Annotated in this window: 42 protein-coding genes (1 of these 42 only partly in view); 37 read left to right on the forward strand and 5 right to left on the reverse strand. The window is 51.8% G+C overall.

From position 1 onward, the window contains the following. The first annotated feature begins 194 nt into the window (after nt 1-194). Entirely contained in the window at nt 195-980 is a 786-nt protein-coding gene (locus MKX70_RS18865) for a hypothetical protein (RefSeq protein ID WP_231637679.1), read from the forward strand. A 63-nt stretch (nt 981-1,043) separates the two neighbouring features. On the opposite strand, the gene MKX70_RS18870 is transcribed toward MKX70_RS18865, so the two are convergent. Next, nucleotides 1,044-1,325, reverse strand: a complete 282-nt coding sequence (locus MKX70_RS18870; RefSeq protein WP_042237298.1) for a hypothetical protein — start codon at nt 1,323-1,325, stop codon at nt 1,044-1,046. A 78-nt stretch (nt 1,326-1,403) separates the two neighbouring features. Here MKX70_RS18870 and MKX70_RS18875 point away from each other — a divergent pair, with 78 nt between their 5' ends. Together MKX70_RS18875 and MKX70_RS18880 are read left to right on the forward strand one after the other, a co-directional pair. Further along, nucleotides 1,404-1,778, forward strand: a complete 375-nt coding sequence (locus MKX70_RS18875; protein WP_042237296.1) for a MerR family transcriptional regulator — start codon at nt 1,404-1,406, stop codon at nt 1,776-1,778. 106 nt (nt 1,779-1,884) lie between these two features. Next, a complete protein-coding gene (locus tag MKX70_RS18880; RefSeq protein WP_052416535.1) occupies nt 1,885-2,325 on the forward strand; it encodes an SHOCT domain-containing protein in 441 nt (146 codons plus the stop codon). A 117-nt stretch (nt 2,326-2,442) separates the two neighbouring features. On the opposite strand, the gene MKX70_RS18885 is transcribed toward MKX70_RS18880, so the two are convergent. Further along, on the reverse strand, nt 2,443-2,955 hold the full coding sequence (locus tag MKX70_RS18885; protein ID WP_340840498.1) for a GNAT family N-acetyltransferase: 513 nt from the start codon (nt 2,953-2,955) through the stop codon (nt 2,443-2,445). A 218-nt stretch (nt 2,956-3,173) separates the two neighbouring features. On the opposite strand from MKX70_RS18885, the gene MKX70_RS18890 reads away from it, so the two are divergent. Continuing rightward, the gene (locus MKX70_RS18890) at nt 3,174-4,187 is read left to right on the forward strand and encodes a phosphotransferase enzyme family protein (RefSeq protein ID WP_340840499.1); all 1,014 of its coding nucleotides are present in this window, start codon (nt 3,174-3,176) and stop codon (nt 4,185-4,187) included. 321 nt (nt 4,188-4,508) lie between these two features. Continuing rightward, complete coding sequence (locus MKX70_RS18895; protein ID WP_340840500.1) at nt 4,509-4,868, forward strand: hypothetical protein; 360 nt, start codon at nt 4,509-4,511, stop codon at nt 4,866-4,868. A gap of 87 nt (nt 4,869-4,955) precedes the next feature. On the opposite strand, the gene MKX70_RS18900 is transcribed toward MKX70_RS18895, so the two are convergent. Then, on the reverse strand, nt 4,956-5,303 hold the full coding sequence (locus tag MKX70_RS18900; protein ID WP_042237291.1) for a winged helix-turn-helix transcriptional regulator: 348 nt from the start codon (nt 5,301-5,303) through the stop codon (nt 4,956-4,958). Nucleotides 5,304-5,431: 128 nt separating this feature from the next. On the opposite strand from MKX70_RS18900, the gene MKX70_RS18905 reads away from it, so the two are divergent. From MKX70_RS18905 to MKX70_RS18930, 6 genes are all read left to right on the forward strand, one after another. Then, complete coding sequence (locus MKX70_RS18905; RefSeq protein ID WP_340840501.1) at nt 5,432-6,541, forward strand: Gfo/Idh/MocA family protein; 1,110 nt, start codon at nt 5,432-5,434, stop codon at nt 6,539-6,541. Between the two features lie 122 nt (nt 6,542-6,663). Further along, nucleotides 6,664-7,821, forward strand: a complete 1,158-nt coding sequence (locus MKX70_RS18910; protein ID WP_340840502.1) for a copper amine oxidase N-terminal domain-containing protein — start codon at nt 6,664-6,666, stop codon at nt 7,819-7,821. Nucleotides 7,822-8,135: 314 nt separating this feature from the next. Beyond that, complete coding sequence (murQ, locus tag MKX70_RS18915) at nt 8,136-9,023, forward strand: N-acetylmuramic acid 6-phosphate etherase (protein WP_042237287.1); 888 nt, start codon at nt 8,136-8,138, stop codon at nt 9,021-9,023. 26 nt (nt 9,024-9,049) lie between these two features. Further along, on the forward strand, nt 9,050-10,468 hold the full coding sequence (locus MKX70_RS18920; RefSeq protein WP_042237286.1) for a PTS transporter subunit EIIC: 1,419 nt from the start codon (nt 9,050-9,052) through the stop codon (nt 10,466-10,468). Nucleotides 10,469-10,487: 19 nt separating this feature from the next. Beyond that, nucleotides 10,488-11,549 (forward strand): DUF871 domain-containing protein, encoded by a 1,062-nt coding sequence (locus MKX70_RS18925; RefSeq protein WP_340840503.1) that lies wholly within the window; start codon nt 10,488-10,490, stop codon nt 11,547-11,549. Between the two features lie 61 nt (nt 11,550-11,610). Continuing rightward, nucleotides 11,611-12,462, forward strand: coding sequence for a MurR/RpiR family transcriptional regulator (locus tag MKX70_RS18930; RefSeq protein ID WP_340840504.1), 852 nt, complete (start codon nt 11,611-11,613; stop codon nt 12,460-12,462). 290 nt (nt 12,463-12,752) lie between these two features. Here the strand turns inward: MKX70_RS18930 and MKX70_RS18935 are convergent, their stop codons facing one another. Next, nucleotides 12,753-12,971 carry a helix-turn-helix domain-containing protein gene (locus tag MKX70_RS18935; RefSeq protein WP_042237280.1) on the reverse strand — a complete coding sequence of 73 codons (219 nt, stop codon included), beginning with the start codon at nt 12,969-12,971 and terminating at the stop codon, nt 12,753-12,755. Between the two features lie 558 nt (nt 12,972-13,529). On the opposite strand from MKX70_RS18935, the gene MKX70_RS18940 reads away from it, so the two are divergent. The 26 genes from MKX70_RS18940 to MKX70_RS19060 all read left to right on the forward strand — a co-directional run bounded on the left by MKX70_RS18940 (nt 13,530) and on the right by MKX70_RS19060 (nt 56,134). Then, nucleotides 13,530-13,934, forward strand: coding sequence for a hypothetical protein (locus tag MKX70_RS18940; protein ID WP_340840505.1), 405 nt, complete (start codon nt 13,530-13,532; stop codon nt 13,932-13,934). Nucleotides 13,935-14,024: 90 nt separating this feature from the next. Continuing rightward, complete coding sequence (locus tag MKX70_RS18945) at nt 14,025-21,521, forward strand: HYR domain-containing protein (protein WP_340840506.1); 7,497 nt, start codon at nt 14,025-14,027, stop codon at nt 21,519-21,521. Between the two features lie 113 nt (nt 21,522-21,634). Further along, nucleotides 21,635-21,901, forward strand: a complete 267-nt coding sequence (locus tag MKX70_RS18950; RefSeq protein WP_042237275.1) for a hypothetical protein — start codon at nt 21,635-21,637, stop codon at nt 21,899-21,901. Nucleotides 21,902-21,946: 45 nt separating this feature from the next. After that, entirely contained in the window at nt 21,947-22,744 is a 798-nt protein-coding gene (locus MKX70_RS18955) for a DUF1906 domain-containing protein (RefSeq protein WP_340840507.1), read from the forward strand. A 161-nt stretch (nt 22,745-22,905) separates the two neighbouring features. Next, nucleotides 22,906-26,844, forward strand: coding sequence for an HNH endonuclease domain-containing protein (locus tag MKX70_RS18960; protein WP_340840508.1), 3,939 nt, complete (start codon nt 22,906-22,908; stop codon nt 26,842-26,844). Nucleotides 26,845-26,902: 58 nt separating this feature from the next. Further along, nucleotides 26,903-27,574, forward strand: a complete 672-nt coding sequence (locus MKX70_RS18965) for a hypothetical protein (RefSeq protein ID WP_340840509.1) — start codon at nt 26,903-26,905, stop codon at nt 27,572-27,574. A gap of 299 nt (nt 27,575-27,873) precedes the next feature. Continuing rightward, complete coding sequence (locus MKX70_RS18970; RefSeq protein WP_340840510.1) at nt 27,874-30,258, forward strand: ATP-binding protein; 2,385 nt, start codon at nt 27,874-27,876, stop codon at nt 30,256-30,258. 2 nt (nt 30,259-30,260) lie between these two features. Next, the gene (locus MKX70_RS18975) at nt 30,261-30,833 is read left to right on the forward strand and encodes a DUF4255 domain-containing protein (protein ID WP_042237266.1); all 573 of its coding nucleotides are present in this window, start codon (nt 30,261-30,263) and stop codon (nt 30,831-30,833) included. 210 nt (nt 30,834-31,043) lie between these two features. Then, nucleotides 31,044-32,582, forward strand: a complete 1,539-nt coding sequence (locus MKX70_RS18980) for a phage tail sheath family protein (RefSeq protein ID WP_042237265.1) — start codon at nt 31,044-31,046, stop codon at nt 32,580-32,582. A 23-nt stretch (nt 32,583-32,605) separates the two neighbouring features. Continuing rightward, nucleotides 32,606-33,049 carry a phage tail protein gene (locus MKX70_RS18985; protein ID WP_019910188.1) on the forward strand — a complete coding sequence of 148 codons (444 nt, stop codon included), beginning with the start codon at nt 32,606-32,608 and terminating at the stop codon, nt 33,047-33,049. 140 nt (nt 33,050-33,189) lie between these two features. After that, complete coding sequence (locus MKX70_RS18990) at nt 33,190-33,558, forward strand: hypothetical protein (RefSeq protein ID WP_042237263.1); 369 nt, start codon at nt 33,190-33,192, stop codon at nt 33,556-33,558. After that, the gene (locus MKX70_RS33445) at nt 33,555-33,740 is read left to right on the forward strand and encodes a DUF6760 family protein (protein WP_081956574.1); all 186 of its coding nucleotides are present in this window, start codon (nt 33,555-33,557) and stop codon (nt 33,738-33,740) included. Before MKX70_RS18990 ends, MKX70_RS33445 begins: the two co-directional genes overlap by 4 nt. Nucleotides 33,741-33,749: 9 nt before the next feature. Further along, nucleotides 33,750-34,226 (forward strand): phage tail protein, encoded by a 477-nt coding sequence (locus tag MKX70_RS18995; protein WP_042237262.1) that lies wholly within the window; start codon nt 33,750-33,752, stop codon nt 34,224-34,226. Continuing rightward, nucleotides 34,226-35,776 carry a hypothetical protein gene (locus MKX70_RS19000; protein ID WP_340840511.1) on the forward strand — a complete coding sequence of 517 codons (1,551 nt, stop codon included), beginning with the start codon at nt 34,226-34,228 and terminating at the stop codon, nt 35,774-35,776. Before MKX70_RS18995 ends, MKX70_RS19000 begins: the two co-directional genes overlap by 1 nt. Beyond that, the gene (locus MKX70_RS19005) at nt 35,776-36,387 is read left to right on the forward strand and encodes a CIS tube protein (RefSeq protein WP_042237260.1); all 612 of its coding nucleotides are present in this window, start codon (nt 35,776-35,778) and stop codon (nt 36,385-36,387) included. The genes MKX70_RS19000 and MKX70_RS19005 overlap by 1 nt, the downstream gene beginning before the upstream one ends. Nucleotides 36,388-36,399: 12 nt before the next feature. Continuing rightward, complete coding sequence (locus MKX70_RS19010) at nt 36,400-37,443, forward strand: phage late control D family protein (protein WP_340840512.1); 1,044 nt, start codon at nt 36,400-36,402, stop codon at nt 37,441-37,443. Then, entirely contained in the window at nt 37,440-38,162 is a 723-nt protein-coding gene (locus tag MKX70_RS19015) for a phage baseplate assembly protein V (RefSeq protein ID WP_340785167.1), read from the forward strand. The genes MKX70_RS19010 and MKX70_RS19015 overlap by 4 nt, the downstream gene beginning before the upstream one ends. 16 nt (nt 38,163-38,178) lie before the next feature. Further along, nucleotides 38,179-38,574 (forward strand): PAAR domain-containing protein, encoded by a 396-nt coding sequence (locus MKX70_RS19020; RefSeq protein ID WP_042237255.1) that lies wholly within the window; start codon nt 38,179-38,181, stop codon nt 38,572-38,574. 3 nt (nt 38,575-38,577) lie between these two features. Then, nucleotides 38,578-38,973 (forward strand): GPW/gp25 family protein, encoded by a 396-nt coding sequence (locus MKX70_RS19025; protein WP_042237252.1) that lies wholly within the window; start codon nt 38,578-38,580, stop codon nt 38,971-38,973. Continuing rightward, nucleotides 38,973-42,611, forward strand: a complete 3,639-nt coding sequence (locus tag MKX70_RS19030) for a putative baseplate assembly protein (RefSeq protein WP_340840513.1) — start codon at nt 38,973-38,975, stop codon at nt 42,609-42,611. The genes MKX70_RS19025 and MKX70_RS19030 overlap by 1 nt, the downstream gene beginning before the upstream one ends. Nucleotides 42,612-42,788: 177 nt before the next feature. Beyond that, nucleotides 42,789-43,661: a hypothetical protein gene (locus MKX70_RS19035; RefSeq protein ID WP_340785178.1), complete on the forward strand. Its 873-nt coding sequence runs from the start codon at nt 42,789-42,791 to the stop codon at nt 43,659-43,661. After that, entirely contained in the window at nt 43,658-44,404 is a 747-nt protein-coding gene (locus tag MKX70_RS19040; protein WP_340840514.1) for a phage tail protein, read from the forward strand. The genes MKX70_RS19035 and MKX70_RS19040 overlap by 4 nt, the downstream gene beginning before the upstream one ends. Before the next feature lie 28 nt (nt 44,405-44,432). After that, nucleotides 44,433-47,279: a tail fiber domain-containing protein gene (locus tag MKX70_RS19045; protein WP_340840515.1), complete on the forward strand. Its 2,847-nt coding sequence runs from the start codon at nt 44,433-44,435 to the stop codon at nt 47,277-47,279. A 19-nt stretch (nt 47,280-47,298) separates the two neighbouring features. Then, nucleotides 47,299-47,481 carry a hypothetical protein gene (locus MKX70_RS19050; protein WP_042237243.1) on the forward strand — a complete coding sequence of 61 codons (183 nt, stop codon included), beginning with the start codon at nt 47,299-47,301 and terminating at the stop codon, nt 47,479-47,481. A gap of 38 nt (nt 47,482-47,519) precedes the next feature. Further along, nucleotides 47,520-53,498 (forward strand): tail fiber domain-containing protein, encoded by a 5,979-nt coding sequence (locus tag MKX70_RS19055; protein ID WP_340840516.1) that lies wholly within the window; start codon nt 47,520-47,522, stop codon nt 53,496-53,498. Between the two features lie 338 nt (nt 53,499-53,836). Beyond that, the gene (locus MKX70_RS19060) at nt 53,837-56,134 is read left to right on the forward strand and encodes a glycosyl hydrolase (RefSeq protein ID WP_340840517.1); all 2,298 of its coding nucleotides are present in this window, start codon (nt 53,837-53,839) and stop codon (nt 56,132-56,134) included. Nucleotides 56,135-56,192: 58 nt separating this feature from the next. On the opposite strand, the gene MKX70_RS19065 is transcribed toward MKX70_RS19060, so the two are convergent. After that, nucleotides 56,193-57,671, reverse strand: the 3' portion of a protein-coding gene (locus tag MKX70_RS19065) for an AMP-binding protein (RefSeq protein WP_042237239.1). The gene runs 87 nt beyond the window's last position; the window shows 1,479 of its 1,566 coding nt (coding positions 88-1,566); its start codon lies off the right edge, out of view — the gene reads right to left on this strand; it ends in the stop codon at nt 56,193-56,195.

The raw sequence follows: 57,671 nt of genomic DNA on the forward strand, positions 1-57,671 counted from the left end.
TTCCAAGTCTGAATGCTCCGGAGGAAGTAAGGGATTATCGGCAGAATGGAGACCTCTTAGCTTAGTAAGAACTTTAAACAAAATTGAATATGGAATCTGGGTTAATTAAATCTGGATAATATTGTATTATGTGCAAGATTTCAATAGGTTACCTTATGCTCAGCTACATAAATTCATGGAGTGGGGAACAAGCTATGGATGAGGTGGTCCATATGCCATTATTAAGCAAAGGCTCAGCAATAATCTTATCCCTGTCGCTCGCGTGTACTACATCCCCAATAACTACTAATGCTCAAGATATACCAAATTCTGGGGTTGGTAATCCCGAAGAGACCGCTAAACAACTGGAACAGCTGAAATTTCGCCTGAAGGAGCTTGAGCCGCCCGAACCCGTTACCATTATGAATTCGCCAGAGGAAACAGAGGCTGCTGCACATCTGCCTAAAGATATAATATCCATTTCCGGAGTAATTAAAAAAGGCAAGAGAATTCCTTTCTTTATTATAAAGAATGACCCTCTCTATCAGAGACCTGTGTATGAAAAACATTGGCATAGCACCTATAGTGGAGGAAGATGGAGTTACATGCCAACGCGGATACAATACGCACTCCACCGGTTATTTACAACCTACGATATCGGTTTATCCAGCCAATACGATTTCCAGCAGAATGTAGGCATTCAATTCCCGCTGTTTCAGAACAAAACGGATCTGGATCTGTATATCATTGCTTTTCAAACGGAGATTACAGCTGTGTATACCAAAGGTAATCAGGTAGTTGTCACAGGTATCCCTAAACATGCTGGCGTTCAAGTCGCGACTATCAAAACAGGGAATCTGCATCCCACTGACCTCAAAAAGGTAATGCTCATTCAATTAGCCACCCCGCAGGGTGATGAACTGGATGATTCGTACATCGGCTATGCGCAGCCGGATTTCTGGTCACAGCAAATACGGAAGCGAAAAGAGCGGGAAGAGTAAGAGGAGTGTAGCATAGCAAGCGCCGGGAAGCGGGAGTATCCGCAGGTACCGGCGCTTGTTGCTTTAAAAAAGGGTGTAACTGAAATATAAGTATAGCGAGAGTAAACAGCGGACCAGCACATGAAGCAGATGGATGTGCCCCTGAAGCACATATCCGTTGCGAAGTGCGCAGCAAAATAACAGGATCAGTCCAAACGGTAGAAAAAGCGGATGATACGGTGTGCAGAGCAGCGCTAATGAACCAAGAAGGTTAGCTGCTGTCAGTGATAGTTGAAGGTTCCGGCGTTTGATGATGGCGGCGGCACCCATGAGTAGTGCGTACAATACAATTAGGAGATAGATCATTCTTGTTCCTCCTTGCAGTGGGATATAATACGAGTTAATCACATGGGGTTAACCCCATGGCAAGGGGGGCGGAGGACGATGCAAATTGGAGCGTTTGTCAGAGAGATGGGGACAACGGCGGATACCGTGCGCTACTACATGGAGCTGTCTTTGCTGGGACCGGAGCTTAAGGGGAACCGTTATTCTTTTGGAGAGAAGGAAGTCCGGGATTTCCAGGCCATCGCACAGCTGAAGCAGTGGGGCTTTGCGGTGAAGGAGATTCAATGTCTGTTCCGACATAAGGCGCAATCCGGCTGCGGGACAGCGGGGGTGCTCCGCTTCGCCCGTGACATACTGCAGGAACGTGTGCATGCCATCGACATCAGTATTGCGGAGCTGGGCAGGCAGCGGGAAGGGGTTCTGGAGAATCTGGCTGAGGTGGAGGCGGTGCTGGGGCGGATTTATCTTCGATAATTAATAAGTTGTTTAGCTTATTTTAAATTTGGAGTAAATGATAAATATAGCAATAATATAGAAAAATATGCTAAGATAGACCCATCTTGAATATGAGGTGGATAATATGATACATCAGATCAGCGGGGGTTCATCATCTCTCGAACTCTATGAGGATTACCTAGTAATTAAGCCAAGTAATGTACAGAAATTAGGAGGACAAACTCAAACAATTCCTCTGGATTCGGTAGTAACAATCAGTATAGTTAAACCTTTTCTAAAAGTACCTTATTTACAAGTCATTACACCGGGCCTGCAAACATCCAAAAAGGATAATCTTAAAGGGGCAAGCGCGAACGTTGTGCTGATTCAGCCTGGTAAAATGAAAACCGCCGAAAAAATTCGTGAATATATTGCAAGCTATAAATCCGGAAGAAGCAATCGCCAAGCTCCTCCTGCTCCGGCCGGATCGATCGATGATCTGAGACAGCTCGCTGAGCTTAGGGATTCAGGTATTATTACTACGGAAGAATTCGAAGCCAAGAAAAAACAGATTCTGGGGCTATAAATCCACCTTTAGTTAACAAGGTATCTTTGTCTAAACAAAGGTACCTTGTTTTTTTATGAGTCCAGTATAAAGAATTAGATGAAGTAGCCGTTTTCTGCTCCTCATTAATAAGCCCACTTACCCCCGCATCAACTTCATGCACACCTGGGGTTCCTCATCAACGCTTCTGCAGGGTTCACACACTTCAAATCCAAACTTGCGCACACTGGCTATTGATGCAGCATTGTGTGGATGGGTCAAGATATAAATACAATCTACGTTAAGATGCTCGAAGCAGAGCTTAATGAGTACAGGTAAGGCTTCCGACATATATCCCTGTCTCCAGTAATCTTTCCAGATATCATAGCCGATCTCGACTTGTTTCAGCTCACGATCCCAGTAATGATAGCCGCAGGTCCCGATAAATGCATCCGTTTCAATATCAAACATGCCGTAACGGTGATGGCCTTTTCCCTCTGGACGGGCGTAATGTTCAATGATTTCTATGGCTTCTTCATAGCTACAGGGCAGTTCGCTGAAATGTTTGCACATCTCCGGGTCTGAGAATTGTCTATACACTACATCAATATCCTCTACATTCAGCAAGCGGAAGTGTAGCCGCTCCGTCTTAAACGCTTCTGATAATTTCATAATTGCTCTCCTGTTCATAAAAAACCATTTATATACAATCATTATGGTTTTTTGCATCCACATTGTCTATGATAATTCATAAGACACTCATCCATCTTGAATATCATTACACGTAGTGTCCGGGAGAGTAGAATTTGGGCACCCGTCAGTGTGATGATGCTTATTACTAGTTAATAGTCGCTATTGCAGTCTAACTAAGTCACCGGAGGGTTACACAAATGGAAAATGCTATTAGGGACATATTTGAACAGAAAGATATTATGCGTATTGCCGCAAGCCGCTATGAAATCAACCCTGATGAGTTAACTTACATAGGCGGGTTTCAGAACTTCGTGTACGAATACCAGCGGAGCGGTGAATTGTATATTCTAAGAATTACTCCAGGAATGCACCGGACTGCAGAGCAGGTTAGAGCAGAGCTGGACTGGATTATCTATCTAACCGGGAACGGAATCTCAGCGTCGGGTCCGATTCTTTCTGAGGATGGTAATTGGACTGAAGTTATAGAAACGCCGGAGATGTGTTTTATTGCCGCCTGCTTTGACAAAGCCCATGGCAACAGGATCGGCTATCCCGAATGCCTGAACGATAACGCCACCTATGAGGAGCTGGGCCGGATTACAGGGAAGATGCATGTGCTTGCCAAGCGGTATGACAATCCGGATGCCTCTGTGCGGCGGCATGACTGGAATCTCAATTATTATCTGCAAAATATAGATATCCTGCCCCCCTCGCACTATCGCGTAAGAGAGACGTATTTCAGCATCATAGAGACCATCCATAAATTCCCCAAGGTTAGAGATGCTTACGGACTGATTCATGGGGATATGGGGTTCGGGAATTTCCATGTGAGTGATCAAGGCAAGATCACGTTATTCGATTTCGATGAGGCGCAGTACAGTTGGTTTGTAGAGGATATCGCCATTCAGCTATATTATCTGGTCTATGTATACGGCGGGGAAGAGGGCCGGGACCACCGTGAGGAACAGGCTCTCCGGTTTATGGATCATTTTATGAAGGGGTACAGCCGGGAGAACACCTTGGAGCCGTATTGGCTGAAGCAAATCCCTGTGTTCCTGAAGCTCAGAGAACTGATTGTTTACATCGGGGCATACCGGAATTTCGACGGTGACGAATCCTTCAGTTCATCAGATAATCAATGGTTCAAGGACTGGATCAGCGAAAGCAGAGAGCGGCTTGAGCATAACGAACCTATTGTTAATGTATGGTAAAAAGGCAGCGGTGGTAAAGCCTGGTACCAAGTTGTGGAACGGGCGGTGCAATATGAGGCTTTTGTGCAGACATACAAACCTCTAACCGAACTGCGGCAATGAATAAATAATCATGATCTATTTATGAATCTGTAGAGAAACCGGGCTGCCACCGATGCAGTCCGGTTTTTTTGTATGTATTTTTGGCTGATAAGACCCATAATGCATAGTACACTATAGGCCGGAAGCGTCATTAATCACAGAAAAGGAAAGCGTTTACAATTATAATGTAAGCGTTATCTAAATGCTGTATACATTATTACGCAAAGGGAGGAAGAAGACTTGAGTTTACACAAGGTTTCCTTTAACATGCTAGTAATTATGGGTTTTAGCATTCAGTACGCATTAATGCATCTTTTTTCTGCAGGCGAGGTCCTTGCCATTTCATCGGCTGAGCTTATCATTTATATGGTGTTCACTTTTGCCGGGCTGGGCCGGTTCTTTCAGCGCAGAAGACAGGTTCTGAACGAGCAGGGCTGCGGGTCGGCCGGACTTTTTTTCAGCGTATTATGGACGGTTTCGCTCTGTTCACAGTTTCGGAAAGAGAATTACCCGGACGCACTGACAATCATTAATTCACTTGGCGTGTCTGCTGCCGGGCTGATCCTGATTACCGAAATTGTTATTTTATTTAAGGCTTGACATACATAAAGTGATCTGTACTGGAGGATGCGTAATCCGCCGGTGAAGGAGCTTCTTTCATTTTAGATGATAGGAGCTTTTTTTGATTTATTCAATTCCCGTGCGGGTGTCCCGGTTTACTGTATTAACAAACCGTTTGCCCCATTCACACAGCGGATCAAGAACCATCCTGATTGACCTTCCGCTGTCCGTCAGCTCATATACCACTTTTGGAGGCACTTCAGGGAATACGGTCCGGAGAATAAGCCCGTCTGCTTCAAGCTCTTTAAGCTGCTGGGTGAGCATTTTTTGGGTGACCGGTGACAGCGTGCGCAGGATTTCCCCGTTGCGCATTGCTCCTTGCTCGGCCAGCAGGCAGAGAATCGCTGTTTTCCACTTGCCGCCGATCCGCTCCAGGGTGGCTTCCGTAGGGTTGTGGTACTTTTTATGTGTCATAATCATCGATCTCCTTCAACGTACCCGATTGGTAACTATATTACGAAAAAGTGCGTACTTTTTTGTTTTGATTATAAAGGTTATATTCAATCGTGTCAGTACAACGCTAAATGTGGAGGTAATAATATATGGCTATGGGGACAAGAAATTCATGGGGAACAGGAATCGTCGGAGCAGGCGGATGGGGTGGAGTGGCTCATATTCCTGCGCTCGCAGCGCTTGAGGCATATGAGGTGAAGGCCGTAGCCGGCACACGATTAGAGAGTGCACAGGCGGCGGCTGAGCTCCACGGCATTGGCTCTTCCTATAGTAGTACATCGGAGATGGCCAAGCAGGACGGAATTGACGTAGTAGTGGTAACTGTAAAAGTACCCGAACATGACCGGCTGATCCGGGAAGCCCTGGATGCCGGTAAACATGTGTACAGTGAATGGCCGCTTGCCCGGACTACTGCGGAGGCGGAGGTGCTACTTGAACTTGCGGAAGAACGGGGAGTGAAGCATGTAGTGGGTCTTCAGGCACGGGGCAATCCAACTGTCCGCTACATCAGGGACTTGGTCGCTGAAGGTGCTATTGGCCGTGTATTAGCTGTGAATATAATGGTTAGTCTGCCTGTATTTCCGACCTCGAACGGAACAGTGGACCAGGCACATGTCTATCTGCTGGATGAAGCTAACGGGGCAGACCAGCTGACGATTGGTGCTGCACATGTGCTTGATGCAATTGAATATATGGTATCGCCGTTCGTTGAGGTGTCTGGTAAGCTGGATACGCAATACCCTGAAGTTCACGTACTGGAGACTGGTGAATCAGTGACCGCAAATGCACCGGATCACGTGCTCGTTAGCGGGAAACTGGCACAGAATGCACTTGTTTCGGCACAGTTCGTCAATGGTGGTGCCCCCGGATTTACGCTGAGGATCATCGGAACCGATGGTGAACTGGTCATCACTCCGCGGGATCAGCTGATGTTTCAGATGGACCGGCTGACGCTGCAGCTCGCCCGTCCTTCCGGTGAGACAGAGATGCTGGAAACGCCGGATGTGTATGCATCACAGGTACATCAGCTGCTCCCCGGTCCCGGATACAATGTAGCTCATCTCTACGCCCGATTGGCGCAGCGGCTTGACGGGGAAGAGGTGGAATTGCCTGATTTCATTCAGGCGGTCCGGTTGCATCGTCTGATGGATTCGATTCGTAAGGCAAGCGCCTCGGGTGTCCGTCAAGAAATAAGATAGTTTACTGATACTTACTGCCCGCTTTCTTGGCATTTCTCAGTCTGCCATTAAATTTCTGGTGTTCCGGCTGGTTTGTGCTATGATTTGAGATATGGTATTTTCTGAGAAAGAAGGGGCTCTTTATGATTACTTTTAAGAAAATTCTGCAGATCATTGGTCTTAGTGTTCTTGTAACGGGCGTTGTTCATCCCCCCGCTATGGAAGCAGCAGCTACTAGTACAGCACAGACCGCGAACTTACCGGCTATCCGTATCTATTTGAACAACTCGCAGATCACCTCTTCAGCAGGAGGAGCCACCCTAATGAATGGAACGGTGATGCTCTCGCTGGACATGCTATATGTCAGGGGGGCAACGGTCAGTTACGATGAACATTCGAAATTGATCACCATCGGGAATCTATTCACGAAGGGCAGCATGAAGATCGGGAGCCGCATTGCAATGGTGAACGGGAAGCAAATCACTTATTCCGCAGCCTTCCAGCAGGTGAATAAGCAGCTCTACATCCCACTGCGGTTCGTGAATGATGCCATTGGCGGCTCGCTGAAATGGAATGAGGACAGCCGGGAGGCGCTCATCAGTTATCCTGAATTTGTCGGTGACGGCCAGACCAGTAAAGACGCGTATTTCTTAAACGGGGTGGACGGCACTTTATATAAGCGGGATGCAGCAGGAGTGGTTCACTCTATGGGCGCCTCAGCAGCCAAGCTTGAACCTTATTATATTGCGGGTACACGGCTGACATCGGTGAAGATTTCAAAAGATGCGGATTTGGTGACGATTCAGAATTCGAGCGGTGAACCTTCGGTCAACCTTACGGTATTCAACCTTTTTGTCAAAAATGGGGCCATCCTGCGCCAATCCACTGCCCATTACTGGCAGTTCTCCCCTCTGGAGCTGAAGTCATATGGCGGTAACGCCGTTATGAACGATGGCCACACGGTCCGGCTGATTGCGCCGGATGCTTCCGTCCTGCAAGCCTGGAACGTATCGAAGCTGGCAGGTACGCCGGATCAAACCTACGCCATTGAAGCCATAGGTGAGAATTATCTGGTTGCCCGCTCCTCACAAGAAGGCTTCCTGACGTTAATTGATACCGGAGCTAACCGGGCAATCCTCCTCTACAAGGAATTCGGAATTGATCCGTTGGATATGACGGGATTTAAATACGATGGGATTGAGTTCGCAGGGAGTAATGATGATAAATCAGAATTGCGGTTCAAGCTTACAGGCAGTAAGAAGGAAAGTAAGACTTTTATGTACCGGTTGGGTGGGTTGTAATTGGGTTGGTCCATGGTTTGTTGATTGTACAAAAGTAAGAAACTTCTCCTTTGATTTGAAATGGTTGGGTTGTACTTCCATTTTACACAGGAGCGGTTTCTTTTTTTGTGCTTTTAAAAGATTGAAGATTCGCTTTCCGCTTAAACAGTCCGTTCGCGCAGCGTCCGCTCAAGTGCACACGTTAATCTTACCCTTTAACCTCCCGGTGATATTTAATTTTAACTAAATAAAATTTATATTGAAATATTATTTCAGTGGTGGTATTCTTCACTTAGAGAGCGATTTCATAAACAGAAAAGGATGATGAGGAAATCATGTTAGAGCATTTGACAACAGAGACCCGCAATAAGAAAACAATGAACCTGGATGAATTAACTCCTCTTGAACTTCTCGAAGTGATGAATGAAGAAGATCACAAGGTCGCAAAGGCGGTTAAACAGGAAATTCCGCAAATTGCCAAAGCAGTAGAGGTGATTACAATGGCGATCAAACAAGGCGGACGCTTAATTTACATGGGGGCTGGAACAAGCGGGCGTATCGGCTTACTGGATGCTGTTGAATGTCCGCCAACCTTTGGAACAACACCAGAGGAGGTCATCGGGTTAATTGCCGGAGGAGAGAGGGCGTTCATCAAGGCGGTCGAAGGTGCAGAGGATAACGAACAATTAGGGGTGCAGGATCTACAGGATATCAAGCTGTCCGCCAAAGATGTAGTCGTTGGAATTGCTGCCAGCGGACGCACACCCTATGTTATCGGCGGATTAGAATATGCCAATTCTATAGGAACACCCACTGTAGCTGTGAGCTGCAACAAGGATTCAGCAATTGGTAAAATTGCCGGGATTGCAATTGAAGTCGTAAATGGGCCGGAAGTGTTAACCGGGTCAACACGTTTGAAAGCCGGCAGTTCGCAAAAGTTAATCTGCAACATGCTGTCAACAGCTTCGATGATCGGTACGGGAAAAGTGTATGGAAATTTAATGGTGGATGTACAGTTAACCAATGAAAAGCTTGTAGAACGTGCCAAACGGATTGTTATGGATGCGACAGATTGCGACGCTGAAACGGCGGAGAGTGTTCTGCAGCAGGCAGATCATAAACCGAAAATTGCCATTGTGATGATTCTTGCGGGGCTAACTAAAGAAGAAGCTGTGCAACGGCTGGAAGAATCACAAGGCTTCGTCCGTCAGGCGATTCAATAATAAGGTAAGAAGAAAGGGGCACAAGCATGAGTAAATATCATGATTTAGCGGTCAAAATACTAGGGGCTATCGGTGGCCGTGCGAATGTATCCTCTTATACCCATTGCATGACCCGTCTTCGAGTAACGGTTGTGGACCGCAGCCGGATCGCCGAAGCGGATTTGAAGCAAATCGACGGGGTTCTGGGTGTGGTGGATGATGAAACGTATCAAGTCATTCTCGGGCCAGGAGTTGTGACCAAGGTAGCTGAAGAATTCGGTAAAGTGTTGGAAAACAGCGGGCCTGAGGGCGATCCTTCAACTTCGGCTGAACAATTACAGGCTAAAGGCGCACATATGAAAGCGCAGCTTAAAAAGAAGAATGATACTCCGTTCAAAAACTTTTTACGGAAGATCGGAAATATTTTCATACCGCTTATCCCTGCGTTCGTTGGAGCCGGATTAATTGCAGGAATTGGCTCGATTCTAGCTAACAATATTACAGCAGGCAACTTAGACACTGCAACCTGGCAGCAGTATGTAACGATTTTAAATGTGATTAAAAACGCAATTTTCAGTTACCTGGTGATTTATGTCGGTATTAATGCCGCTAAAGAATTTGGAGCTACTCCTGCTCTCGGGGGAGTGATCGGCGGGGTAACGCTCTTAACAGGGGTTACAGCGGACCTGCCCATCTTTAATATATTTACGGGTGCGCCTTTAACGGCAGGACAAGGAGGAGTTATCGGCGTCCTCATCGCCGTATGGATTTTATCAATCGTCGAGAAATATTTGCGAAAAGTGATTCCTGATGCAGTTGATATAATCGTTACACCAACAATCGCCTTGCTGGTCGTGGGGCTGATTACTATATTTTTCATTATGCCATTCGCCGGATTTATTTCCAGTAATTTAATCGGAGCGATTAACTGGACGTTAGAAGTTGGCGGTGCATTCTCGGGATTTGTTCTAGGAGCAGCGTTCCTTCCGCTTGTTATGTTAGGACTGCATCAGGTATTGACGCCGATTCACATTGAGATGATCAATGATTCAGGGATGACACTGTTGCTTCCGATGCTGGCTATGGCTGGTGCGGGTCAGGTCGGGGCTTCCATTGCCTTATGGATTCGCTGCAAGAAGAATAAATCATTAACGAACATGATTAAAGGTGCGCTTCCGGTAGGTATTCTGGGAATCGGCGAGCCCTTAATTTACGGGGTTACCTTACCGCTGGGCCGGCCGTTCATTACAGCTTGTATTGGCGGTGGGATTGGTGGTGCGGTCATTGGTTTATTCGGCAACGTTGGAGCGATTGCCATTGGTCCTTCCGGGGTTGCGTTAATTCCCTTGATTGCGGGTGGATTATGGCTGAAATACGTAATAGGCTTAATTGCAGCTTACGCTGGCGGATTCATCGCCACTTATCTCTTCGGTACACCCAAAGAGGCTATGGCAGAACAGGATTAAGCGACCCTGAAATATTGAGGTGATTCCATTGCTCGGAATTTCGATTTTTGTGGCGGACCGCTCGTTAGAAGACAACGTTAGGTATATGGAAGAAATGAAGGCTGCAGGCTGTACGGAGATATTCACCTCTCTTCATATGCCGGAAGATGATATCGGACAATTGAAGGAGAAATTGCTGGAGATCGCAAACGCTGCCCGGCGGTTAGGAATGGACCTGATGGCGGATATTTCCGGAAAAGCATTGGAGAAATTTTCATTTCCCTTTCTACTGGAAGCTGGTGTTACAGGTTTGCGGATGGATTTTGGTTTTAGCGCAGTTGAAATTGCAGCCTACTCACACAAAATGAAAATCGCCTTAAATGCCAGTACCTTAACCCCGGAATTCCTGGCTGCCTTACAAGAGCATCACATTTGTCTAGACAATATTGAAGCCTGGCATAATTATTATCCCCGCCCGGAGACAGGTCTGGATAAAGAAGCATTTATAGCGAAGAACAGATGGCTGCAAGCGGAAGGTATTACGACGATGGCCTTTATTCCGGGAGACGGGCTGAAGAGAAAACCGTTATTTCAAAGTTTGCCTACCTTAGAGAAGCACAGGAATCAATCTTCTTTTCTAGCTTATCTGGAATTAGAGAAAGATTGTGCGGCGGACAAAATTTTCGTTGGCGATTTAACCCTATCAGAAGGGTCTCAGGTTCAATTTCAGCAGTATGAAGAAGGGATTATTTCTTTGCGGGTAATCCAACAATTGCCTTATGCCCTATGGGATAAGGTCCACCTGAACCGCCTGGACGCTGCCCGTGATGTAGTTCGCTCAGAAACTGCCCGGACAGATCAGGAACGTTTTGTAATGACCCGAAGTATTGCGCCTATGCATACGTACAAGCGGCCTAGAGGAACGGTTACCGTCGATAATTATTTGTACGGCCGCTATGAACATGAGCTGCAGATCACATTAAGAGATCTGCCAGCACATGAAGCTGTTAATGTGATTGGTCATGTGATAGAAGAGGACCTTCCTCTTTTGGACTACGTCAGACAAGGCGGAAGGCGCTTTAGCTTCACAGCTGCTACTTAATGATTACTCCCCTCTATTTTGTTACAATAAGGAGAATAGACTGAGGAGAGGAGCTTAGAACTTGGCAGCAGGAAGTATGATTTCCCAAATTGAACTGGTATTGAATGAACTTCCGGAATCAGAAAAAAAAGTAGCGGAGTTCATTCTTGCCAATGCTAAAGAAGTGATGCATATGACCATACATGAGCTAGCAGCCAAAGCGGAGGCAAGCAGTGCGGCGGTTGTCCGTTTTTGCCGGTCACTGGGCATCGAGGGCTTCCCCGCTCTGAAGATCCGTTTATCCGCTGAAGTAGAGAACACGAATTATGTGGGCTACTTTGATGTTGAATCCAATGAAACAGTGCATTCTATCATTGATAAAATGTTGTCCAATACCATATTGACCTTTCAGAACACGGCCAGTCAACTGGATGCGCAATCGATCGGGCAGGCCGTGAGCCTGTTACAGCAGGCAGAGGTTATTTATGTTTATGGGATAGGCGCCTCTTTTATCATTGCAGAGGATGCAGCACAGAAATGGCTTCGGCTCGGCAAAAATGTATATGCTATTTCAGACCGTCATTTATTGGCCGCAGCCATGGCTACGAAATCAGAAAACGCCGTCTTCTGGGGAATTTCGTATAGCGGTGAGACGAGAGAGGTCATTCAATTAACAAAACGGGCCAAGGAGCAGGGGATCAAAACGATTAGTCTTACCCGTCCCGGAAATAACAAGCTTGCCCAGCTCGCGGATGTTTCTCTATTTACATCACGTGCACCGGAAGCCAAGCTTCGCAGTGCAGCAACAAGCTCGAGATTTGCCCAATTATTTGTACTCGATATTGTCTTTAGCGTATATGCCTCTGCCCAGCATGATTTAACTGTGGAACAGCTGGCGAAGACAAGGCAGATGATTGAAGTTTTGTATGATTAATGTTGAACCTCTCTATAGAAACTCCTGCGAATCGGATTAGCTGCACCGGCGGCCGGAAATAGTTGGATTTTCTCTGGTATAATATACAGTTCCGGCTGTTTCTGTTTAAACATTGCATATAAAAGAGGGCATCCAATCGGTAAACTCCGTATGGATGCCCTCTTTACTCTGAGCAGATAAGAATCAATTGGTTTCGCGCAATCCATTATCGTTATCTTTCCTGCTGAAACGGTCACATGGAATGGATAAGACAGAAATTATGTAGGATTTGAGCATTGTTCTTTCTAGATTTACAAATCCTGATAAACAATATTTATAAGTTCGATTTTCAAGGTTTGGATGGCTTCTTCCCGTGGCAGCATGATGAATTTGGATAAATATTCGATGTCTACCGAGAACAGGCTAAGAATATCCTCCATGGATGCTTTATCTCCGCTCTTCGCTTTTTTTACTGTCTCGACGAATGGATGAGATTTTCCTTCAAAATTTCCAGTCCCTTGCGCTTCCATTTGCTAACCCCCTGTTGAGTCATATGTAATTCGCCTGCAACCTCTTGCTCTGCCATCCCGTCTATTACCGTTTTTTTGATAATGTACCTGCATTTTTCCCAGGGGATCATTTCCAGCAGCTCGTCGACGAATAACTCTGAAATTACCAGACTCTCAAAGCTGTTGTCATAAAGCTGATTCTCATAGAGCGGATTACTTTCCCGTATCAGTTGAATGCGAGTCTTATATTGGATTCTCCATGCTGAGCGTTTTAACAATTTTCTGCAGGTTTCAACTAGCTCGTCATCACAGGTAATCATGAATTTACCTCCCCATGTTCAGTTATACACTTTATAGACGGGTTCAGCAGAACCTGTTCCCCCAGGCCGGTTTTCACCATTCGCTGATCCTCTTATATAACAAGTAAAATATTCCATAGATTCCACAACTGACAAAAACATAAATTTACATGATTACTATTTTTCTGTCTAAAGTTGTAAAAATAATCTCTCCAATACCATGTATTTTGAGAAAAAGGGAGGCTTGTTTGTCGAAATTACATTTTTGGAGGCGCTGGCGATGAAGGATTATTTTACACCGGAGATTATCAATTCCATGCTTACTGTGCTGATTATTCCGCTGTTTGGCCTGATGGCAAAAGCAATAATTGCTTATATCAAGCGTGAAATGGTCCGGCTGGAGCAAAAAATCGGGAGCGAGGCTGTAAACGGTCTGCTGGAGCGGGCGGCGGATGCCGTTGAATCCGCTGTAATTGCTGTGAATCAAACGTTCGTTGAGACGCTGAAGCAGCAAGGTGCTTTTGATGCTGCCGCGATGGAGAAGTCTTTCCTTCTGGCAAAAGAGAAGGCGATTGTCATCTTGGGGGAGGCCGCCAAAGAGGAGCTGGGCCTTGTCATCGGAGACCTTGAAGCATGGATCGAAACGAAAATAGAAGTTTATGTGAACCGCAATAAACAGTTGTGAAATCCTGCCCGCAGTTCCCTTTGAATAGTAAAGGAGGGGCCAAGCTTCGCCATGATTAATACGCTTATCAAATAAAAAGTTAGGGGATGCATGATGAAACATTCAAAGAGGAAAATGAAGCATGTGCAGCAAGGACGGTTAGGCATTATCAGTAAATGGCTGTGTCTCTCACTCCTGATTCTGATGCTGGCGCCCGGCGCCGTATTCGGCTCAGCGAAAATGTTCCCGGACGGCTCTTCGGATCAGCGCGCGGGCAAAGCTTTTGCGGCAGTGTATGATGCTCCGCCTACCGTACAGCCGATTCAGAATAGATTAACAGTCAAAGAATCGGTCTACAATTCCGTATATGATTCGGTGTATGGGCTAGACCCTACTCTTGGAGTCATATTGCATCACGGTGCGTATCAGCTGAGTCTGCTTGCGGCCAGCGATGTACAGGGAACGATGGCCCCGGTGTCACCGCTGCTGCAGCAGATCAAGCTGTCACAGGCCTCGGGTGTTATTCCAGGGGGACGCGGATTTATGCTTCCGCAGGTCGTGGCTGTCAAGGATCTGGCGGGCAATCCGCTGGCAGGTGTTCCGGTTACATTTACCGTTTCGGAGGACAGCACGATCACCGCGGTAATGCGCGGGCTTAACAGCACTGGGATCACGGTTTTCTCGGATGCAAACGGATATGCCACTGCTGCTAACAACTACACAGGTTATGCAGGAGAAGGCTACCAGGTCTATTCTAAGAGTACCGGTGTCATTAAGACACTGGAGGTGAAAGCTACAGTCCCGGGTCTGCAGCCGGTTACCTTCAAGGTGGAGATCGGTTCCGTAGGCTCCAACCTGATCGACACCACTCCGCCTACGATTAAGGCCACAGCGAAGGTTGATGGTGGAACTCCGTACATTGCCGGAACCTGGACCAGTCATTCGGTGACGGTTCATTACACGGCGGAAGATACCTTATCCGGCATCAAATCACTGACCTCCGATCAGAGCTTCACAGCTGAGGGAGTCGGCATGACGGCAACGGGGAAGGCTGTTGACAGTGTCGCAACCAGTGATGAGGATAAGAACCATTATTCCATCGCGACCTTTGGGCCCATTAACATTGACAAAAGCGCTCCGGTTACAGCGATAACCGTGACGGGTGCCGAAGCCGGCAGCTGGAATCACGGGAAGGCAACGCTGCATTTTGCCGCAGAGGATCAATATTCCGGTGTGGACTCTATCTATTATAAGCTGGGTGAGAATGATGCCGTGAAAACTGCGGGTACAAGTGCCGGGCTTGAGATCGACGAGGAAGGAACAACTGCAGTCAGTTACTGGGCTGTGGATAAGACCGGGAATGCGGAAGCCGCCCGGACAGTGACCGTGAAAATTGACAAGAGCGGCCCGCTCATTGCCAGCATTCTAAGCCCGAAAGCGAATGATAAGGGCTGGAACAGTGCGGATGTCACAGTCTCGCTCACCGCTTCAGATGCCAACTCGGGTGTTAAGGAGATCCATTATACACTGGGAGCAGACGGGGAAGAGAAGACTGTATCAGGAACAACCGCTTCGTTCGCCGTTCAGACGGAAGGAATTACACCTCTTACATTCTGGGCAGTGGATCAGGCAGGTAACAGTACACCTGTGCAGACAACGGAAGTGAAAATAGATAAAACCATTCCGGTAATCACCGTTCCGGCAGATATTACTATTGAGGCCAAGGCAGTACGTACTCCTGTCGATATTGGCAAAGCCTCCGTTCAGGATATTTCCATCCCGGATGTCATCCTGACAAACGATGCACCGGCGGATTATCCAATCGGTACGACAACTGTAAAGTGGACAGCTGTGGATCCGGTTGGCAATACTTCTTCACAGGTGCAGAAGATCACCGTAAAGGATACAACGAAACCAGTGCTCACTGTGCAGGGAGATATCGTAGTGGAAGCTACGGCTGTACAAACACCGTTTGTTGTTGGTGGAGCCTCGGCCGTTGATATCTTTCCGGTCATTGTGGTGAATGATGCGCCGAAGGAATTCCCTATAGGTCCAACTACGGTCACATGGACCGCGACAGATGCGAACAGCAACGTGATCACAGCTACACAGAAGGTAACAGTAGTCGATCGGATCAAGCCGGTGCTGACTGTGCCTGCGGGCATTACGAAAGAAGCTGTGGGCCGAAGAACAGCGGTAGCTGTTGGCACAGCAACCGCTACGGATATTTTCAAGGTAAGTATTACGAATAATGCGCCTGAAGACTATCCGGTAGGAACCACTAAGGTCAGCTGGGTGGCGAAAGATGAGAATGGCAATACCTCTACAGCAGATCAGACTATCGTGATTACCGATACAACCAAGCCTGAGCTGACGATTCCGAAGGATATTACAGTGGAAGCAACAGCCAAACGGACGAAGGTAGCTACCGGACAAGCCGAAGCCACTGATCTGTTCGATGTGCTTTTAACGAATGATGCTCCGGCTGACTATCCGGTAGGCACAACCCTGGTAACCTGGACAGCCAGAGACGAGCATGGAAATGTCTCGGAACAGGTGCAGAAGATCACGGTTACAGACAAGACAGCGCCACACCTGACAGTGCCCGGGGATATTACAGCAGAAGCCACTGCCATTAAGACACCGGTAGAGCTGGGGCAGGCGACGGCTACAGATATTTTCAAGGTTACGGTTACGAACAATGCACCAGACAGCTTTATCTTTGGGACCACGGTAGTTACCTGGACAGCTACCGATGAGAACGGCAACAGCACCAAGCTAACACAGACGGTAAAAATTGTAGATACAACGAAGCCGCTTGTCACGCTGCCAGGCAATAAAACGGCAGAAGCGACCGGAGAAAGAACGAAGGTGGACATCGGCCAGCCGGTGGTAACAGAAATATTCCCGGTGACAATCGCGAAGGATGCTCCGGCAGATTTCCCGCTTGGCACGACCAAGGTGACCTGGACCATAACGGATGAACATAGCAATGCAACTATAGGTACGCAAGAGATCAAGATCGTGGATACTACCAAGCCAGTCCTTACTGTACCAGAGAATATTACAGTAGAGGCGACAGCGGTCAGATCCATAGTTGATCTGGGCCAGCCCGTTGTCTTCGATCTATTCAAGACCACTGTCATTAACGATGCGCCGGATGATTTCCCTGTCGGCACAACCAGAGTGACTTGGATGGCTAGTGATTCAAGCGGTAATGTGGCGATTGGGACACAGGATGTGACGGTAGTGGATACGACCGCTCCTGAACTCCAGATCCCTGCAGATGTAGGAGTCGAGGCTACAGCAGTTAAAACTCCGGTAGTGATTGGAGAGGCAACAGCTACGGATATTTTTCCGGTTACAGTAACCAGCAATGCTCCCGAGGTCTATTCAGTGGGAACGACTGAAGTCATCTGGACCGCTAAGGATGCCAACGGTTTAGTAACTACAGGCAAGCAAAAAGTGACGGTAGCCGATACAACACTGCCAGTGCTGACAGTCCCTGAGGATATCAGCATCGAGGCTACAGCAGTTAGTACCCCTGTCAATATTGGCAAGGCTACGGCAACGGATCTGTTCCCGGTAACGGTTGTCAGTAATGGTCCTTCCAGTTATCCGCTAGGCAAAACAATTGTGACCTGGAAGGCGACCGATACGAACGGGAACTTCAGTACCGGGACGCAAATTATTACCGTTGTGGACAATACCGCACCGGTAATAGCTGCAACGCCGGATATTACAATTGAAGCCACCGGACGTACAACTCCGGTTCAGCTCGGGGTGCCGGCAGCCACAGATATTTTCGGAGTCGCCTCAGTGACCAGCGATGCTCCGGCTTCATTCCCTCTGGGAGTGAAAGAGGTGACCTGGACGGCCAAGGACAAGAACGGCAATGTGTCCAACCGCAAGCAAAAGGTTACAGTAGTGGATACCACAAAGCCGGTGCTTAGTATTCCGGAGGATGTAACCGTAGAAGCTGCAGCGCTACACACACCGGTCGAAATTGGGACGGCAACAGCCACAGATTTATTCGAGGTTACGGTCAAGAGCGATGCCCCGGAGGCTTATCCGTTAGGTATCACAAAAGTGAACTGGACGGCCATAGATGAGAATGGCAATATCTCCACTGGGGTACAGATCATCACAGTGGTAGATACCACGAAACCAGTGCTCACTATGCCGGAAGATCTGACGGTGGAAGCCACCGCAGTGCAGACGCCTGTGGAGATCGGACTGGCGTCAGCAACGGATATTTATCCAGTTACGCTTACCAACAACGCCCCGGATGCCTATCCGCTCGGTGAAACGAAGGTCATCTGGACTGCTACCGATGCGAACGGCAATGTATCTGCTAAGGTGCAGACCATTACGGTTGTGGATACGACCCGCCCGCAGCTGAACGTGCCGGAAGATAGGATCGTAGAAGCTACAGCGGTGAAGACACCTGTGGGGATCGGGCAAGCAACCGCAACAGATATTTTCAAAGTTACGCTTGTAAACAACGCCCCGGATGCTTATCCGCTGGGCATAACTGAGATCACCTGGACTGCTACCGATGCGAACGGCAATGTATCTACCAAGGTACAGAAGATTAAGGTCGTAGATACGACCAGGCCGCAGCTGAACGTACCGGAAGACATGAGCGTAGAAGCTACAGCGGTTGAGACACTAGTGGAGATTGGACAAGCAACCGCAACAGATATTTTCAAAGTTACGGTTGAGAGCAATGCTCCGGCAGCTTTTCCGCTAGGTACTACGGAGGTTACCTGGACGGCAACAGATGAGAGCGGCAACGTGACTGCCTTTGTTCAAAAGATTACGGTAGTGGATACCACGAAGCCGACGCTTATTGTTCCTAAGGATCAGACCGTTGAGGCAACCGCAGTTCGGACCCCTATTGAAATAGGGCAAGCTGCGGCGGAGGATATCTTCCCTGTGACGGTTACATCGGATGCTCCTGCCGACTATCCGCTGGGAACGACGACAGTCAACTGGAAGGCCAAGGACGTAAATGGCAACGAAATTATAGTATTACAGCGAATTACCGTTGAGGATACGACTCAACCGGTGCTGAAGTTCAAAGGATCTCTGCATCTGACCAAGGAAGCAACCGCGCTGGCAACCCCGGTAGAGCTGGAAGTGCCAGAGGTGCTCGAGCTGTTCCCGGTTACGCTAACCACGGATGCTCCCGGTTTTGGTGAACAAGGTCCAATTACATCAGAGGATAGTATAACTGCGGAGTTCCCTCTTGGAATAACAAAGGTAACCTGGACAGCCAAGGATCACAGCGGGAATGCCATGATCGGCATTGTAACGGTGACCATAACGGATACGGTCAAGCCCGTGCTCAAGCTTCCGGCAGATATTACGTTAGAAGCAACGGCAGTGAAGACGCCGGTACAGATTGGGGAAGCTACAGCCACAGATATCTATGATGTGACCGTTACCAGCAACGCACCTGAGGATTATGCGCTGGGTACAACGGAGATTATATGGACGGCAAAGGATGCGAACGGCAATGTAAGCACAGGCGTGCAGAAGATTACTGTGGTGGACACGACGAAGCCGGTGCTGAAGCTGCCGGAAGATAAGACGGTGGAAGCAACCGCGCTGAGAACTCCGGTAGATACCGGTATAGCTACAGCTACGGATATTTTCGGGGTGACCGTGACCAGCAATGCTCCGGCGGATTATGAGCTGGGCACGACGGAAGTCACCTGGATCACAACGGATCCAAACGGCAATAGTACAACAAGCGTGCAGAAGATTACGGTGAAGGATACGACGAAGCCGGTGCTGAAGCTGCCGGCAGACAAGACGGTGGAAGCAGCCGCGCTGAAAACTCCGGTGGACATCGGGTTGGCAACGGCTACAGATATTTACGGGGTTACCGTGACCAGCAATGCTCCGGCGGATTATGCGCTGGGCACAACCGAAGTGATCTGGACGGCAATGGATGAGAACGGAAACAGTATCACTGGCGTGCAAAAGGTTACGGTAGTAGATACCACGAAGCCGGTGCTGAAGCTGCCAGCAGACAAGACGGTGGAAGCAGCCGCACTGAAAACTCCGGTGGACATCGGGTTGGCAACGGCTACAGATATTTACGGGGTGACCGTGACCAGCAATGCTCCGGCGGATTATGAGCTGGGCATGACCGAAGTGATCTGGACCGCAACGGATGAGAACGGCAACAGTACGACAGGCGTGCAGAAGATTACGGTGGTGGATACCACGAAGCCGGTGCTGAAGCTGCCAGCAGACAAGACGGTGGAAGCAGCCGCGCTGAAAACTCCGGTGGATATCGGCTTGGCAACAGGCACGGATATTTACGGGGTGACGGTGACCAGCAACGCTCCGGCGGATTATGCGCTGGGCATGACCGAAGTTATTTGGACGGCAACGGATGCCAATGGCAACGTGACTACAGATGTGCAGAAGATCACGGTGCAGGATACCACGAAGCCTGTGCTAGGGCTGCCGGAGGATAAAGTCGCCGAAGCCACTGCGCTAAAAACTCCGGTAGACATCGGCCTGGCGACGGGCACGGATATTTACGGGGTGACGGTGACCAGCAACGCTCCGGCGGATTATGCGCTGGGCATGACAGAAGTGAAATGGACGGCAACGGATGCCAATGGTAACGTGACTACAGGCGTGCAGAAGATCACGGTGAAGGATACCACGAAGCCGGTGCTAAAGCTTCCGGCAGATAAGACGGTGGAAGCGACTGCGCTGAAAACTCCGGTAGACATCGGATTGGCAACGGCCACGGATATATTCGGGGTGACGGTGACCAGCAATGCTCCGGTGGATTATGCGCTGGGCATGACAGAAGTGAAATGGACGGCAACGGATGCCAATGGTAACGTGACTACAGGCGTGCAGAAGATCACGGTGAAGGATACCACGAAGCCGGTGCTGAAAGCACCAGCAGATATTGCTGTTCCAGCTCTCGGCACCAAAACTCCTGTAAACCTGGGCCAAGCGACAGCGACCGATATCTTCGGATTTACGCTGAAGAATGATGCTCCGGCAGACGGCTTCCCGTTCGGGAAAACAGCGGTCACTTGGACGGCCACGGATGTGAACGGCAATGTATCAACGGCGGTGCAATATGTAACCGTAACTCAGGTATTTAAGGTTCAATCGTATAACGCCAGCAGAAGCAGCGTATCGAATACGATTTTTCCGAGAATAACCTTTGAGAACACAAGCAGCAGCACCATTCAGCTCTCGAGCATCAAGCTTAGATACTACTACACGATAGATGGCGAGAAGTCCCAGAGCTTCTATACCGATTACTCCAGGGTATCGGGTAGTTCCGGCAGCAGAACCATTCAGTCCTATATTACAGGGAGCTTTCAAAAGACCGCTAGCAAAACCGGCAGTGATTATTACTTGGAAATCGGATTCTCCAGCAGTGCCGGAAGTCTGAAGCCGGGTGAAGAAGTGGAAATCCAATGCAGGTTCTGGAAAACCAATTATTCGAACTATACCCAGACGAATGACTATTCCTTCAATGCATCGGCAACAGGTTATACCGATACCAACAAAATTACGGCCTACTCCTCCGGCAATCTGATTGCAGGCATGGAACCGTAAGCGGGCAAGTGCAGCATTGCACGGCTTCCAGGCTGCCGCCGAAACACTGGCTGCAGCTTGGAGTTTATATTTTATTATCGAGAGATCAACCAGCTCCATTCCGGGGGTACTATATGCCAGACGACATGAATGAAATACTTCAACGGTTGACCCGCGTAGAAACAAAGCTCGACATCATGAACAGCGCAAGGGATATTGCACTGGAGGCTATGCAGAGCAGCAAATCAGCACATTTACGTATGGATGAGATACGGGATGAACTGTCCAGACTGAAGCTCAGGCAAGGGGAGAACCAGCGTTGGCTGGTAGGAACCCTGATCAGCAGTGTGGGGATATGTATTGCCGCAGCCGGCCTCTTGATTAAGATATTAATCGGGTAGCAGAAGCAGCAGTGGATGATTGACGTGAAGAGGGAGAGGACATGGATGACCAAAGGATTTGATTGTGCGGCTCCGCTGACGAAGAAGTTGGCGAAGCAGTTCCGGGATGACGGTTATGTGTTCGCCTGCCGTTACCTCGTGCCCTTAGGCTGGAAAAGGCTTACGAGGACAGAGGCGGCGGCCATCAGCGCTGCCGGACTGCAGATCGTCTCTGTGTTTGAAACGACTGCCAGCCGTGCGCTGGGCGGACGCACCGCCGGTCTGACTGACGGGGTGATTGCCGAACAGACGGCGTTAGCGGTTGGGCAGCCTGCTGGAAGCCGGATCTACTTCGCTGTAGATTTCGACGCATCTGCCAAGCAGATGGATACGGTAATCCAATATATCAAGGCAGCGGGTGAGGCTGCCCGGAATTACCGCTCAGGTGTCTATGGAAGCGTGGCTGTTATTGAGGCTGCAATGGCAGCCAAGGCCTGCACCGGCTTCTGGCAGACCTACGCCTGGAGCAAAGGCCGGAAGGCAGAGGGGATTCACATTTATCAGTACGACAACGGCCCCAGAGGGCTGGGTCAGCCGGTCCACGGAGTGAATGTGGATCTGGATCTGTCCAGTGGAGATGTGGGCTGGTGGAACACGCTGCCTGCGGCTGCTCTACAGCCGGGCAATACAAACGGAGAGGAAAATGACTATATGCTAAACAAAGAGGATGCTAACAAGATCATCGCGTTCATTCAAGCTGCCTATATGGCCGCGGGCAGTGCGGAGTCCAGAAAAGAATTTCACCGTCTGGCCAACGAACTGCGCCAGGCTTCGGGACAAGCGGCAGATTCAAATATTCAATAATCAGCAGCTTCGGATTACAGCCACCCCCGGGTGGCTTTTTTGGCATTGGGTTTTTCAATAAATAATTCAATAGATGGATTTATTTGTGCCTCCGGCTGTAAAAAACGCTATGGATTTTACTTTATCTGTAGGATCGATTTTTTACAGAGGGGGGACTCCATTTGCAGACCCAAGCAACCGTGAGCAAGGACAAAGAGAAAACACCCGGCGGTCATAAACCATACAGCAATCCGCAGGTATTCGTACGGCCGGCAGCTGCGAAGCAACCGGACCCGGTTGAGATCATCAGGCGTGTCCGCCAGAATCCGTCTTCCTTAAGCCGTGAAGACAAACTGGCGCTTCAGCGTACCCTGGGCAACCGCGCCGTGGTTCAATTGTTATCCAGCCTGAAGGATAGCCGGAAGGAAGAGGATAAGGCAGAGAAATCTGCCGGGACGAAGCCGGCTGAACAAGGGCAGGGAAGTCCGGAGAATACGCAGGTTGACCGGGAGCCGGTTCTGCCGAAACCGGTTCAAGAGCCAAGACCGGTACCAGCGCAAGCAGAGATGCAGCAAGTCAGCCCAGAGCCAGAACCGAAGACGGAGGACAAGGCGGAATCGAATCATCAAACAGCGGGAAGCGCTGCCTCCAAAGAGTGGGTTAAACCCTCAGCTGGAGGGACTCCTGCCGGAACTGGAGACCGCAAGGGGAAATTAGCTCCGGGTCAGCCGGACGGAAAAGCGAAGACCGTTGCTCCTCAGCAGGTAGAGGCAAAGACGGCTCCGCAAGGGAAACAAGCTGAAACAGAACAGCATGCAGAAGCTAAGGTGGCTAAGAATGCCAAGGAGGCGACAGCGCCGAAGGCCGATAAGGAAACGAAGCCTGCAAATGAAGCCAAGGAGGGCAAAGGAGAATCCGCACAGAAGGGAGCTGCGAAGGAGCCTTCGCTGGGAGCGGCACTGGGCGCTTTGGCGGGGGACGGGAAGGAAGAGCCGGCGAAGGCCAAGAAGGTGACCATCCACGGGGAAGATCCGGGGCAAATTCTAGATCAGCTGACACAGGTTCAGCCCACTGAGCTGGGGGATGCCTATGCCCAGGCTGTGAATGTATCCGCAGGAGCGTTCGCGAAGCAGAAGCAGAAGACCAAACAGGGGATGCCTGCAGTTCCTGCACCGACAGGACTGAAGGGGAAAGTGCTGCAAGCCCGGAAAAAGCCGGGGATGCTGAAGCATGCTATTCCGGGAGGGTTCAAAAGTGAACGCACCGGCGGAGCCGCGCTTGCGGGGAACCTGAACCAAATGAATATCGGATCTTCCGGACCGGAAGGTAATCCTGAGGCCATTATGGGCGAAATCCGTTCTGCAGCGGCTCAGCCACCGGGAATCAGCATGACAGGCGAGGCAGATCCTTCTCAGCTTGAGGGCTTTAACCAGGAGGCCTCCCGCGAGGTGGGAGCCGCGAAGCAGGCGGAGATGGGCCAGATCAACCATCCGTTTGGTGAGAAAGACATTTATCCCGAGCCGGACGGCTCCACGCTGAAGTCCTCTGCAGAGCTGCAAGGCGGAGCCGCACCCGCAGCTAAGAAGCTGCCGGTACTAGGACTGCCTGCGGACATGACTGCCGGTCTGAACCGCAGCCTTGCGCCGGAAATGAAGAAGCAGCTTGGCTCCAAGCAGGCCGAATACAGCAAGGAAAAGGAGAAGTTCGACAGCAAGGTGCAGCTCTCCAAAGCAGACAGTCATGCGCAAATCCAGCAGGCAGAGGCCGACGCCAGGAACAAGCAGCTAAGCCAGCAGGCTGGGGCAAAGTCGGAAGTGGACAATCTGCGGGGTGAATGGAAAAACGAGCTGGATGCAGCTGAAGCCGACTATGCCGGACAGGCCGGAGCGGCAGCACAGCAGAAAAAGGGCGAAATTAACAGCGTCCGGATGGAAAAAGAGCGCGAGGCACAGAAGAAGCAGTCCGAAGCTGAACGGGAAGCCACGCAGGCCTACAGTAAAGCCAAGAAGGAAGCAGACGGGAAACACAAAGAGGAAAAGGCAAAGGAAGAGAAAAAAGGCGGTTTCCTGGGCTGGGTGAAGGACAAGCTTGAGGCGGTTGTCAATATAGTCAAGAAAGCGGTCAACTTCATTTTCGAGGGTCTTCGAAAAGCGGTCAAGTTTATTTTTGAAAAGGCCAAACAGGCGGTGCTGGGTATTATTGAACTGGGCCGCAAGCTGATTACCACCCTGATCAAGGGGCTGGGTGCGCTGCTTAAAAAGCTGGTGTCGGTTGTCTTTGCCAAGTTCCCTGGTATAGCCGCCAAAATATGCAGCAAAATTGACGGAGTCGTCGACAAGGCCATTAAGGCCGTCAATCAACTGGCGCAAAAGCTCAAAACAAAAGTCACTCAGGTCATGGACTTCCTGGCCGCCAAGGTGGATCAGGCACTGGCAGCGGTACAGAACTTCTATACCAAGCTGATCTCCACGTTAGGCAACCTGTTCATTGCCACTTTTCTTGATGTGCTTGCCCGGATTGGGGCGCTCGGCAAGGCGGCGAAGCGTTCGCTCAGCCACCTGGAAGGCAAGATGTGGGAATATCTGCTCGGTGTAGACATCTCCAAGCCTATGGGGGCCGCAGCGGCAGAAGGCGAAGCGGTAGAAGAAGCGGGTCCGGCTGCAGAAGAGAAGCTTACCGCAGAAGATATCGAGATGGAGTCGGTGGAAGAAGGCGAGATGGACCCGGCGCTGGTGCAGGAAGCGAATCTCAAGGACGGGGAAACCAAGGAGCTCTCAGGCAGCCGCGACCCGGCTACGATGGACAGCATCCTGGCAGAATTCGACACCGGAAAAGAGAATCAAAGCCTTGGCGGGAAAATTGCCGACGGTGCGAAGCTTCGTGCGAACAATGCGAAAATGTTGTTTGACCAGATTAAATCATTTGTAATAAAATGGATGAAGGCCCATGGATTACAGCTCCTGGCAGCCGTAGCGGGAATATTGGTTACCGTTGGCGCTGCTCTAGTCATCACTGGTGGATCTATTTCCGTTCTGATTGGCCCCATTATTAATGCGATCACTGTTCTGATGGAAGCTCAGGCCATTGTTTCTGTCGCGCAGACCTTAGCGCAAGCCTCCGTGCAGGTGGGCACTTACCTGGTTCAGGGCTGGCAGAAGATGATTGAACCTGCTGCTATCGCACTGGCAACGGCCATGGCTATGGGGTTGGTCGAGCTAGCCATGGCGCTTGGGATGAAGGGACTTGGCAAAGGGCTCAATAAGGCGGGCACAGCCCTTAAGAAGGGCAGCACCTCAACAGCCAAAAAAGGTGTGAAGGCAGCAGCCGGAGCAGGAACCAAGGGCATCAAGGGCCTTTTGAAAAGCGGAGCCAACCTGGTCTCCAAGACCGGCAGCATGATTATCCGTAATGGTAAAATCGTGATCAAGAGCCTGAAGAAAGGGCTCATGAAGGGGGCCAAAAAGCTCCAGGATCTGGTTGGCCGGATTCTGCAGAAGTTCAAGTTTAAGAAGTTCAAGCTGGTGCGCAAAGGTAAGCATATCCGTCTATACGGCGAGGTTAATCCTTGGGTGCTGCTGGCTGACGGTACTATAGAAGAAGTAGAAAATCTCGATGGAAGAAAAGCAGGAATTAGTACTCAGGCTGAGTATGACAAAATCAAGAGCTTGAAGGCTTCTGAGAGAAAAGAAGTCTACAATAAAGCAGTAGCAAAAGAAGACGGTAAAATTGATTTTGATAGTATTGCGGACACGGTTAAAGATAAACCTCAAAAACCAAAAAAACATCAAGCAGAGAAGATAAGCACTCTTCAATCTGGTAATGGACCTTATTCACATATTCAAGATTCCAAGTATGTAGGTTCTGGGAAGGATTTTACTCCGGCTCAAAAGAAAAAGATAATTGAAGAGAATATGAAAAAAAATGGAGGCGTTGTTAAGTCTGATGATACAAGCGAATTACTAACCAAACCCCAAAAAAGCAAGAAAGGCGTTACACCTGATCCTAATGAATGGCAAATAGATCATATTATTCCAAGGGATAAAGGTGGCTCTAACAGTTATAGTAATGCTCAAGTTTTATCTAGAAAAGCAAATAGAGAAAAATCCAATAAATTACCCTAAGACTTTTGATAAACTTAGAAAGACAATACCAACAACTTAACCGAAAAGGAGAAACATAATGAAACCATTAATATTAAATAATCAATTAAATAAAAGCATTCTATGGAGAGGTTGTATACTTGCATCTATAGCTCATGCAATAATGGTTGCTCACTATCCAGAATTATCATACGAGCATTCATGGGATGGAGAAAACTATAGTGTTGTTGATGGTTCGGGAGGAAGAGGCACTATTTCCTTCATAGATAAATATTTAGTTGGGGCATTTCGAAATGACAACGTTACACGAACAGATATCTCTAAAGCAATTGATTTTTTTATAGATGCACCAAAGGAAGTTCTTGAGATAGCTAAAAATGAAACTTTAGAATACCTTCTTAAAGAAGGTGAAAATGGTACAGCCTTCCCATCTATTACAACTGCATTTTGGGGTGATAATGATACATTTACTTCAATTGATAATATTGTCAAACTAGTTCAATGTGGTGGTTATTTAATAGAAAGGCAGTTAATGAAGAGTGACTATGCAATTGAATCTTGGCGAGATTATTATGAGATGACTTCTGAGCAGGTTGAATTGCTAATCGCCATATATGATAGAAAAGTTAATAATCCTGATGAAAAAATCACGTTAACAATAAGGGAGATTGAAATGATTGGAGCAGAAGATTCCGAAGGTCTGAGTGAAAGTATGGCTTCATTTGAGGAAATCGGAGTATACTGGACATAATAAACTGGTCATATTACTTTCCATTCCTAAAATATATTATTACTAATAATACGTATAAAAAAACAGGTTAATTATGGTAAGTTCTCCCACTGTAATTGATCTGTTTTTTTGTTATAATCGTTTTCTTGCGGTTTTTTAAAATTTAATCACAACTGAAAAATGCACACTCCACGTGCTTTCATTTTCAGCTATCCTTCTGACAAAAAACTCCCGTAAATCATTTCACCCAGTTGTAATCCCCCTCCCCAAACTTACTTTATATATGAACGAGAAAATATAGAGTGAGGACATAACTGCCGATGAAATTCAAAAAATTGGCCAGAACCTTTCGACAGGAACCGCCGGAAACGAAGTGTGCGGAACACGGAGTTGTAACTGCTCCGGATCAATTGAGGTCTGCCACTGATTTAAGCCATGCAGCATGTTCAATTGCTGCTCCTGAGCTGGCAGACGCAGCAGCATCTGCTCATTCCGGTGGCGAACCAGCGACGGCCTGTACTCCTGCTCCGCCCTACACCTCCAACCACGAGCATCTGGCCGAGGAGCTGCAGCTGCTGGAGCTCCGGCTTAAGCTAAGGCTGCTTGAGGCACCGCAGCATGGTGCAGAGCTGGCGCTGGTAGACGAAGAGATCCGAAGTCTGCTGGATGTCCAGCCTGAGGATGAGCGCTACCTCAATCTCCTGACAGCGGAAATCGCTCATCTGGAACGGCAAATTGCTGCCCGGCTGGAGGCCAGCTACGGGCTATCTTCCGGGCAGCCGCCCGGTGAGGGTCCCCGGCTGATGCTCCCGCAGGTGGCTTCCGCGCTCAATCTGTCGGGACTGGAGGTAAGCATACTTGTCGCTTGTCTTGCACCTGAACTGGACCGGAAGTATGAACGTATCTACGCCTACCTGCAGAATGATATGTCGGATAAGCGCCTTTCGGTAGATCTTGTCCTGCAATTATTCACCGGGACGGAGGAAGAGCGGCTTAGTGCCCGCCTGCTGTTCGATGCAAATGCACCGCTCATGAAGTTTCTGCTGGAGCGGTCAGGGGACTACGGCGACTGCCGCATTCCGCTGATCGCCCGGCCGCTGAAGCTGGAGGACTGGGCGGTGAATCTGCTGCTTGGCTATGAGGTATTGGACGAGCGCTTGACGAAGGCGGCGAGCCTGAGCCCTGTGCCGCTTCCGCTGCAGACTGGCTTTCCGGCAGAGCTGGAGCACAGGCTGCTGCGGTTTGTGAAGTATTACAGCAGCGGGGAGCCGCGTAGCCCCAGCAGCCTGCTGTACTGCAGCGGCCCGGATGAAGCCGGGAAACTAAGCGGCATCCGTGGGGTCTGCGGCAAGCTGGGAACCTCTGTACTGGTTGCCGACATGGGCAAGCTGCTGCTTCCTGAGGTGAATTTCAGCGATATGTTGAGACTGCTTGGACGGCATGCGCTGCTGCAGAATGCGGCGCTCTGCTTCACCGGCTTCGACAGTGCAGTGACAGAGGATGACCGTTACAGCCTGCAGATCCGGCTTTTGGTAGATATGCTGGCAGCCTGTTCGCCTCTGACGTTTATCCTTGGAGAAGCGCAGTGGGGGATCAGCTTGAACGGGGTTCCACTGAATTTCATGCCCTTCGACTTGCCCTTTCCGGATGCATCCGCCCGCAAGACGGCATGGACTGCCCTGGGGCAGGACTACAGGCTGTCTCCGCAGATTGAGCTGGATGACTTCAGCGGAAGCTTCCGTTTCACTTCCAGTCAAATCCGGGATGCGCTGAACGGCGGCGAGAATATCGCCGTCTGGAATGGTTCCAGGGAGGTTGAGATTAGCGCCAAGGACCTGTACCAAGCGTGTTACTTCCAGTCCAGCCGCAAGATTCAGGCGCTGGCGACGAAGATCCGGGCCATGTATACCTGGGACATGCTGGTGCTTCCCGGCGAGCAGCTGAGCCAGCTTGAGGAAATCTGCCGTCAGGTGAAATACCGGGCGCTGGTCTACGGGGAATGGGGCTTTGCCGGGCGGCTGTCCCTTGGGAGAGGGCTGAACATCCTGTTCTCCGGGCCGCCCGGCTCCGGGAAGACAATGGCAGCTGAGGTCATTGCGACAGAGCTGAATCTGGAAATCTACAAGATCGATGTCTCGCAGATTGTGAGCAAGTATATCGGGGAGACCGAGAAGAATCTGTCGCGGATTTTTGACGAGGCGGAGACCTCGAACGCCATTCTCTTCTTCGATGAAGCGGATGCCTTGTTCGGCAAACGCTCTGAGGTCAAGGATGCGCATGACCGGTATGCGAATGTGGAGATCAGCTACCTGCTGCAGAAAATGGAGGAGTACACGGGGATCGTGATTCTGGCGACCAATCTGAATCAGAATCTGGACGATGCCTTTGCACGCAGACTGCATTTCAAGCTGGAATTCCCGTTCCCCGAGAAACAGCAGCGCGGACTCATCTGGCGGGGAATGTTCCCGGCGGGAGCGCCGCTTGATCCGGATGTGGATTACGATTTCATGGCGGAGAAGTTCATTCTCGCCGGCGGCAACATCAAGAACATAGCCTTGAATGCGGCCTTTTATGCTGCGCACGAGGGCTGTTCCATTGGGATGAAGCAGATTATGCTGGCTGCCAAGCGGGAATATCTCAAGCTGGGCAAAACTTTTTTGCAGTCGGATTATGCTCCCTACCACACACTGATTGAGGTGAAATAGGCATGGCCGTGGATACCGGTACGGTAATAAGAGATGTCAGCACCAGCCTGAAGACGCTGTTGAAGGCAAATGTGCCTGAGCTGAACGACGACAGCTTCATCAGCTTCGGCTCACCCAGCGACATTGACAGCTCAACGATGAAGCTCTCGATGTGCTTGTATTATTTGAGCCATAGCCCGAGCATGCGCAACAGTGAGAAGGAAGAGATCGGCGGCACGAACGAGTTCCTGTATCCGCCGGCTTATCTGGATTTGTACTATCTGCTCACACCGTATGCCAAGGACAGGGAAACGGAGCAGCTTATTCTGGGCAGAATCTTTCAGCTGTTCCATGAGCATCCGGTGCTCAGCGGCACTGACCTGAAGGGCAATCTCGCCGAATGCGGCAACGAGAAGATCCGGATCTCCTACAACAATCTGACGATTCAGGATATCAAGCAGCTGTGGGAGGTTTTTCCGGGAAAGCCTGCGAAGGTGAGCCTGTCCTATCTGGTGTCACCGGTAAGACTGCCGGCGGATAAGACGATCATGATTCCAAGGGTTGAAGTTAAGGAGCTGGGGATTCATCCCATGTAGACAGACTGGCCCTGACTTCTTCTTTGAAAGGAGTGATTCATGGAGGGAAATCGTTGCAAGGCACCCATAACCGCGGATGATCCGCAAAACCCGGCTGCTGCTTCCATTGAAGCAGAAGCTAACAAAACTTAAGTGTATGCTTCCGAAGTGAGTTTTGTACGAAGCATGTCACAGAAGCAGAAGCTAACAAAACTTTTAGGAGGGTAAGAGATGGCAAATTATTTATCGCCAGGCGTGTACGTAGAGGAAGTCTCAAGCGGTGTCAAGCCGATTGCCGGTGTAGGCACATCTGTAGGGGCGTTCGTGGGGATCGCAGAGAAAGGCGTGATCGGCAAAGCGGTACTTGTCACGAACTGGAGCCAATTCGTCAATGAATTCGGCCAATTTATCCCGAATGGCTATCTGGCTTATGCCGTATACAGCTTTTTCGCGGAAGGAGGAACCTCCTGCTACGTGGTAAGAGCCGCTTCCAACGACATCCGGCCTGCATCGCTTACAGTCAGAGACACAGATAACCTGGATCTCTTCAAGGTGATTGCACGCTCGGAAGGGGATTGGGGCAACCGGATCTCCGTGAAGATCAGCCCGTCCTCCAATAAGCAGCAGTTTGGCTTCAAGATGGTGGTCCAGTATATGCTGGACAGCGATTTTGATGATGAATACACCGGGGAAGACGAGGACGGCAAAATCGTCGAAATCTTCGATAATATGCTGCTGATCAATTTCGAGGAGAAGGTGAATCAGGTTTCCGCGTTTGTCAGCGTGAAGCCGCTGGTCGATCTGACCATTCTCGAAAATATGGAAAAGACGCCGGCCTTCAATGAAACAGCCCTGTCGCTCGGCGGCGGTGTGAACGGGATGTCTCCGATTGATTTCCTGGGCGACTCGGTCACCCGGGCGGGCATCCATGCCTTTGATACGATTGACGGCATCAACATTGTGGCTGCGCCGGACCTTGCGGATATGGCCTACAGCCGGGGCACGATTCTGGACATGCTGAACTACTGCAAGCTGAGAAAAGACTGTATCTTCATCGTTGACCCTCCGCATGGGCTGAACCCGCAGGAGGTCAAGGATTTCAAGGAAGGCGCAGGCGAATACTCGGGGAATTCGTTCAACACCTCTTATGGAGCCCTCTATTATCCATGGGTCTACATTAACGATCCGCTCACAGGCAAGCAGAAGCTTGTTCCGCCGTCAGGCGCTATCGCCGGTACGTATGCTTACGTCGATTCCATGCGCGGTGTCCACAAAGCACCGGCAGGCACCACGGACGGCTATCTGGATTCCGTAGTCGGCATTGAGAAGATCATCACCAAAGCGGAGCAGGGACTGCTCAATCCGGACGGTATCAACGTCATCCGCTCCCTGCCGGAAGGCATTTGCGTCTGGGGGGCCAGAACGCTGTCCTCCGATTCCGAATGGAATTACGTCAACGTCCGGCGCCTGATGATGTACATTGAGGAATCGCTGGATGAGGGCAGCCAGTGGGTGGTATTCGAACCGAATGATCCAAGCCTCTGGGGCAAGGTGAAACGCAACCTTACAGCCTTCCTGACCCGTGTATGGAGAGACGGCGCACTCTATGGAACTACACAGGAAGAAGCCTTTTTCGTCAAAGTGGACGAAGAGAACAATCCTCCTGCCGTGCGGGATGCAGGCCAGCTGATTATTGAAGTCGGCGTGGCACCGGTCAAGCCTGCTGAATTCGTAGTCATCCGGGTCAGCCAGAAGACCCTGTCCAAATAAGAGATTGAGAGGAGATTTATCCTATGGCAACCGGCAAAAGATTGGATCCGTACCGCAATTACCGCTTCCGGGTCGTGATTGACGGTATTCAAACCGCAGCATTCGCTGACGCAACCATTCCGGACACCTCCACAGAAGCTGTGGATTACCGCGAGGGCATCGATGCTCCGCATGCACGCAAGCTGTCCGGATTGACCAAATTCGGGAACATCACCTTGAAAAAAGGTCTGACCGACTCCCTGGAGCTCTACAACTGGCGCAAGTCGATTGAAGACAAGGGTGCGCTGAAGAACCGCAAGAGCTTGTCGATCATCCTGGTGGATGAAGAAGGCAATGACAAGGCGCAGTGGGATATCCTCGAAGCCTGGCCGATCAAGTACGATGTCAGCGCGCTTAGCGCCAAAGGGAATGAGGTTTCCGTCGAATCGATGGAGCTGGTGCATGAAGGCGTACGCAGAGTGAAATAGTTTTTCCGCTCACCGTTACCTTGAATTTGATGCAATACGCCAAAACATGAGATGGTCGGTATGGGAATCAAATTCATTGCCGGGGATGCCGGAAGAAAGCGAAGGCACAAGAATGTTCTGAAGAAGAAGCGAGGGAGATCATGGAACTCTTACAAACCGAATTCAGCTTTACCCTTCCCAAGGGCTATGTGGATGAAGCGGGCACCCTGCATAAGCAGGGCACGATGCGACTGGCAACCGCTGCAGATGAAATTACACCGCTCCGGGATTCCCGGGTCCAGCAGAATCCTGCCTATCTGACAGTGATCCTGCTCTCCAGGGTAGTAACCAGCCTGGGCGGGCTTGGCATGATTACACCGAGAGTGATCGAGGAATTGTATACGTCGGACTTTGCTTATTTGCAGGAGTTGTATAACCGGATTAACCAGAACGGAACGAATTCAGTTCATGCGAAATGCCCCAAATGCGAGCAGCCGTTTGAGCTTGAACTGGAGTCGCCGGGGGAATAGTCGGCTACCCCCTTGACCGCCTCTACGAGGAGGTAGCCTTTCTAACCTACTATCTCCATTGGGACTATACAGCTGTGCTGAACCTGGAGCACCCGGAACGGGAGCGATGGTGCAGCGAAGTCAGCAAAATCAACCAAAGGCTGAGTGGCGGGGAAGAGAAGAAGAACTTCTTTGAGGCTTAGGAGGATAACATGAAGGCAAATATGCTAAATATCGGTGCGAAAAGCAATTGGACCCCCGGTTACAGGGAAGATCCCTATCTTGCCTTTAACTTTATAGTGGAGATTGACGGGATCTCCGTCGCCGGCTTCTCCGAGGTCTCGGGACTCAGTATTGAGACCCAGGTGGAGCGTAAAACCTTCGGCGGTGAGAACCATAAGGAATTTGTTTTCCTTGGACAGACCAAATACTCGGATCTGACCTTGAAGAACGGGGTCACGAACGATGAATATCTGTGGAATTGGTATCAGAATGTGGTGAATGGAGTAGTCAAACGGCGCAGCGGGTCCATCTGTCTGCTGGATCATTCCGGCACGCCCAAGGTGTGGTGGAACTTCATCGAAGCTTGTCCCATCAAATGGGAAGGGCCGGCGTTCAGCGCCAGCAGCAGCGCGGTGGCTGTGGAGAGTCTGGTTCTGACTCATAACGGGCTGTACAGGTACCGGTAATGAATCAGAGCCTTCGGACAACGGCTTCGGCTGCGAACCGGAAGCCACTGGATTTCATCCAGGCCATTCTGGAGAAGTACGGCATGACTAGGTGGCGGAGCAGGCTTCAGAACCTGATCCTGCGGCAATATCCGCTTCTGTTCGCGGAGCCGGAAGCCCTGCAGCCTGCAGACACGGTTATTAACAACATCTATCCTGTCAAGCAAACCTACATTCATCATTCAGTCTATTCCCCCTTAACGCAGGGGCGGAAGGACCCGGGAACGGTAAGCCGCATTGTGCTTGTTACTCAGGGCAGCCGTGAAGCTGCGGGCAGCAATCCGTCTTCATATCCTGGACAATATAATAGTGTACGGAACGGAGTTCACTCCGCAGCGGGGCGGCTTACCTCCATACAGGTATTACAGGAGAGAGTCCGGAAGCAGCAAAGTAATAAACATCCGGTAACAACGATATATCGCACTGAAAATATAGCTAAGAGTACGGTGGAACCTGTAAGTCCTCAGAGGGCTGAAAGAGATCAGGCGCGGACGGAAGCTCCCCCCTCGCGGCAGCATCATCTGCCGGTGGCGGCAGTGGCTACAGCGGGAAGTAATCTGGCAATGCGGGCTACAGGAAACAGGCTCCAGACTGATACCGGAGCTTCACGGCAGCGTGAATCCCTTACGGTCAAGGCTGCACAGGAAGTCCGTCACCAGCTTCAGCTGCTGCGGACCTATAGCTTGTACAAAGAGGCCGCTCATGGATTTCCGAATCAGCCCTTGAGGCAGAAGCCCGGACAGGAGGCAGGCCATGAACAGCTGGCCGACCCTCCGGCAATGGCACTGAAGCCTAAACATGAGGCAGTCCCTGGATCGTCCGGGACAGCTGTGGAAGCACAGTATAGCACTCCATCCCTGATCTTCAGGCCAAATCCGGATTCGCATTCCTTGGCAGGCTCTATGCTTCACTTGGGGCTAGGACAGAAGCTGACGGCTGCGCTGGAGAAGCTGGAGAGCAGTCAGGTACTCCTGACTCCGCTGCCTGCTGGACTAGTAGCGGTGTACCGGAGGCAACAGCCTTCCTTGCGGACCCTTCTGAATCTTGGGATTTCGTCAGATTCCCAGTTAATGGTCCGGCAGGCTGCTTCCGCACCATTAACTGGGGCTGCGAAGCCGGGTTATCCGGGAGTGAAGCTATCCGCTGCGCCGGAGTCCGCCTTGTTCTACACCCCCAAGGCGCAGGCATTGCCGTCTTCTTCGCAGAGAAGAAGATCTGCAGGCAGTCTCATGAGTGCCGGCCCTGAGCATGAAGAGTACCTTAAGCCCGCAGGCAGCAGCAATCTGGTTCTGCGGAAGCCTGAAGCACCCAAGGCTGCCCGGCCGGAGCCGGTTCAGCAGCACATGGAACGGAGGCTTCCGGAAGAGACTGTGCTGCTTCCATCCCAGGTCTTCACCAAGGCAGCCCCAGCAGCAATGGATGCTGCAGAACTGAACCTGCTGGCCGAAAGGGTCTATCAGGTGCTTGAGAAGAAATTGGCGATTCGCAAGGATCGGAGGGGGCTTAGATAATGGCGGAGAAAGCGAAAATTATTCCCGTGGATATTCCCATAGGACCCATTGAGGTCATGTTCAACCCCAACGAGTACACCGTTTCATTCGAGGGGAAATATACCGGGGATAAGAACAACAAGCAATTTCAAATCACTGAAACACCGGAGCTGAAGGTGTCCTTATTCTATGATACTTATGAGCAGCGCACGGATGTGCGCAAGAAGACCAAGCAGCTAACCTCGCTGCTTGACCCCAAGGTAAGCGGAAAGAGTACGAAAAAGCCGCCGAAATGCAGGTTCGTCTGGGGCGGCTTCACCTACCTTGGCCTTCTCAGCAAGATTGAGCAGAAGTTCACGATGTTTATGGATAACGGCACACCGGTCCGCTCACTGCTCGATGTAACCTTCATTACAGATGAGTCGGACAAAACTGTGGAAGACAGCATGGGTCTTAATGCCTGCCGGAAGCTATGGGTTGTGAAAAGCGGCGACAGGCTCGACCTCATTGCGAATGAGGCGCTGAAGGAGCCCCTGGCGTGGCGCAGGATTGCCGAGCTGAACCGGATTGTCAATCCGATCGGCTTTCCTGGAAAAAATGATATCGGGAGAACCTTGGTCATCCCGGATTAAGGCGGGGATTGCATGGGCACCAGTGTAGCGAATTACAAGATTGAGCTGAACGGGAGCAAGCTGTCCGCTGAGCTGACAGCGGCGGTGGAAGGAGTCACGCTGGAGGATGAGATCAATCTGCCGGCTGTATTCTCCATCCAGATGAATATGGTGAACTCCGGAAGCGGCATGTGGCGGGGAACAGATCTGAAGAGCATCCAGCCGGGAGACCAATTGAAGCTGTCGCTAGGACTCGACAAGCCTGAGCCGATGATCAGCGGGGAGATTACCTCGCTTGATCTGAATTTCGCGGAGCATTCCATCCTGGACATTCGCGGATACGACCTGCTGCACAGGCTCCGTATGGGAACGAGAAGCAAAGCTTTTCTGAAGAAGAAGGACAGCGACATAGCTTCGGAAATCGCCAAGGAGCATGGACTGACCCCGGTGGTGGATGATACGGGGACCGTGTACCCCTATCTGTTCCAGAATAATCAGAGCAATTACGAATTTCTGCTGGAACGGGCGGCCATGCTCGATTATGAGCTCTACGTGGCCGACAAGAAGCTGTATTTCGTCAAATCCCGGTCTGTGAAAGCCCCGGCCCTGCCGGAGATGAGCTTCAAGAAGGACTTCGAACGGCTGAATCTGGAGCTGAGAGCTCTTACCCGGGGAAGCACGGTGAAGGTCAAGGGCTGGGATGTGAAGGAGAAGAAGGAGCTGGAGGCCAGCGCTAAGAGCGGAGACGAGACGACCAAGATGGGTGGGCAGGAAAGTGGCTTCTCCTTGAGCGCCAAAGCCATCGGGGAATCGCCAATTGCTATTATGGCGGAGAATCTGCTGGATATGAATGAGGCCAAGCGGCTTGCTTCCGCTGCCTACAACAGCCGTCTGCGGGATTTCATCGCCGGGGAGGGCATGTGCTGGGGGAACCCGCAGCTGCGGGCCGGGCAGACAGTGAAGCTGCTGGGCATGGGTGAGCGCTTCAGCGGTATTTATTATGTAGTATCCACGGTTCACAAGATAGACAGCAAGGGCTATACAACGACTTTTAAGGTGAAGAGGACTGGCCTATGAATGAAGGACCTTCAATTACCAATTTTGTCGACAGCATCATTAACGAGGGACGGATCTTCGGTGTGATGGTGGGCATTGTCATCAACAATGATTCTGCGAACCATGCGGATAAGCCCGGCCCCGGACGGGTGAAGGTGAAGATCCCGCTGATGGGGATGCCGGAATCCAACTGGGCCCGTATGGCTTCCTGGATGGCGGGGAAGGAGCGGGGAGCCTTTTGTCTGCCGGAGGTGGACGACGAGGTGCTGGTCGCTTTTGAGAACGGGGATGTCAATCGCCCCTATGTGATCGGGTCCTTGTGGAACGGCAAGGATATCCCGCCGGAGACCAACAAGGACGGTAAGAATAATATCCGTCTGTTCAAATCCCGCAGCGGACACATCCTGCAGTTTGCCGACACCAAAGGAGAAGAGAGCATCACACTCACTTCCGCCAAAGGCCATGTCATCAAGCTGGACGACACAAGCGGCGCGGAGCAGATCCGGATCACCGACAAATCAGGCAAGAACCAAATCGTCGTGGATACCAAAGCGAATAAGCTGTCGTTACTGTCCGGACAGGATATTGTCATTTCCGCACCAAGCGGGAAGCTGTCCCTCTCCGCCAAATCGATTGAAATGAAATCATCGGCAGATACCAAGCTCGAAGCTTCGGCCGGGATGGATGTCAAGGCGGCAGCCAGCCTGAATATCAAAGGGGCTACGGTCAACATCAATTAGAGAGGGGGCTTCATTCATGGGACAGCCTGCAGCGAAAAAAGGCGACCGTATTCTGGCGACCGATACACATATCGTAATGCTTCCGGCCGGATCGGCGCTCGTTCCGACACCCTTGCCCCATCCCTTCACAGGCATACTGGACGGCGCACTTAGCGCAAATGTGAAGATTATGGGCAGGCCGGCAGCTACTGTGGATTCCACGGCCACCAATACACCGGCCCATGTTCCGCAGGGAGGCCCTTTTCAAAAGCCTCCAACCAATCAGGGGAAAATCATTGCCGGAAGCGCATCGGTAAAAATCAACGGGAAAATGGCCGCCAGAAACAGCGATCCGGCGCTGACATGCAATGATCCGGCCGACCTGCCGGCAGGCAAGGTGGTTGCGGCAGGAACGGTCTTAATAGGAGGCTGAGTTATGGAAGTCGTAGATTTTTTGGGACGGGGCTGGAAATATCCCTTCGCTGTCCAGAGGGGGAGCATTAATTCTTCAGATGGAGAAGCTTCCATCCGGGAATCGATCATCATGATCCTGTCAACCGCCCGAGGCGAACGGGTGATGCGGCCGGATTTCGGCTGCAGGCTGAACGAGCTGGTGTTCGCGCCGAATACAATGAGCACCGCTACGCTGCTCAGAAGCTATATTGAAGAGGCACTGCAGAACTGGGAGCCGCGGATTGAAGTGGATGATATTACGGTCACTCCCCGCTCGGACCGCTCTGAACTGGAAGTGTCCATTGACTATTCGATCAGGGCCAGTAACAGCAAATATAATCTGGTCTATCCATTCTTCCTTGAAAGTGTGGGGAAATAATGCCAAACAATGTGCCTACCCTAGATAAGCGGGATCAGGAACAGCTGGTTCCGGAGCTTAGACGTTTAATCTACCAGTACTGCCGCAAAGAATGGACAGATTTGCCGGAGCTTACGGCAGACAAGAAGGCGGATGCGCTGGTCCATATCTTTACCGGGATGCTGGGCAAAGTCATCGGCCGGCTGAACAAGGCCCCCGAGAAGAACTTCACCTCCTTTCTGAATCTGATCGGCATTCATCCCACACCACCCAGAGCAGCCAAAGTACCGCTGCTCTTCAAGCTGAAGCCGGATGCGGACAACTTCAGTACCATTCCGGCAGGGACCCGGGTATCGGCCCAGCCCGAGAATCAGCCGGAGGTGATTTTTGAAACCGAGAAGGATTTGACGGTCATCCAGCCGCGGCTGGTCAGGGCCGTGAGTCTTGACCCCGAAGAGGACCAGTGGACCAATCAGGATTATCTCTTTGCTGAGGAGCCCACCGGCCGGAGTGCCAAATTGTTCCGAGGTGATTCGACGGTGGTCCACAGGCTGTACCTGGGACATCCGGAGCTGTTCGGATTCCAGGAAGCGGGCAGCCGTGTGTCGGTATATTTCAACAAGCCGGATGCAGCACTGGCGACAGACGCGAAGAGCCAGCGCGGAGCCCGGGATCTGCTCCTGGATATGGACTGGTTCTGCTTCGACGAAGAAGGGAACACCGTGCAGCTGTTCCCTTCAATGGCCGAGTCCGCGGAGGATTCCGCCTGGAGGGCAGTAGTTCAGTTCGATCAGCTGTCCGGAGTGCATGCGAAGACACTTGCCGGATACGAACAGGCGGAGGTTCTGCGGGAATGGCCCGGCAAGTGGATATTTGCCGAGCTGAAGAAGCCTATCACCTCCAGTACTCAGATGCCGGATATCGAAGATATCCGCATCGGGCTGAACGTAGTCAGTCCGCTGCCGCTCGCACCGGATGTTACGGTGAACAACGGTACTCTGCTGGACATGGGCAAGGATTATTATCCTTTCGGGGACAAGCCCAAAGTGAATGACACCTTCTATATCGCCTGCAGCGAAGCCTTCTCCAAGCCGGGTTCCCGGATTACGCTGAAGGTCGAGCTGTCTGAACCGGAGATCAGCAAGCTGCCGGATACGCCGTATGTGAGACTCGGCTGGGAGTACTGGAACGGTAAGGAATGGCTCGCGATCTCCGGCCTGGAAGAGCTGCGAGGCGATGGCACTGCGGGCTCAGAAGACAGAACAGGCAGCGCAGCTACTCTGACTGCCAGTGGAACGCTAAGCTTCGAATGTCCGGGAATCAAGCTGCTGACGCTGGGCGGTGAAGAGCGCTATTGGATTCGTGCCCGCATCACGGGCGGCAATTATGGTGAGGATGCGAAATATGAATACCAGGATGAAGAGGTCAAGCTGGGAGAGGGAAGCATCAATGTCGCCAAGCTGAAGGTTACGCAGGCTTCCTATGCCCCGCCTTCCATCCGGAGGCTCAGCGTTGCCTACAGCTACACGCTGGAGTCGCATCCCCAAACCGTGCTTACAGAGAATAATTTCAGTTTCGCGGACAAGTCGGCGGCATGCCTGGCTGATGGGGTGTATTTCAAGCCCTTCTACCCTTGCGCAGAGCTGGAGCCTGTCTTTTATCTCGGCTTTGACCGTGACATCCGCAATCTGCCGGTCTCGCTCTTTTTTCCGCTAACCGGTGAACAGCTGGGACGTCCGGTTGTTGCCTGGGAGTACTGGGACGGCAGAAGATGGCTGACATTAAGTGTAAATGACGAGATCAGGGGCTTCACCCGCAGGGAAATCCTGCAGTTTGCCTTCCCGGCGGACATCGAGAAGCGGCCGCTGTTCGGAACAGAGCACTATTGGATCCGTGCCCGGCTGGATGAAGGACGTTTTGAGATTGTCCCTCAGGTCGATGCCATAACTACAAATGCGGTATGGGCCCGCAATTCGAATGCTGTAACCGGGGAGATTCCGGGCTCCAGCAATGGCGAAGAGAACCAGAGCTTTCAGCTATCGAAGACGCCTGTGCTCCCCGGGCAGAGCCTCAGTATCCGAGAGGCATCGGGACAAGGGGAATGGGTGCTCTGGGAGGAGGTCGATACCTTTTCGGTATCCGGGCCGGACGGCAGACACTACATGCTGGACAGAAGCAGCGGAACGGTTATTTTCGGGGACGGTAAGAACGGCATGATTCCACAGGCGGGAACGGATAACATCAAGTGCGATTATAAGCATGGCGGCGGAGCATCCGGCAACGTTGCCGCAGGCACCATCACCAAGATATGGGACAGCTACAGCTGGCTGGATTCGGTGACGAACCCGGTAGCGGCGGACGGCGGCTTCGACCAGGAGGAAGCGGAGCAGGCAGAGATCCGCGGGCCGCATACGCTGAAGAGCTGGAACAGAGGCGTAACCGCCGAAGATATGGAATGGCTGGTGCGTGAGGCGATGCCCCAGATTGCCAAGGTGAAATGTCTCAGTGCGATGAACCGTGATCTGGAATTCGTTCCGGGTACAGCCACAATCATTGTAGTGCCGGAGACTGATGATCCGAAGCCTGTCCCCAGTCAGGAATTGCTGAGTGAAATTGAGTCCTATCTGTGCGAACGGACCTCGGCGGTTCTGAACACAAGCGAACCGGGAATTGAAGTGACAGGTCCGGATTATGTCCGGATCGGGGTAGAGGCAGCCGTTGCGTTCACCTCGGCAGATCAGCGGAAGGTGGCGGAGGGCCGGATTATTGACAACCTGAAGCGGTTTTTTCACCCGCTCTATGGCGGGGACGGAGGTACGGGCTGGGAGCTGGGCCAGAACCTGTATGTGTCCGAGGTCTATGCTGTGATCAAGAATACGCCGGGTGTTGATTATGTATCGGGTATTGCCATCCAGTCTTCGGTGCAGTGCTATACGCTGAAGCTTGAGCCCTTGGAGAACGGTCCGTATAAGCCCCTGGCCTCCTATCCGAAATACAGCGTGGTCCGCTCTGACGACAACTCCATTCAATTTGCGCTGGCAGAGCCGGTGGATGCCGGGAGCGAAGTGAAGTCACTGGTGCTTAAGGGATTCAAGGAGAATGGAATCATCAGGCTCCGCTACAGAAACTATGAGCCGGTAGAGCTGATTGTCCGCTCCATTAACGGCGACATTCTGGAATGTCAGACCCTGGACGAGGAACCGCTGGAACGGAGCTATCCCGAGGGCAGCGACCTTGAATTCGACATCACCGATGATCTGACGGTCCGCACCTATATTCTGAATGGATTGGACGCGGGTGTGGCTTCCTTTTTTGTCAAAACCGCCGTATTCGAGCAGAAGGATATTGTCTTCCTGAGCCGGACGGATGAGTATGTCAACACGACCCCGCTCAAAATCCATGGAATCAGCAGCGAGAATATTTTCCTGGAAGAGGATGAGCTGATCTGCGGCGGGATGCAGCTGGTGAACAAGCCGGAGGAGCATATCTTTCCCTATCTTATGGATAAGAGTTCAGGCCTGCTCCATGACTTGACCGGGACAACGGCAGACTGCAGGCTGGAAGCCATCCTCAAGGAGGAACGCAAGTATCTGACAGGCCTGTCCGGTCTGCCGGAGACGGCGAAGCGGTGTCCGTATTGTTTTCCCTTGGAGCAGTAACAAAAGCAATGAGGTATATAAGATGAACTTAAATAATGCATAAAAGGGCAGGAGTCGGAGGGGAAGTTTGGAACTGTAGGAGCGGTAGCGGCCGGAAGTCCAAACATTCCCCGTAGTTACGACCATAACCCAAATGACAATTTAAAGTTCAGCTTATTTAGAAAGGAGGAATAACTTATGCCGCTTCCAGTACTGAACCTGGATGATCTTGGCTTTGACCAGCTTGTGGCGGATGCCAAAACACTGATTCCGCTCTACGATCCGGATTGGACGAATTATAACCCCTCCGATCCCGGCATTACACTGGTGGAGCTGTTTGCCTATTTTAGTGAAATGGTCCTCTACCGGATTGACCAGGTGACGGACGAGAGCAAGCTGCAGTTTCTCAAGCTGCTGGGGATAGCCCTGGGTGAAGAGGAGGAGCTGACAAGCGGAATACGCCGCGGGGCGAAGCAGTTCTCTGAATGCCACAGGGCCGTAACGGCAGAGGATTTCCAGCTGCTCTCCAGGCAATGCCTGCTGGAAATCCCGGGCATTCTGGACACGTATCCCGACCTCAAGGTACGCACGCTCTGTCTGATTAATACGGATATGGAGAACGGCACCGGAGGGAGTAAGGAAGCCTTCGGGCATGTCTCCGTGATTCTGGTGCTGCAGACGGAGAATCAGAAGGATCTGCTCCGGGAAGTCGCGGAGATCAGACAAAGTGTAAAGGCTTATCTGGATGCCCGCAAGCTGCTGACAACCCGTGTCCATGTGGTCGAGCCCGATTACCGGGAGGTTGTGATTGAGATGACGGTTTCTTCCAGGAACAAAAACATCGGCAGCATCGTTAACGACAGCATTGTGCAATTTCTGGACCCGGTAAGCGGCGGAGAGGAAGGCCGGGGCTGGTCTCCGGGAAGAAAGCTGTATGCCTCGGATCTGTATCATCTGGTCGAAGGGATAACCGGAATTGATCATGTGACGAGTGTGACGCTGGACTCTCCCGACCTGCTGCCGTTCCAATTATTTAAGCTGAAGGACCTGAAGATTGAGGTGGAAGCATGAGCAGTCAGAATGATTACATGTACGTACAGTACCTTCCCAGAGTGTTCCAGCAGAAATCAGGGGAATCGGATGAACATTATTTTCTGGGACGTTTTCTGAGGGCCTTTGAAGCGATGCTCTCCGGTACAACGGAAACGGCCGGCGAATCAGCGGGGATTGAAGCGCTGCTGGATGAGCTGCATCACTATTTTGATCCGGAGCTGGCGCCTTCCCAATTTCTGCCCTGGCTTGCAGGCTGGGTAGGCCTCCAGCTTGCTGAGGGTGTGGAATACGACGGAGAGCAGGATAACCAGGAACGCACCCTTGCCCCGATGCAGATTCTCCCGCTTGCGGAGGCCCGCAGCACAGTCAACCGTAAGCTGCTAGGCAGTATTGTCCAGCTCTACAAGAAACGGGGTACCCTGGACGGCTTGGCGGAATATCTGCAGGTCTATGCGGGTGAAGAGGCTGCCATTCAAATTCATAATTATGAGGAGCCTGTACGTTGCGGCATTGCCCAGCGTGTAGGCATCAATACGATGGTTGGAGCGGCAGAGCCGAGCTATTTCTCCGTTCATATCATCCTTCCGGCATACAGCCGCAGTCTTCTGCAGCGCAAAGTGCGAAACCTGCAGGAGGTGATCCGTAAGGAGAAGCCATTTTACACCAATTCCATCCTGAATATAGAAGTTCCGCAGATGTGCCTGGGGGTCTATGGGCGCGTGGGCATGGAGACCTTACTCGGGGGTATGACAGAGCAATAGAGATTATAGATCGGGAGGCAAGCGAATCATGGGAAAAGAATTAAAACGGATGCGTTACTTTGACGGACTCTTCCTGAATGCGGAGGATTACAAGCTCGATCAGGATTTCTATCTGCGCCTGCAGCGGCTGCATAACCGTTATCTGCATACCTGGGGCATTGTCTGCGGACTGAAGGTGCTGCCGCTAGTGGACCAGGCGGAATACATGAAGGTGAAAATTGCCGAAGGGCTTGCACTGAATCAGGTGGTAGCCGAGGACCCCAGCAGCGGGAAGCGCGAGAGCATCAGCCAGGAAATTCTTATGTATGAGGGACATCCTGACAATCCGGTGGATCTCTCCGAGTACAATGCCAATGAAAGCATATATATCTGGGTCAGCTATGAAGAGGTCGAGGCTGAACGCAATATTGAGCGGGGCCAGGGGCAGGAGATTCACATCTGGGAGCGGGGCAGGATCGGCCATGGTACCGTGAAGCCCGGGGGCACTGACAAAATCCTCCTGGCCAGGGTAGTTCCCCGCAAGCAGGACAATGGGATTGTGATCGACAGTGCGTGCATATTCGATTATGACAGTGATGCGGCCCGCACACCGCTGAGGACCTACGCAGGCGCTGCCGGCAAGAAGCTGGTGACGGAGAAGCTGGTGATCAAGGCTAAAAGTGAAGACAGCATGGACAGCACAGAGCTGAATGAGGCAGCTCTGGCTGCCATGCCGTCCGTATATACGCTGCAGGAAGGCAAGATGCTTGAGGTCAACGCAAAAGAAACGCATTTCACCGGAGCCATTAGCATTGCCGGAGATTTGACGCTTGAGGGAGAGCTCATCCTGCAGAGCAAGGATAAATCTCAAAGTGAAATGCGGATCATGAACAGCTTCGTCGAGGTGAACAGCCCGAATACCGATGATCCGGACTATGAATTTCCCGGTCCGCGTGACGGCGGTCTGGAAGTCTACCGCGGGGATGGCGGCACGCATGACGCGCGGATTGTATGGGTGGAAGCGGATCAATGCTTCAAGGCAGGGATCGGCTCGGATCTGAAGAAGATCGCCTATGGCAATGAGTGGGATAGCCTGATCAAGTATGAATTTGCCGATCTGCTGCACCGGCACAGCAAGCTGTCGTCACCGGGAGGTCTCTCCTTCGGCTTCACGGGCGCAGACAAGGTCTATAGTGATGCTGATCTGGCGCTTAAGGATGACAGAATCCTGTGGCTGAAGGGAACGAACCCGGACACTATCGACAGCTCGCATGGTCTGGGCTGGTTCGGAACCGGTAAGCCTTTCGCTGCTGCTGCGGTGGACGGCCCCGTATTATTCGGGGGCAGCGGCGGGGTTCTTGGCACCAGAACGGTTAACAGCGACGGCTCCCGGACAGACAAGCCGGTGCTCTCCTGGAACAAGAACGGCTATGTCGGAGTCGGGCCGCAGAAGGTGCTGGAGGATTCTCTGGATGTCGATGGCAGCGTGCGTATTCTCAGCGGCAGGAACCCTGTCCGCTTCACCTCCGCGTGGACAGGCTTCCCTGATAACCAGATCAACGGAGCCGAGATCAGTAACGATATCACGGACCACAAAGCGCTGATGATTGTCGGCAATCAGTCTGCCGGGCAGGGGCGGAAGGTTGCCGTCTGGGACCGGCTTGATGTGAACGGATTTCTGTATGTTAACGGTAAAATGCAGGCCTCACAGGAGATTATTCCGAGTGCGGGCAACGGCGCGCATAACGGCATTATCTTCCCGGCAAATCCGGGCGGCGGCGGTTCAGATCTGGCGTGGATCAAGTACTATCCGCGGACCGGAGAGGATTGCACGCTGGAAATCGGCACCTCCAATGACGGCAGTGACCATATCTCCCTGAATGCCTCCGGCAATGTGGGCGTAGGGACACTGACCCCGGCGGATAAGCTGGATGTGGCCGGTGAGCTGCGTGTCCTGAGCGGCCAGAATCCGGTCCGCTTCACCTCCAGATGGTCAGGCTTCACGAGCCAGTCTGTGAATAATGCCGAAATCAGCAATGATACCACCAGCTATAATTCACTCATGATTGCAGGAAACGGAAAGTCGGGATCACGCAGAGTCTCCATCTGGGACAATCTGGATGTGAACGGCTTCCTGCAGGTGAACGGGGGCGCCCTCATCAAAGGGGATCTCCAGATTCAAGGCAGCATCAAAACAGATGTGTTCAACTTCGCCGGAAAATTCAAAAAGCTGGATGTGGCCGAAGAATTTGCTGCCATTGTCCGCTGTGCCGATTTCTACATCGGTTATCCGGGCCGCCGTGGAGCTCCCGGCAGGGCACTGGTCGATAACGGCAGCCATCTGGTGCTCAATTACGGCAACGACTGGTCCTATGCTTCTGTTCACAGCAGTCTTGAAGTGAGAAATGCCCTGATCCCGAGCGCGGGCAGCGGCAATAACGGTATCATCTTCCCGTCAGATCCCGGCGGCGGCAGCGGTGACTCGGCCTGGATCAAGTATTACCCGACCAGCGGAGAGAACTGTGTGCTGGATATCGGAGTATCCAATGATGCCGGTGACCGCATCTATCTGCATGCCAGCGGCGGTGTCTATGCCAACGGCAGCATGTACTGGTGGTCCTCACGTGAGCTGAAGGACAATATTTCGGATATCCCGGTCAAGGAAGCGAAGCAGCTGCTGGACGGGCTGAATCCGGTCTCTTTTAAATACAAGGGAAGCACGAAGCAAAGAACGCTGGGATTCATTGCTGAAGAAGTGCCGGCAGTTCTGGCCGACCCTGACCAGCGGGCGATCAGCGGTATGGACATCATTGCCGTCCTCACCAGCGTAATGAAGGATCAGCAGAAAGCGATCGCGAGAATGCAAAAACAAATCGACACCCTGAAGGGTGCTTAATCCATAGGAGGATGAACTCATGAAAGAACAATTGGAAGCACGAATGAATGAACTGAAGGCAGAGCTGGAATCCGGCCGGCAGATGATCCAGGAGCTGGACGAGAAACGTACCAATCTGGGGTATACCCTGACGCGGATCAGCGGGGCCATCCAGGTGCTGGAAGAATTGATTGCCGCAGAAGAAGAGTCCGTTCAGGCCTGATCAGGCAGTACACATGAAGAGCCGGGAGGAGTGGGATTGTGCCAAAGGATATGAAACGCATGAATTATTTCAACGGGCTGCTGCTTAAGGAAGAGGATCTGACGCTGGATCAGAATTATCATAAGCGCGTGCAGCGGCTGCATAACCGTTATTTTCATGATTGGGGAGTCGTGGACGGCCTTAAGGTTACCGGGCGGGACCTGACCAAAGTTGAGATTGCTCCGGGATTTGCCCTCAACCGTGTTACCGATCCGGAGAACAATGAAGAGATCAGTCAGGAAATTCTGGTAAGTGACGCTCACCCGGGCAGGGTGCTCGATCTTTCGGGATACAGCACCTCGGACCAGATCTATATTTCGGTCAGCTATAAGGAAGAGCTGGCAGATCCCGATCTTATCAAGGGGGGAGGTCAGGCGATTCATGTGCTGGAGCTTGCGGACATCCAGGCCAGCTCCAAGAAGCCTGCAGATGTATCCAAGAATATTCTGCTGGCCCGTGTAACCTTGACGCATACTCAGGATGGAGCCTTGAGCATTGATCAGATCTATGAGACGGATGTTGACGGATCGGCGCTGGTGACCCGGGCTGTAGGCGGGACCAAGCTGAAGGCGGATAAGATCATTATCGGCTCCAAGGAGGACCCGGAGATTCCTTTCCTCAGCAATTCGAAGGATGAGGACGGGGAGGAAGGGAACCGGCTTAATGTTCACGCTGCACAGACAGAATTCACGGGGAATATCCGCGCGGGAGCCATCAGCACCTATGGTGATGTGGATGTAAACGGGGGGCTGTCCGTTACCTCCGGCAGTGAGAAGGTATTCAAGGTCAATGATTCCGGCGATATGGAAATAGCCGGTGCGGTCACTGCCGAGGGCCCGTTCTCTGCCAAGAGCGGGATCGAAGTCAGCGGGGGGATGGCGATGCTGGATGTCCCCCAGCTGGTGATTGGCGGAAGCAAGGTTACACTCAATCAGAATGCCGCAGAGGAAGACAGAATGGGCATTGAGATTCTGCGTAAGGATCAGCCCGGCGCCAAGCTGCAATGGGATGAGAATAATCAAGGCTGGATGATCGGAACGGATCTGAAGGAGGGCGACAAGACCAGCGGCATGTTCAAGGTCGCCTATGGGGCAGACTGGGAGCAGCTGCATCACGGAGCGAATGCGGATAGCCTGCATACCCACAGCCAGCTGAATGCTGCGGACGGCAAGCCGGTACTCCGCACTGACGATCAGGGAAATATCCTGGTAGACAGGGGAATGAGCGTATCCGGAACGCTTGTGTCCGGCAAGGATGGTCTTGAAGTCTTCCGCGGGGCAACGCTGCCGAATGCCAAAATCGCCTGGAATGAGGCGGCGCAATCGTGGCAGATCGGCACCGCTAACGGGGATATGACCGATATCCCGGACGGGAAGCAATGGGAAGAGCTTACCGGTGGCAGTCATAATGCAGACAGCCTGCATACCCACCGGCAGTTTCACAATGAAGATAAGAGCCTGCTGGCCCTGGAGATTGGTGCGGACGGCAATGTGAATATTCCCCATGAGCTGATGGTCGGCGAGACGCTGACCGTGAACAAGCTGATTGTCAGGGAAGAAGAGGTCGTGATCAGGAAAGTTGAGCAGGAGGTGGCAGACAGCTTCCTGACCGTGAACAAAGCGGAGGATCACACGGCCTTAGGCAGCAAGGGGGGGCTGGATGTATACCGGGGCAGCCAGAATCCGCAAGCCCGTATGGAATGGAATGAGACGGACCGCAAATGGAAAATCGGACTTGAGGGCAGCATGTCGGATATTCCGTATGGCACGAAGTGGGACTCGCTGACGAACGGCTCTGTGGCCGATACGTCCCACAAGCACAGCACACTGAGCACACCATCCGGCGGAACCATTCTGTCGGCTGACGGGCAGGGGAAGCTGTCGGCATCCGGGAATCTGGAGATTGGCGGTACCCTGCTTGCCAAGGGCAGTGCGGATCTTAAGGCTGACCTGAAAGTGGGCGGTTCCGCTACAATTGAAGGCGATCTGACGGTAAAGGGCACCACTACATTCGTCAAAAAGGAAGATCTGGTGGTGGTCAGCAACCGGATTGAGATGAATAAATTCGAAGGCAACAGTTCAGCCCTGAAACAGAGCAGCATCGAGGTCTACCGGGGCAAGCTGAATCCAAGCGCCAAGCTGCTCTGGGATGAGACGGAGGGCAGATGGAAGCTGGGGCTGGGGGATGAGCTGTCCAATATTGCCTACGGCAGCAATTGGGACGCGCTGACCGGGGGAGTAAGCTCCGATGCCGATGGCCTGCACCGGCATAATTCCCTGAGTGACAGCGAAGGTAACACGGCACTCCAGACCACTTCCGATGGTGATATTGAGATCATTAACGGGGCTGAGGTCCAGGGCACACTTACGGTCAACAACGGGGCAGATATCAGCGGCGGCTTGGCGGTTCAGGGCCAGGTGCGGGTAGACGGCAACCTGATTGTCAAAGGCACGACGACTACCGTTGAACGTGAGGATCTCGTCGTCACCAACAACATCATCGAGATCAACAAGTTCGAAGGTGATTCGCCGCCTGCGAACGAGAGCGGCATTGAGGTCTACCGTGGAGAATCGCAGCCGGCGGCCAGAATGATCTGGAGCGAAAGTGAGCGGAAATGGAAGATCGGCATCGGCACTGCACTCGAGAATGTCGCAAGCGGCAGCTCCTGGGACAAGCTTACCCAAATGGGGAATGCAGATTCTCTGCACATCCACAGCCAGCTCTACAATCCGCAGAATGACGTGCTGGCGCTTAGTGCCAGTGCCGAGGGCGATGTGGATGTCCATCATGATCTGACGGTCGGCAGCAGCCTGACGGTAGCCGGCGACCTGGAGATCCGGGGGACCTCTGCCAATATTGCTACGGATGAGCTGGATATCGGCAGTCCTTGGATTACGATCAATAAGGATGCCGATGCGGTTACCTCGCTTTCCGGCGGCGGCTTGGAGATTTACCGCGGCGCTGGCGAGACGCCGGCCAAGCTGTCCTGGGATGAGAATAAGGACCAGTGGCAGCTTGCCACACCAACAGACAGTGCTGCATTGGTTGTGGATTCCTCAGGCAATGTCAGTGCCTCCGGCGGAGTGAAGGCTGTAAGTGCCGTGATCTCCGGGGGATTGACGGCAGCAAGTGCCGCAATTGCCGGAACGGTGACAGTCGGAGACGGCATAGAGGTTATGCAGGGGACAGAGACCAGTGCGCAGATCAAGTGGGCGAAGGACCGCTGGAAGCTGGGAACCGCCGGCAAAACGGTGCTTAGCCTGACCCGCAGCGGAAAGATGGGAGTGGGCACCGATAATCCTACCGAAGTACTGGATGTGGCGGGCAAAGCGATCTTCCGTACGGAGACAGAGGTCTCCGGGGCCGCTTCCTTCTCAGGCAAGCTTACCGCACACAGTGAGGCGGCGTTTGACGGTGATGTTACGTTTAACAAGGGATTGAAAGCGGTCAATGCTGCAATTAGCAATAATGTATCCGTTGGCGGCAATGTGGTGGCCGGAGGCTTTGAAGCCCCACGCGGTCTGGACAGCAACGGGGAGAAATTGCCGAATGCCCGGATTGTCTGGAATAACGAGCAGAAGGCCTGGTTCTATGGCGACGGGGATACCCTCGCGGAATTCGGGACAGGCAAGGGCGGCCAGAACAAGCTGTTCAATTCCCTGGGCAATACCATTGCTGTGTATTCGGATGCCCAGGGCAATGTAGGGATCGGAACCACGACTCCGCTGGCGCTGGTCGATGTCAAGGTATCCAGTGGAGATACTGCGTTCAGTGTAACCGGAGCCGGCAATGTCGGTATAGGGACCTACAATCCTGGAGCCAAGCTCGATGTTCAAGGCAATGCGGCGGTCAGGGGCGATCTCAGTGCAGTAAGTGCCGTTTTGTCCAAGGATTTGACTGTGAACGGCAATTTGACCGTCAATGGAGATATCGTGACCATCAATGCGGCAACCCTCGAAGTCGAGGACAACATCATAAGAGTCAACAAATATTCGCCTCAGGCCACCCCGGTTGTCAAAAATGCCGGGCTGGAGGTATTCCGCGGAGGGACTGCTCTACCCGCCCAGCTGCTGTGGGATGAGACCGCCGATGAATGGCTGGCCGGCATCTCGAACACCCTGAAGGCCATTGAATTCAAGGGTCATACCCATCCTGAGTTTGCCTCCTTATCCGGAGCGATAACCGTGGATGCAGGCAATGTCGGGATTGGCACTGCAGCGCCAACGGCCAAGCTGGATGTGAACGGCAATGTGGCTGTGAGCGGGAAGCTGACAGTTATTGATGCAGCGGTCAGCGGTACATTGACGGCTGGAGGTGCATCACTGAGCGGCACGGCCGCACTCAAGGATGTTACAGTCAGCGGGGCGTTGACTGCGAAAGATGCCACATTCAGCGGTGGGCTGACAGCAAAGGATGCAGCAGTTAGCGGGACCTTCACCGCCAAGGATGCGGCAGTCACCGGCAGTCTTACCCTCAGCCAGGGGATTGCAGTGGGCAGGGGAACAGATCCGAAGGCGCAGATCCTCTGGGATGAATCGCTGGATGCCTGGCTGGCCGGCACTGCAGGCAGCATGAAGCAGCTCTCCTACAGCGGCCATACCCACCAGGAGTTGACGGAGCTGTCCGGTGTGCTGAAGGTTGTATCCGGGAATCTGGGTATTGGCACCGCGGCACCAACGGCCAAGCTGGATGTGAACGGCAACGCGGCTGTATCCGGCCAATTGACGGTTACCAATGCTACAGTCAGTGGCTCGTTAACGGCTAAAGATGCGTCGATTAGTGGCGTATTAACGGCTCAGAACGCAACACTGAGCGGTACAGCCGAACTTAAGGATACTAATGTGAGCGGTTCTCTGACGGCTAAGAATGCCATATTCAGCGGCGCATTAACGGCTCAGGACGCATCCGTTAGCGGTACCTTCACTGCCAAGGATGCCTCAGTCACGGGCAGTCTTATCCTCAGCCAGGGGATTGAAGTGGGAAGAGGCACAGATGCCAAGGCACAGATTGTTTGGAACGAAACGAAGGCGGAATGGCAGGCTGGAATTGCGGGCAGCCTGAAGCAGTTTGCCTACAGCGGTCATACGCATCAGGAGCTTACGGAGCTGAGCGGTGTGCTGAAGGTTGCTTCCGGGAATATCGGGATTGGCACCGCTGCGCCAACCGCCAAGCTGGATGTGAACGGCAACGCGGCAGTGTCCGGGAAGCTGACTGCAGTGGATGCGGCGCTCAGCGGCGCATTAACCGCTAAGGATGCTACACTCACCGGTGCATTGGCTGCTAAGGATGCGGCACTCAGCGGAACGTTGACTGCTAAGGATGCGGCGGTCACCGCTACGCTGTCAGTGAAGGACCTTGTCCTCAGCAATAAACTGACAGCGAAGGATGCCGTAATCAGCGGCAGTCTTGTGGTCAGCCAGGGGATCGAGGTTACCCGAGGAGCGGACAAAAAGGCCCGGATTCTCTGGGATACTGCAGCCAATGTATGGCAGGCCGGTATAGAAGATACTATGCAGACTCTGGTCTGCAAGGATGCTGTCTATGATCAGCTGGTCCAGGTGGCAGGCGCAGTAACGTTGGATTCCAGCAGCAATGTGGGGATTGGCAAAACCCCAACCGATGATTACAAGCTGGATGTAGACGGTAACCTGCGGGCGACTAATTTCGCCCAGACCTCCTCCCGAACCTACAAGGAGAACATTGCCAGCCTTCCAGTGAAAAGAGCCTTGGAGCTGCTGAATAAGCTGAAGCCAGTGACCTTCAACTATAAGGCGGAGAATGCCAAGAAACAGAACATCGGTTTTATCGCCGAGGAGGTGCCGCAAATCTTCTCTACCTCCGATCACAAGTCCGTTGTGCTGATGGATATCATCGGTGTGCTGACTACTGTTGTCCAGAAGCAGCAGAAGGAAGGGCAGGATATGCGGAAGCTGGTTAAGGAGCTTCAGGTTCAGGTTGCGGCCCTGGCAGGCGCATAATCAAGAGGTATTTGTAAGCGGAATAGATACATGAAGCAGCTCCTGCAGCCATTGTGCTGCAGGAGCTTTTTACATGCATGGGTGATGTGCTGAACGCTATTTCGAGGCTTGTAGAAACACCTGATCATACCTATGCTATCGAAGCCATACGAGTATACATCGTCGGTATTCCATGGAGAACAACCTTCAGGAATTCCAGAATACATACATATAATAAATTTCAAAAAAAGTAGATTTACATAATATGGAATTTGTGCTATGTTTTCTATGAAAGCGTAACCATATTTTTAAAGGTTAATAAAGTATTTGCCATTTTATCGTAGAGAGGAAAGGTGGAAATGAAAAATTTGCTCAAGAAGGCAAGCACAATGATTCTGGCATTTACTCTGCTGCTTGGAGTGATGACAGCGCCGCCCGTTCATGCAGATAACGCACTTTTCACAATTGAAAGCGAAAATGCTCAGCTCACCTCCGATCTTCAAGTGACGACTCAAATTTACGGACAACCTAAGCCCGGCTACACCGGGAGCGGTTTTGTCTGGATGCAGAATTCAGGCACCCTTACCTTCAATGTGACGGTCCCGGAAACTGGCATGTACACGATCTCTACCCGTTATATGCAGGAGCTCAGCGCAGACGGCCGGCTTCAATCGTTGAACGTTAACGGCGTTACGAAAGGTTCGTATATGCTGCCTTACACGACCACTTGGTCGGATTTCGATTTTGGCTATCACAAGCTGAATCAGGGCAGTAACATCATCCAGCTGAAGGCAGGCTGGGGCTTCGCTTATTTTGACAGCTTCACTGTGGAGGTTGCCGATCTGGACCCCCTGGATGTGCAGCCTGTCCTCAGTGATACTCAAGCTACACCGGAAACTCAGCTGCTGATGAATTATATGACAGAGGTGTACGGCAATCATGTGCTCTCCGGCCAGCAGGAGATTTACGGGGGAGGCAATGACGGGAATTCCGAGCTGGAGTTCGACTGGATTCATAATTTAACCGGCAAGTATCCGGCTATCCGCGGGTTCGATCTGATGAACTACAATCCGCTGTATGGCTGGGAGGACGGCACAACTGCCCGGATGATCGATTGGGTGAACAACCGGGGCGGGATCGCGACCAATAGCTGGCATCTCACAGTTCCCCGGGATTTCACCGCCTATCAGCTCGGGGAATTCGTAGATTGGAAGGAAGCGACCTACAAGCCGACGGAAACTAATTTCAATACAGCTAATGCGGTAATTCCCGGGACAAAAGAGTACCAGTACGTAATGCTGGCCATAGCGGATTTGGCGGAGCAGCTGCAGATTCTGCAGGATAACAACGTGCCGGTTATTTTCAGACCCTATCATGAAGCAGAGGGCAATGGCGGGTTGAACGGGCAAGGCGCGTGGTTCTGGTGGGCCTCGGCAGGCGCAGAGGTATATAAGCAGCTGTGGGATCAGCTCTATACCGAGCTTACAGAAACCTACGACCTGCACAACCTGATCTGGACGTATAACAGCTATGTGTACAGCACTTCTCCCGCCTGGTATCCCGGTAACGATCAGGTGGATATTGTCGGCTACGACAAATACAATACCGTCTACAACCGCTATGACGGTTTGTCCGGCGTGCCCAATGAGGATGCGATTACCTCGACCTTCTATCAGCTGGTGGATCTAACTGGCGGCACCAAAATGGTAGCCATGACCGAGAATGATACTGTCCCAAGCGTACAGAATCTGACCGAGGAGAAGTCGGGCTGGCTCTATTTCCTGCCGTGGTATGGCGAGCATCTCATGAGTTCTGCCTTTAATTATCCGGCTACACTGACCACGCTATATCAGAGCGATTATGTGATTACGCTGGATGAGCTGCCTGATTTAACAATTGATGATCCAACTCCAAGCGCATCTATTACGCCTGTGAGCGCGGACTTTGATAAAGCGCCGGTCCAAGCGCAGGATATTTCCGTAGCCCTTACCTTAAACGGACATCAGCTTGCAAACCTGACGCATGGAAGCAACACGCTTGTATCGGGCCAGGATTATACGGCATCAGGCGCAACGATCGTCTTGAAAAAATCCTATCTCTCTACGCTGCCGCTTGGTCAGAATGCGATCACCTTCCATTTCAATGGAGGAAATAACGCTGTGCTTACAGTGAATGCTGCGGATAGCAGTGTACCGGTACCAGCGGGCAATTTGACGATCCAGGCTTTTAATGGCAACACCAGTGCCTCTACTAACGGAATTTCGGCCAAATTCAAAGTCGTCAATAGCGGTAATTCGGCAGTTCAGCTTAGTGATGTGAAGCTCCGGTATTACTACACGATTGACGGCGAGAAAGATCAGAGCTCCTGGATCGACTGGTCCAGTGTCGGCAGCGCGAATGTAACCAGCAGATTCGTGAAGCTGGATACCCCGGCTAACGGTGCCGAGTATGCTCTTGAAATTGGCTTCGCAAGTTCGGCTGGGACGCTAAACCCCGGCCAGAGCGCCGAAATCCAGACCCGCTTCTCCAAAACCGACTGGTCCAATTACAATCAGGCTAACGATTACTCGTTCATGGCATCCGCTAGTCAATTTGTTAACAATGAGCAGGTGACCGGATATATGAATGGCCAGCTGGTGTGGGGGATTGAGCCTTAACACAGGTAAGGCAAAAAGGGCTGGATCGGGGTGATGCCCTGATCCAGCCCTTCTTGTTCTAGCTTATAATCATCTCGCCGTAATTGTCTGCAAGACCTCTCCGGTCAATCTTGCCGGTTAAGGTATGAGGGAATTGTTCTTTCATTATAACTTCGGAGAGCAGCATATAATCAGGCAGCCGTTGGGACAACCACAGATTAACCGAGGCAAGTGACAGGGAGTGGTCGGCCTGAATGAATCCTGTCAATGTGGCCTGCCCGTCCCGTACTATGGGAAGCACCGCGCATTCCTTAACCCCTGCGATGGTGAGAATATGCGACTCGATCTCTCCCGGCTCAATGCGGTATCCCCGGATTTTGATCTGAGCGTCTATTCTTCCCCTGAACATGATCCTGCCGGTATCGTCTATCTCGGCCATATCACCGGTCCGATAGATGGTACCGAATGCAGGGGAGGTAATGAATGCTTGCTCCGATGCATCTGCGGCATTGAAGTATCCCTCAGCTACATAGGCAGAAGCGATTAGCAACTCACCCGCCGGAATTCTATGAGTCCGCAGAAGTTCGCAGCTTTCTTGCGTTAAGCTCCCCCGCGGAGAGATAACGGTGAAGCTCCCTTCTCCGCGAGCGATAAGCAGCTTCGTGCCTGCGAGGGGTAAGCCTACAGCTGAAGCATCCCTGGCGCTGGATATGAAATGGCCGGCTGAATAAGAGGATTCGGTCTGTCCGTAGAGACTGTACAACTTCGTGCCCGGAAGTCTCCCGGAACAAAGGCTGTAATCACCTGCGCGTAGCGCTTCTCCCCCCAGGACGGCAAGACGCAGAGAAGGAAGCTGAGGCAGCCGGCGGACAGAGGTGAAGAATGTACGGAACAGGCTCGGTACGCTGTGCCACACGGTGATGCCATTGCCTTCAAGCCAGCCGGGTAATCTTAGCAGATTCTCTGGAATGCGCAAATCCAGGGGATACAGACAAGCACCGGACAGCAGTCCGGCAAAAATGTCCACCACAGCGGCATCGTGACCAAAGGTAGAGAATAAAGTTAACCGGTCATCTGCGGTAATACCCTGCTCGCGGATATAGGTCTCTGCAAAATGGACAATGGACGCGCCTTGCTGGACCACACCTTTGGGTACGCCTGTAGAGCCGGAGGTATACAGCAGATATTGACGCTTATGCATCTTTCCCGGAATTTCAGGTTTACTGCCTGGCTTGAAGGAGGGGGCGTCAACCCTTACAATTTCCCCCGGAAAAGAAAGCCCGGAGCCTATGGCTTCTGCAGCTGCCAATCCATCAAGGTCTGTAACCATAATACGGATTCCCGAATGCCGGGAAATCTGTGATAACCGGCCAGGTGGGTAAGAGGCGTCCAGGGGCACATAGACAAGTCCGGCCAGAACGGAAGCAACGACCCCGATAATTCCCGAAATGCCATGATTGAACAGCAGTCCGCAGGCTGGTTCTTCCTCCGGCAGCTCCATCCGGTCTGCGAGCCGGCGAAGCTCTGCTGCAACGGCACTGGCTTCGGTAATCAGTTG

Source organism: Paenibacillus sp. FSL R7-0312 (genome assembly GCF_038004445.1).
Taxonomy (GTDB): domain Bacteria; phylum Bacillota; class Bacilli; order Paenibacillales; family Paenibacillaceae; genus Paenibacillus_AQ.

What these genes read in the sequence shown, in the direction of transcription:
- MKX70_RS19035 (WP_340785178.1), top strand. Translation starts at nt 42,789, where the DNA reads ATGCCGCTTCCAGTACTGAACCTGGATGATCTTGGCTTTGACCAGCTT.
- MKX70_RS19050 (WP_042237243.1), top strand. Translation starts at nt 47,299, where the DNA reads ATGAAAGAACAATTGGAAGCACGAATGAATGAACTGAAGGCAGAGCTG.
- MKX70_RS18870 (WP_042237298.1), bottom strand. Translation starts at nt 1,325, where the DNA reads ATGATCTATCTCCTAATTGTATTGTACGCACTACTCATGGGTGCCGCC.
- MKX70_RS18970 (WP_340840510.1), top strand. Translation starts at nt 27,874, where the DNA reads ATGAAATTCAAAAAATTGGCCAGAACCTTTCGACAGGAACCGCCGGAA.
- MKX70_RS18905 (WP_340840501.1), top strand. Translation starts at nt 5,432, where the DNA reads ATGGCTATGGGGACAAGAAATTCATGGGGAACAGGAATCGTCGGAGCA.
- MKX70_RS18880 (WP_052416535.1), top strand. Translation starts at nt 1,885, where the DNA reads ATGATACATCAGATCAGCGGGGGTTCATCATCTCTCGAACTCTATGAG.
- MKX70_RS18920 (WP_042237286.1), top strand. Translation starts at nt 9,050, where the DNA reads ATGAGTAAATATCATGATTTAGCGGTCAAAATACTAGGGGCTATCGGT.
- MKX70_RS18945 (WP_340840506.1), top strand. Translation starts at nt 14,025, where the DNA reads ATGATGAAACATTCAAAGAGGAAAATGAAGCATGTGCAGCAAGGACGG.
- murQ (WP_042237287.1), top strand. Translation starts at nt 8,136, where the DNA reads ATGTTAGAGCATTTGACAACAGAGACCCGCAATAAGAAAACAATGAAC.
- MKX70_RS18980 (WP_042237265.1), top strand. Translation starts at nt 31,044, where the DNA reads ATGGCAAATTATTTATCGCCAGGCGTGTACGTAGAGGAAGTCTCAAGC.
- MKX70_RS19020 (WP_042237255.1), top strand. Translation starts at nt 38,179, where the DNA reads ATGGGACAGCCTGCAGCGAAAAAAGGCGACCGTATTCTGGCGACCGAT.
- MKX70_RS18940 (WP_340840505.1), top strand. Translation starts at nt 13,530, where the DNA reads ATGAAGGATTATTTTACACCGGAGATTATCAATTCCATGCTTACTGTG.
- MKX70_RS19010 (WP_340840512.1), top strand. Translation starts at nt 36,400, where the DNA reads ATGGGCACCAGTGTAGCGAATTACAAGATTGAGCTGAACGGGAGCAAG.
- MKX70_RS18885 (WP_340840498.1), bottom strand. Translation starts at nt 2,955, where the DNA reads ATGAAATTATCAGAAGCGTTTAAGACGGAGCGGCTACACTTCCGCTTG.
- MKX70_RS18995 (WP_042237262.1), top strand. Translation starts at nt 33,750, where the DNA reads ATGAAGGCAAATATGCTAAATATCGGTGCGAAAAGCAATTGGACCCCC.
- MKX70_RS18910 (WP_340840502.1), top strand. Translation starts at nt 6,664, where the DNA reads ATGATTACTTTTAAGAAAATTCTGCAGATCATTGGTCTTAGTGTTCTT.
- MKX70_RS18990 (WP_042237263.1), top strand. Translation starts at nt 33,190, where the DNA reads ATGGAACTCTTACAAACCGAATTCAGCTTTACCCTTCCCAAGGGCTAT.
- MKX70_RS19030 (WP_340840513.1), top strand. Translation starts at nt 38,973, where the DNA reads ATGCCAAACAATGTGCCTACCCTAGATAAGCGGGATCAGGAACAGCTG.
- MKX70_RS18865 (WP_231637679.1), top strand. Translation starts at nt 195, where the DNA reads ATGGATGAGGTGGTCCATATGCCATTATTAAGCAAAGGCTCAGCAATA.
- MKX70_RS18875 (WP_042237296.1), top strand. Translation starts at nt 1,404, where the DNA reads ATGCAAATTGGAGCGTTTGTCAGAGAGATGGGGACAACGGCGGATACC.
- MKX70_RS19045 (WP_340840515.1), top strand. Translation starts at nt 44,433, where the DNA reads ATGGGAAAAGAATTAAAACGGATGCGTTACTTTGACGGACTCTTCCTG.
- MKX70_RS19040 (WP_340840514.1), top strand. Translation starts at nt 43,658, where the DNA reads ATGAGCAGTCAGAATGATTACATGTACGTACAGTACCTTCCCAGAGTG.
- MKX70_RS19060 (WP_340840517.1), top strand. Translation starts at nt 53,837, where the DNA reads ATGAAAAATTTGCTCAAGAAGGCAAGCACAATGATTCTGGCATTTACT.
- MKX70_RS18985 (WP_019910188.1), top strand. Translation starts at nt 32,606, where the DNA reads ATGGCAACCGGCAAAAGATTGGATCCGTACCGCAATTACCGCTTCCGG.
- MKX70_RS18900 (WP_042237291.1), bottom strand. Translation starts at nt 5,303, where the DNA reads ATGACACATAAAAAGTACCACAACCCTACGGAAGCCACCCTGGAGCGG.
- MKX70_RS19025 (WP_042237252.1), top strand. Translation starts at nt 38,578, where the DNA reads ATGGAAGTCGTAGATTTTTTGGGACGGGGCTGGAAATATCCCTTCGCT.
- MKX70_RS19015 (WP_340785167.1), top strand. Translation starts at nt 37,440, where the DNA reads ATGAATGAAGGACCTTCAATTACCAATTTTGTCGACAGCATCATTAAC.
- MKX70_RS18965 (WP_340840509.1), top strand. Translation starts at nt 26,903, where the DNA reads ATGAAACCATTAATATTAAATAATCAATTAAATAAAAGCATTCTATGG.
- MKX70_RS18950 (WP_042237275.1), top strand. Translation starts at nt 21,635, where the DNA reads ATGCCAGACGACATGAATGAAATACTTCAACGGTTGACCCGCGTAGAA.
- MKX70_RS18935 (WP_042237280.1), bottom strand. Translation starts at nt 12,971, where the DNA reads ATGGAAGCGCAAGGGACTGGAAATTTTGAAGGAAAATCTCATCCATTC.
- MKX70_RS18955 (WP_340840507.1), top strand. Translation starts at nt 21,947, where the DNA reads ATGACCAAAGGATTTGATTGTGCGGCTCCGCTGACGAAGAAGTTGGCG.
- MKX70_RS18890 (WP_340840499.1), top strand. Translation starts at nt 3,174, where the DNA reads ATGGAAAATGCTATTAGGGACATATTTGAACAGAAAGATATTATGCGT.
- MKX70_RS19000 (WP_340840511.1), top strand. Translation starts at nt 34,226, where the DNA reads ATGAATCAGAGCCTTCGGACAACGGCTTCGGCTGCGAACCGGAAGCCA.
- MKX70_RS18975 (WP_042237266.1), top strand. Translation starts at nt 30,261, where the DNA reads ATGGCCGTGGATACCGGTACGGTAATAAGAGATGTCAGCACCAGCCTG.
- MKX70_RS19005 (WP_042237260.1), top strand. Translation starts at nt 35,776, where the DNA reads ATGGCGGAGAAAGCGAAAATTATTCCCGTGGATATTCCCATAGGACCC.